Source organism: Streptomyces sp. 5-10 (assembly GCF_014712245.1).
In the GTDB taxonomy this organism is placed as follows: Bacteria; Actinomycetota; Actinomycetes; order Streptomycetales; family Streptomycetaceae; genus Streptomyces; species Streptomyces violaceusniger.
The window spans coordinates 1-41291 of the sequence record NZ_JACVYG010000076.1 but is presented as its reverse complement, the minus strand read 5'-3'; the positions used below and the strand labels follow the sequence as shown (position 1 = coordinate 41291).

The 41291-nt window shown below is 71.9% G+C and carries 33 protein-coding genes and 2 pseudogenes; 16 read left to right on the top strand and 19 right to left on the bottom strand.

Features of this window, described 5'->3' with window-relative positions:
• Nucleotides 1-2302 (bottom strand): bifunctional [glutamine synthetase] adenylyltransferase/[glutamine synthetase]-adenylyl-L-tyrosine phosphorylase (locus IEJ02_RS44105; protein ID WP_191069935.1); only part of this gene is annotated, 2302 nt, incomplete at its 3' end.
• A 163-nt stretch (nucleotides 2303-2465) separates the two neighbouring features.
• Nucleotides 2466-3827: a gamma-glutamylpolyamine synthetase GlnA2 gene (gene glnA2 / locus IEJ02_RS44100; protein ID WP_137977659.1), complete on the bottom strand. Its 1362-nt coding sequence runs from the start codon at nucleotides 3825-3827 to the stop codon at nucleotides 2466-2468.
• A 459-nt stretch (nucleotides 3828-4286) separates the two neighbouring features.
• Here glnA2 and IEJ02_RS44095 point away from each other — a divergent pair, with 459 nt between their 5' ends.
• Both IEJ02_RS44095 and IEJ02_RS44090 read left to right on the top strand, forming a co-directional pair.
• Nucleotides 4287-6080, top strand: coding sequence for a multicopper oxidase family protein (locus tag IEJ02_RS44095; protein WP_191069934.1), 1794 nt, complete (start codon nucleotides 4287-4289; stop codon nucleotides 6078-6080).
• Between the two features lie 72 nt (nucleotides 6081-6152).
• Nucleotides 6153-7907: an NAD+ synthase gene (locus tag IEJ02_RS44090; protein ID WP_191069933.1), complete on the top strand. Its 1755-nt coding sequence runs from the start codon at nucleotides 6153-6155 to the stop codon at nucleotides 7905-7907.
• Nucleotides 7908-8039: 132 nt separating this feature from the next.
• Here IEJ02_RS44090 and IEJ02_RS44085 read toward each other — a convergent pair whose 3' ends face one another.
• From IEJ02_RS44085 to IEJ02_RS44065, 5 genes are all read right to left on the bottom strand, one after another.
• Nucleotides 8040-8819, bottom strand: a complete 780-nt coding sequence (locus tag IEJ02_RS44085; RefSeq protein ID WP_191069932.1) for an alpha/beta fold hydrolase — start codon at nucleotides 8817-8819, stop codon at nucleotides 8040-8042.
• A gap of 1454 nt (nucleotides 8820-10273) precedes the next feature.
• Entirely contained in the window at nucleotides 10274-11479 is a 1206-nt protein-coding gene (locus IEJ02_RS44080) for an MFS transporter (protein ID WP_191069931.1), read from the bottom strand.
• Between the two features lie 181 nt (nucleotides 11480-11660).
• Nucleotides 11661-12686 carry an endonuclease/exonuclease/phosphatase family protein gene (locus IEJ02_RS44075; RefSeq protein WP_191069930.1) on the bottom strand — a complete coding sequence of 342 codons (1026 nt, stop codon included), beginning with the start codon at nucleotides 12684-12686 and terminating at the stop codon, nucleotides 11661-11663.
• Nucleotides 12687-12862: 176 nt separating this feature from the next.
• On the bottom strand, nucleotides 12863-13471 hold the full coding sequence (locus IEJ02_RS44070; protein WP_191069929.1) for a TetR/AcrR family transcriptional regulator: 609 nt from the start codon (nucleotides 13469-13471) through the stop codon (nucleotides 12863-12865).
• Entirely contained in the window at nucleotides 13468-15093 is a 1626-nt protein-coding gene (locus IEJ02_RS44065) for an MFS transporter (RefSeq protein WP_191069928.1), read from the bottom strand. Before IEJ02_RS44065 ends, IEJ02_RS44070 begins: the two co-directional genes overlap by 4 nt.
• A gap of 228 nt (nucleotides 15094-15321) precedes the next feature.
• Here IEJ02_RS44065 and panB point away from each other — a divergent pair, with 228 nt between their 5' ends.
• From panB to IEJ02_RS44050, 3 genes are all read left to right on the top strand, one after another.
• Nucleotides 15322-16182 (top strand): 3-methyl-2-oxobutanoate hydroxymethyltransferase, encoded by an 861-nt coding sequence (gene panB, locus IEJ02_RS44060; RefSeq protein ID WP_191069927.1) that lies wholly within the window; start codon nucleotides 15322-15324, stop codon nucleotides 16180-16182.
• Between the two features lie 345 nt (nucleotides 16183-16527).
• The gene (locus IEJ02_RS44055; protein WP_191069926.1) at nucleotides 16528-17541 is read left to right on the top strand and encodes an ATP-binding cassette domain-containing protein; all 1014 of its coding nucleotides are present in this window, start codon (nucleotides 16528-16530) and stop codon (nucleotides 17539-17541) included.
• On the top strand, nucleotides 17538-18362 hold the full coding sequence (locus IEJ02_RS44050) for an ABC transporter permease (RefSeq protein WP_275561767.1): 825 nt from the start codon (nucleotides 17538-17540) through the stop codon (nucleotides 18360-18362). Before IEJ02_RS44055 ends, IEJ02_RS44050 begins: the two co-directional genes overlap by 4 nt.
• Nucleotides 18363-18518: 156 nt before the next feature.
• Here the strand turns inward: IEJ02_RS44050 and IEJ02_RS44045 are convergent, their stop codons facing one another.
• Together IEJ02_RS44045 and IEJ02_RS44040 are read right to left on the bottom strand one after the other, a co-directional pair.
• A complete protein-coding gene (locus tag IEJ02_RS44045) occupies nucleotides 18519-21896 on the bottom strand; it encodes an ATP-binding protein (RefSeq protein ID WP_191069925.1) in 3378 nt (1125 codons plus the stop codon).
• 42 nt (nucleotides 21897-21938) lie between these two features.
• Nucleotides 21939-22493, bottom strand: coding sequence for a Uma2 family endonuclease (locus IEJ02_RS44040; RefSeq protein ID WP_191069924.1), 555 nt, complete (start codon nucleotides 22491-22493; stop codon nucleotides 21939-21941).
• 153 nt (nucleotides 22494-22646) lie between these two features.
• Between IEJ02_RS44040 and IEJ02_RS44035 the strand changes: the two genes are divergently transcribed.
• The gene (locus IEJ02_RS44035; RefSeq protein WP_137977667.1) at nucleotides 22647-23444 is read left to right on the top strand and encodes a site-2 protease family protein; all 798 of its coding nucleotides are present in this window, start codon (nucleotides 22647-22649) and stop codon (nucleotides 23442-23444) included.
• Nucleotides 23445-23655: 211 nt separating this feature from the next.
• Here IEJ02_RS44035 and IEJ02_RS44030 read toward each other — a convergent pair whose 3' ends face one another.
• From IEJ02_RS44030 to IEJ02_RS44005, 6 genes are all read right to left on the bottom strand, one after another.
• Nucleotides 23656-23847 (bottom strand): hypothetical protein, encoded by a 192-nt coding sequence (locus tag IEJ02_RS44030; RefSeq protein WP_191069923.1) that lies wholly within the window; start codon nucleotides 23845-23847, stop codon nucleotides 23656-23658.
• 141 nt (nucleotides 23848-23988) lie between these two features.
• On the bottom strand, nucleotides 23989-24726 hold the full coding sequence (gene npdG, locus IEJ02_RS44025) for an NADPH-dependent F420 reductase (protein WP_137977668.1): 738 nt from the start codon (nucleotides 24724-24726) through the stop codon (nucleotides 23989-23991).
• Between the two features lie 47 nt (nucleotides 24727-24773).
• Nucleotides 24774-25763, bottom strand: coding sequence for a carbohydrate ABC transporter permease (locus IEJ02_RS44020; protein WP_223865431.1), 990 nt, complete (start codon nucleotides 25761-25763; stop codon nucleotides 24774-24776).
• Nucleotides 25760-26692 carry a carbohydrate ABC transporter permease gene (locus IEJ02_RS44015; RefSeq protein ID WP_191069922.1) on the bottom strand — a complete coding sequence of 311 codons (933 nt, stop codon included), beginning with the start codon at nucleotides 26690-26692 and terminating at the stop codon, nucleotides 25760-25762. The genes IEJ02_RS44020 and IEJ02_RS44015 overlap by 4 nt, the downstream gene beginning before the upstream one ends.
• Before the next feature lie 5 nt (nucleotides 26693-26697).
• Nucleotides 26698-28053 (bottom strand): ABC transporter substrate-binding protein, encoded by a 1356-nt coding sequence (locus IEJ02_RS44010; RefSeq protein WP_191069921.1) that lies wholly within the window; start codon nucleotides 28051-28053, stop codon nucleotides 26698-26700.
• Nucleotides 28050-29177 (bottom strand): sialidase family protein, encoded by a 1128-nt coding sequence (locus IEJ02_RS44005; protein WP_191069920.1) that lies wholly within the window; start codon nucleotides 29175-29177, stop codon nucleotides 28050-28052. Before IEJ02_RS44005 ends, IEJ02_RS44010 begins: the two co-directional genes overlap by 4 nt.
• A 261-nt stretch (nucleotides 29178-29438) precedes the next feature.
• On the opposite strand from IEJ02_RS44005, the gene IEJ02_RS44000 reads away from it, so the two are divergent.
• Nucleotides 29439-30044 carry a hypothetical protein gene (locus IEJ02_RS44000; protein WP_191069919.1) on the top strand — a complete coding sequence of 202 codons (606 nt, stop codon included), beginning with the start codon at nucleotides 29439-29441 and terminating at the stop codon, nucleotides 30042-30044.
• A 103-nt stretch (nucleotides 30045-30147) separates the two neighbouring features.
• Nucleotides 30148-31452, top strand: coding sequence for an MFS transporter (locus IEJ02_RS43995; RefSeq protein ID WP_191069937.1), 1305 nt, complete (start codon nucleotides 30148-30150; stop codon nucleotides 31450-31452).
• 100 nt (nucleotides 31453-31552) lie between these two features.
• Here the strand turns inward: IEJ02_RS43995 and IEJ02_RS43990 are convergent, their stop codons facing one another.
• Complete coding sequence (locus tag IEJ02_RS43990; protein WP_191069918.1) at nucleotides 31553-31957, bottom strand: winged helix-turn-helix transcriptional regulator; 405 nt, start codon at nucleotides 31955-31957, stop codon at nucleotides 31553-31555.
• Between the two features lie 144 nt (nucleotides 31958-32101).
• Between IEJ02_RS43990 and IEJ02_RS43985 the strand changes: the two genes are divergently transcribed.
• Nucleotides 32102-32974, top strand: a complete 873-nt coding sequence (locus tag IEJ02_RS43985) for an SDR family oxidoreductase (RefSeq protein WP_223865430.1) — start codon at nucleotides 32102-32104, stop codon at nucleotides 32972-32974.
• Between the two features lie 28 nt (nucleotides 32975-33002).
• On the opposite strand, the pseudogene IEJ02_RS51485 reads toward IEJ02_RS43985, so the two are convergent.
• Nucleotides 33003-33080 (bottom strand): annotated as a pseudogene (locus tag IEJ02_RS51485) (transposase); the annotation flags it as partial.
• 122 nt (nucleotides 33081-33202) lie between these two features.
• On the bottom strand, nucleotides 33203-33430 hold the full coding sequence (locus tag IEJ02_RS43980) for a hypothetical protein (protein ID WP_191069917.1): 228 nt from the start codon (nucleotides 33428-33430) through the stop codon (nucleotides 33203-33205).
• Between the two features lie 73 nt (nucleotides 33431-33503).
• On the opposite strand from IEJ02_RS43980, the gene map reads away from it, so the two are divergent.
• The 6 genes and pseudogenes from map (at nucleotide 33504) to IEJ02_RS43950 (ending at nucleotide 39192) form a co-directional block, all read left to right on the top strand.
• Nucleotides 33504-34361, top strand: coding sequence for a type I methionyl aminopeptidase (gene map / locus IEJ02_RS43975; protein ID WP_137977680.1), 858 nt, complete (start codon nucleotides 33504-33506; stop codon nucleotides 34359-34361).
• 7 nt (nucleotides 34362-34368) lie between these two features.
• Nucleotides 34369-34707: pseudogene (locus tag IEJ02_RS43970) on the top strand (biliverdin-producing heme oxygenase); the annotation flags it as partial.
• Between the two features lie 203 nt (nucleotides 34708-34910).
• Nucleotides 34911-36044 (top strand): iron uptake system protein EfeO, encoded by a 1134-nt coding sequence (efeO, locus tag IEJ02_RS43965; protein WP_191069916.1) that lies wholly within the window; start codon nucleotides 34911-34913, stop codon nucleotides 36042-36044.
• An 11-nt stretch (nucleotides 36045-36055) separates the two neighbouring features.
• Nucleotides 36056-37315 (top strand): iron uptake transporter deferrochelatase/peroxidase subunit, encoded by a 1260-nt coding sequence (gene efeB / locus IEJ02_RS43960; protein ID WP_191069915.1) that lies wholly within the window; start codon nucleotides 36056-36058, stop codon nucleotides 37313-37315.
• A 43-nt stretch (nucleotides 37316-37358) separates the two neighbouring features.
• On the top strand, nucleotides 37359-38336 hold the full coding sequence (gene efeU, locus IEJ02_RS43955) for an iron uptake transporter permease EfeU (RefSeq protein ID WP_191069914.1): 978 nt from the start codon (nucleotides 37359-37361) through the stop codon (nucleotides 38334-38336).
• Entirely contained in the window at nucleotides 38269-39192 is a 924-nt protein-coding gene (locus tag IEJ02_RS43950) for an SCO2278 family lipoprotein (RefSeq protein ID WP_498067129.1), read from the top strand. Before efeU ends, IEJ02_RS43950 begins: the two co-directional genes overlap by 68 nt.
• 123 nt (nucleotides 39193-39315) lie before the next feature.
• Here IEJ02_RS43950 and IEJ02_RS43945 read toward each other — a convergent pair whose 3' ends face one another.
• On the bottom strand, nucleotides 39316-40047 hold the full coding sequence (locus IEJ02_RS43945; protein ID WP_191069912.1) for a bifunctional DNA primase/polymerase: 732 nt from the start codon (nucleotides 40045-40047) through the stop codon (nucleotides 39316-39318).
• A 169-nt stretch (nucleotides 40048-40216) separates the two neighbouring features.
• On the opposite strand from IEJ02_RS43945, the gene IEJ02_RS43940 reads away from it, so the two are divergent.
• The gene (locus tag IEJ02_RS43940; RefSeq protein WP_191069911.1) at nucleotides 40217-41125 is read left to right on the top strand and encodes a glycerophosphodiester phosphodiesterase; all 909 of its coding nucleotides are present in this window, start codon (nucleotides 40217-40219) and stop codon (nucleotides 41123-41125) included.
• Nucleotides 41126-41291: the final 166 nt, after the last annotated feature.

Genomic DNA, 41291 nt, shown 5'->3' with positions numbered 1-41291 from the left:
GGGTCGCGGCGTTCAGATCGGAGAGGGCGTCGCCGACCATGTCGATCAGCATCGCGTCGTCCACGGGCGGTTCGGCGGCGGGGGCGGCGGGCCGGGCCGGCACATGGGGTTCGGAGTCCCGCAGGGCGCTGGGGACCTCGGGCGCCTTGGCCGGTGCGGGGGCGGCCGCCCCGGTGGCCCGGCCCGGCGTCCGATCGCCCGACGGCGGCCAGCTCACGGTCGGGCGCACCTCGCCGTTGGCCAGCCGGGCGCTCTCGATGATGTCCGCGGCCGCCGTACGGAACATCTCGCGCCGCCGCACCCCGCGCGCCGCCGCGACCGCCTGCTCGGCGCCGTCGGCGCGGCCGACCGCGGCCAGCACCTCCTGCTCCAGATGGGCCCGGCCGCGCGGGCGCAGCCCCTCCGGGTCGCCGAGCAGGGCGACCGCCTCGGGGGCGCGCAGCAGCAGGTCGGGGGCGAGCCGTCCGGCGGAGAGCACCCGGGCCAGGTTCTCGGCCGCGGCGCCCTCGTCGCGCAGCAGCCGCAGGTACCAGGGCGTCTTGCCCAGCGCGTCCGAGACCTTGCGGAAGCCCAGCAGCCCGGCGTCCGGGTCGGCGGAGTCGGCGAACCAGCCCAGCAGCACGGGCAGCAGCGTCCGCTGGATCGCCGCCTTACGGGTCACGCCGGACGCCAGGGCCTCCAGGTGGCGCAGCGCACCGGCCGGGTCCGCGTACCCCAGGGCGGTGAGCCGCTGACCGGCCGCCTCGGAGCTGAGCCGGATCTCACCGGGCTGGAGCTGGGCGACGGCGTCCAGCAGCGGCCGGTAGAAGAGCTTCTCGTGCAGCCGTCGCACTTCGCGGGCGTGCCGCCGCCAGGCGGTGCCCAGCTCGGTCACCGGTTCGGTGCGGAACCCCAGCGACCGGCCGAGGCGGCGCTGGTCGGCCTCGCCCTCGGGCATCAGATGGGTGCGGCGCAGCCGGTAGAGCTGGAGGCGGTGCTCCATGGTGCGCAGGAAGCGGTACGCGGCGTCCAGCGCGGCGGCGTCGGTGCGCCCCACGTAGCCGCCGGCGGCCAGGGCGGCGAGCGCGTCCAGCGTCGTACCGCTGCGCAGCGACTCGTCGGACCGCCCGTGCACCAACTGCAGCAGCTGGACGGCGAACTCGACGTCGCGCAGGCCGCCCGGGCCCAGCTTGAGCTCGCGGTCGACCTCGGACACGGGGATGTTCTCGACCACGCGGCGGCGCATCTGCTGCACGTCCGGGATGAAGTTCTCGCGTTCGACGGCCTGCCAGACCATGGGCGCGAGCGCGTCCACGTACGCGTGGCCGAGCGCGGCGTCGCCCGCCACCGGACGGGCCTTCAGCAGCGCCTGGAACTCCCAGGTCTTGGCCCAGCGCTGGTAGTACGCCAGATGGCTGGAGAGCGTGCGCACCAGCGGGCCGTTGCGCCCCTCGGGGCGGAGGTTGGCGTCGACGGGCCAGATGGTGCCCTCGACGGTGACGTCGGAGCAGACGCGCATCAGCCGGGAGGCGAGCCGGGTGGCGGCCCGCACCGCCTCGCCTTCCTCGACGCCTTCGACGGCCTCCGCCACGAAGATCACGTCCACGTCGGAGACGTAATTGAGCTCGCGGCCGCCGCATTTGCCCATGCCGATCACGGCCAGTCGGCAGGCGGCGGCGTCCTGCGGCTGCTCCTCGGCCGCGATCTCCAGCGCGGCCCGCAGCGTGGCGGTCGCCAGGTCGGCCAGCTCGGCGGCCGTCTGGGTGATGTCGGTGGTGCCGCACACATCGCGGGCGGCGATGGCCAGCAGCGCCCGGCGGTAGGCGACGCGCAGCGCGTCGGGCCGGGGCATCCCCGCCCCGGGCGCGCCCCAGACGCCCTCGGCCAGGGCCCGCTCGAACTCGGGGGTGGCCGGGTGCAGGTCGGCCGGCTCGTAGGTCACCAGGGCGTGCCAGTCGCCCGGGTGGCGGGCGAGGTGGTCGCCCAGCGCCTCGGAGGCGCCGAGCACGCCGAGCAGCCGGTCGCGCAGCGGTTTGGCGGTGACGAGCGTGTCCAGCAGCGCCTGCCGCGAACCGGCCCGCTGCCCACCGTCCTCCTTCTCCGCCGCGGCCTCCTCGGGCAGCGCCTCGACGAGCCGGACGAGCCCGAGCAGCGCCAGGTCGGGGTCGGCGGTCGCGCCGAGCGCCTCCAGCAGCACCGGATCGCTCCGCACCGCGGCCAGCTCGGGCGCGTCCAGCAGCCGCTGCGCGGCCGAGGCGTCGGTGAAACCGTGCCGCAGCAGCCGGGTGATCGTGCTGCTCCTGCGTCCCTGCGGTACGGCCATCCCGCCGCCTCCCGTCCCTGGTCGACTCCGCGCCGCCCGACCACGCGGACCCGTGATCAAAGGCGCCGCTGACGAGCCTAAGCGACCCTGCGGGCGAAGCGGCAGGTCCGGGCGGCGACGAGCGGCGGGGCGGACACGGCCCGCGCCCGCCCGCGTCCCACGGCTACAGCACCGGGAGGTTCTTCCGGAGCTCGAACGGGGTGACCTCGGAGCGGTACTCCTCCCACTCCTGCTTCTTGTTGCGCAGGAAGAAGTCGAAGACATGCTCCCCGAGCGTCTCGGCGACCAGTTCGCTGCGCTCCATCAGGTCGATCGCCTCGCCCAGGTTCTGCGGAAGGGGCTCGATGCCGAGGGAGCGGCGTTCGGCGTCGGAGAGGGCCCAGACGTCGTCGTCGGCGCCGGCCGGGAGTTCGTAGCCGCCCTCGATGCCCTTGAGGCCGGCGGCGAGGAGCACCGCGTAGGACAGGTAGGGGTTGGCGCCGGAGTCCAGGGAGCGGACCTCGACGCGGGTGGAGCCGGTCTTGCCGGGCTTGTAGAGGGGGACGCGGACGAGGGCGGAGCGGTTGTTGTGGCCCCAGCAGATGTAGGAGGGGGCCTCGCCGCCCGCGCCGGCGGTGCGCTTGGAGCCGCCCCAGATGCGCTTGTAGGAGTTGACCCACTGGTTGGTGACGGCGGAGATCTCCCCGGCGTGGCGGAGCAGCCCCGCGATGAAGGAGCGGCCCACCTTGGAGAGCTGGAACTCGGCGCCGGACTCGTAGAAGGCGTTCCGGTCGCCCTCGAAGAGGGAGAGGTGGGTGTGCATGCCCGAGCCGGGGAACTCCGAGAACGGCTTGGGCATGAAGGTGGCCTGCACGCCCTGTTCCAGCGCGACCTGCTTCATGACCAGGCGGAAGGTCATGATGTTGTCGGCGGTGGAGAGCGCGTCGGCGTAGCGCAGGTCGATCTCCTGCTGGCCGGGGGCGCCCTCGTGGTGGGAGAACTCGACCGAGATGCCCATCGATTCGAGCATGGTGATCGCCTGGCGGCGGAAGTCCATGCCGATGTTCTGCGGGGTGTGGTCGAAGTAGCCGGAGGAGTCGGCGGGCACCGGGCGGGTGCCGTCCACCGGCTTCTGGTTGAGCAGGAAGAACTCGATCTCGGGGTGGGTGTAGAAGGTGAAGCCGAGGTCGGAGGTCTTGGCGAGGATGCGCTTGAGGACGAAGCGGGGGTCGGCGAAGGACGGTGAGCCGTCCGGCATCAGGATGTCGCAGAACATCCGCGCGGTCCCGGGGGCCTCGGCGCGCCAGGGCAGGATCTGGAACGTCCCCGGGTCCGGCTTGGCGATCATGTCGGACTCGTAGACCCGGGCGAAGCCCTCGATCGCGGAGCCGTCGAATCCGATGCCCTCGTCGAAGGCGCCCTCGAGCTCGGCCGGCGCGACGGCCACGGACTTCAGGAAGCCGAGCACATCGGTGAACCATAGCCGCACGAACCGGATGTCGCGCTCTTCGAGCGTGCGGAGCACGAACTCCTGCTGCTTATCCATGGTCCCCAATCCTTGCAGGTCAAACGGCTCTTTGCGCGGGCGCGGGGCACCTCCCGCATCCCCAGTATCACGCGGTGGCATTTCACGGAGGTTTCATCCGGTCGCTCCGGTCTCCCCTCACCACGATGGGTGCACGATGGGTGCGTCACCACGATGGGTGCATCGTACTTTCACCCGGCCGGTCCCGGACCCGACCGTTCTGCCCCCTCCGTGGCGCCTGCCGGGGCTCCATACCCCTTGGGGGTAGGCTGCCGATGAAACGATGATCAAACGGTCAGATGATGATCTGAACGGTCAGAACGGTCAGATGGAGGCGGCGATGCACCGAGGCCCCTCGCCCCTGAGCCGATCGCTGATGCGGCGCATAGAGCGGCGCGTCGGCCGCCCGCCCTCCCGGCGGGGCGGTGGACGCGCCGAACCTCACGCATCCGGCACACATCAGCATTGGGGTACCGACTCATGCACGAAAAGACTCGCCGTGCCGTGCTCGGCACGGGCATCGCCGCCGCGGGCAGCGGTCTGCTCGCCGCCTGCGGCTCCCCCGGCCCCCGCCCCCGCGCCGGAGGCCCCGACGGCACGGACGGCAACGCGATGGGCGCCCCCGCCAGGCCCGGCGCGCCCGCGGACGACACCCCGGCGCAGTACGTCTCCCCCCACGGCCCGGAGGTCGCCGCGGCCGAGCGGCGGCGGGGCCCCGGCCCGGTGCGCACCTTCCGGCTCACCGCCACCGCGACCACCCTGGACATCGGCGCCCGCAAGGTGACGTCCTGGGCGTACGAGGACCAGGTGCCGGGCCGGGAGATCCGGGTGACCGCGGGCGACACGATCGCGCTCACCCTCGCCAACAACCTGCCGCAGTCCACCACGCTGCACTGGCACGGCGTCCGGCTGCGCAACGACATGGACGGCGTCCCCGGAGTGACCCAGCGGCCGATCAAGACCGGCGCCGCCTTCGACTACCGCTTCACCGCGTTCTACCCCGGCACGTACTGGATCCATCCGCACTCGGGCGTCCAGCTGGACCGGGGGCTGTACGCACCGCTGATCGTGGAGGATCCGCACGAGCCGCTGACGTACGACAAGGAGTGGGTCGTCGTCCTGGACGACTGGCTCGACGGGGTGGGCGGCCGCACCCCGGACAAGGAGTTCGAACGGCTCAACGCGGGCAAGGGCGGCGCGGTCGGCCATGCGATGGACGACGACTCGATGGACGACGACTCGATGGACGGGGGCTCGACGGACGGCGGCTCGACGGACGGCGGCTCGACGGACGGGGGCGGCAAGCGCGGCGCCAAGGCCAAGGCCACGGCCACTACCAAGGCGACAGCGAAAGCCACGGCCAAAGCCACGGCGACAGCCAAGGCCAAGGCCACGGCCAAACGCACCGCCGCCGACGGCGCCAAGCGCGACCACGCCCGCCCCACCACCGCGCGGAAGAAGGCCGCGCCCATGGAGAGCCGGCTGCTGGGCGGCCACGCGGGCAATGTCACCTACCCCTATTACCTGGTCAACGGCCGCACCCCCGAGTCCCCGCAGGTCTTCCGCGCCAAGCGCGGCGACCGGGTCCGCATCCGCATCATCAACGCGGGCGGCGACACCGCCTTCCGCGTCGCCCTCGGCGGCCACCGGATGACCGTCACCCACACCGACGGCTACCCCGTCGTACCGGCCAAGACGGACGCGCTGCTGCTGGGCATGGGTGAGCGCTACGACGTGCTGGTCACCGTCAAGGACGGGGTCTTCCCGCTCGCCGTGATCGCCGAGGGCAAGGGGCGGTCCGCGATGGCGGTGCTGCGCACCCGTGGCAGGAACCCGGTGAAGTTCCCGCGCCCCAAGGAGCTGGACGGCGAGCTGCTCACCGCGGACCGGCTGAAGGCGGCGGAGGACGTCCGGCTGACGCCCAAGGAGCCCGACCGGATCATCCGGATGCGGCTCACCGGATCGATGCGGAAGTGGGACTGGGCGATCAACGGCCGGCCGTACGACCCCTCGCAGCGCTACCCGGTACGGGAGGGCGAGCGGGTGCGGATCTCGTTCATCAACGGCACCGACATGTGGCATCCGGTCCATCTGCACGGCCACACCTTCGCGCTGCCGGACGGCGGCCCCCGTAAGGACACCACGGTCCTGCTGCCGCACCACAAGGTGAACGTGGACCTCGACGCCGACAACCCGGGGCTGTGGATGGTCCACTGCCACAACGTCTACCACTCGGAGTCCGGGATGATGACCATCCTCGGCTACCAGAAGTGAGGCCGAGCGTGACCGGCGTGAGAAGGGAGACACCCCCGGCTATCGCGTCAGACAGACGATTACACTGGGCGCGTGCCTCAACTTCGCCTCGCTCTGAACCAGATCGACTCGACCGTCGGCGACCTCGACGGCAACACCGAATCGATACTCCACTGGACCCGGCACTCCGCCGAGCAGGGCGCCCATCTGGTGGCGTTCCCCGAGATGGCGCTGACCGGCTATCCCGTCGAGGACCTGGCGCTGCGCTCGTCCTTCGTCGAGGCGTCGCGCGCCGCGCTGCGCTCGCTCGCCGAGCGGCTGAACGCCGAGGGGCTGGGCGAGGTGCCGGTGGTCGTCGGCTACCTCGACCGCAGCGAGCGCGCCCGGCGCTACGGCCAGCCGGCCGGCTCACCGCAGAACGCGGGCGCGGTGCTGCACCGGGGCGCGGTCGTCCTGACCTTCGCCAAGCACCATCTGCCGAACTACGGCGTCTTCGACGAGTTCCGCTACTTCGTGCCCGGCGACACCCTGCCCATGGTGCGCGTCCACGGCATCGACGTGGCGCTCGCCATCTGCGAGGACCTGTGGCAGGACGGCGGCCGGGTGCCGGCCAGCTGCTCCGCGGGGGCCGGACTGCTGCTGTCGATCAACGCCTCGCCGTACGAGCGGGAGAAGGACGACACCCGGCTGGACCTGGTGCGCAAGCGGGCCCAGGAGGCGGGCTGCACCACCGCGTACCTGGCCATGATCGGCGGCCAGGACGAGCTGGTCTTCGACGGCGACTCGATCGTCGTGGACCGGGACGGCGAAGTCATCGCGCGCGCCCCGCAGTTCGCCGAGGGCTGTGTGCTGCTCGACCTCGAGCTGCCCGCCGCCGACCCGGGCTCGGTCCCCGAGGGGGTCGTGGACGACGGGCTCCGCGTCGACCACGTCACCCTCTCCGCCGACCCGCTGCCCCGCTACGAGCCGGAGCTCGCGGGCGGCGAGGCCGAGCGGCTGGGTGACGACGAGGAGATCTACACGGCGCTGGTCGTGGGGCTGCGGGCCTATGTGGCGAAGAACGGTTTCCGCAGTGTGCTGATCGGGCTCTCCGGCGGGATCGACTCCGCACTCGTCGCCGCCATCGCGTGTGACGCGGTCGGCGCGCAGAACGTGTACGGCGTCGCGATGCCCTCGCGCTACTCCTCCGAGCACTCGATCGACGACGCGGCCGAGCTGGCGCGGCGCACCGGGCTGAACTTCCGTACGGTCCCGATCGCCCCGATGTTCGACGCCTATATGGGCTCCCTGAGCCTCACCGGGCTGGCCGAGGAGAACCTGCAGTCGCGGCTGCGCGGCACGATGCTGATGGCGATCTCCAACCAGGAGGGCCACATCGTCCTCGCCCCGGGCAACAAGTCCGAGCTGGCCTGCGGCTACTCCACGCTCTACGGGGACTCGGTCGGCGCGTACGGCCCGATCAAGGACGTCTACAAGACCTCCATCTTCCGCCTGGCGAAATGGCGTAACCGTGCGGCGGAGGAGCGGGGCCAGACCCCGCCCATCCCCGAGAACTCGATCACCAAGCCGCCGAGCGCCGAGCTGCGCCCCGGCCAGGTCGACACCGACTCGCTCCCCGACTACGACATCCTCGACCGGATCCTGGAGCTGTATGTCGACCGTGACCAGGGGCGCGCGGAGATCGTGGCGGCGGGTTACGACGACACTCTGGTGACCCGGATCCTGCGGCTGGTGGACACCGCCGAGTACAAGCGCCGGCAGTACCCGCCGGGCACGAAGATCTCCGCGAAGGGTTTCGGCAAGGACCGCCGGCTGCCCATCACCAACCGCTGGCGGGAGCGGGTCTGAGGCTCTTGGGCGGCGTGACGCGCGGGCGCCGCGCTATGACTGCGCCTGGGCGTCTGACTAGGCCTGGGCGCCGTCTGACCAGCGTCTGATCTACGCCCGGGCGCCGCCTGACTACGCCGGGGCGCCGCCCGACTACACCCGGGCGTCCAGGAACGTCCTGATCAGGCCCAGCCACGCGGCGGGCGCCTCCGCGAACGGCAGATGGCCGGACGCCAGCTCGGCGAAACGCGCCCCGGGAATCCCGTCCGCCACCTGGCGGTGGTGGTACGGCGTGGCTATCGCGTCCTGCGTCGTGGAGATCACCAGGGTGGGCACCCGGATCCGGCCCAGGTCCTCGCGGACGTCGATCCGGCCGACCAGCTCGACCTGGTCGATCGCGCCGGGCGGCACGGAGGCGCGGGCGCCCTCGATCACCGTGGCGAGCTCCTCGGGCGTCATCCGGTCCAGATAGTCCGCGCCCGCGCCGATGAGCGCCGTCCAGCGGGCGGCCGCCTCCTGGCCCCCCGAACGGAGATGGCGCAGCCAGTCGTCCACCAGGAGCCGCATACGGGCGCTGGGGTGAGCGAAGGTCGCGGTCAGGACCAGCGCGGTGACCCGCTCCGGATGACGGGTGGCGGCGCGCAGGGCGACCGGGCCGCCGAGGGAGTACCCGGCGATGGCGAAGGTCTCCAGGCCCTCCTCGACGGCGGTGGCCACCAGTTGGTCGGCCAGGGTGTCGAGGTCCAGCGGGCCGCTCGCGCGCGGGGTGCGCCCGGAGCCGGGGTAGTCGGGGCCGACCACGCGGTGGCGCTCGGCGAGGCCGTCCAGGATCGGGCCGTAGTTCCCCTCGATCGAGCCGGTCCCGCCATGGGCGAGCAGCAGCCCGGGTCCGGTGCCACGGACGATGCGGGCCAGGGGTGAGGTGCTGGTCATCAGGTCTGTCCTTACGTCTGACGGCTGATGACGGGGACGCTAAAGCCTCACATAGATGTCAAAGTCAAGCCCACCGGGGCCGCGTGGGCGCCGGATCTTTCCCCTCCCCGCCCCTTCCCGAAACTGGGGCTGAAGCCCCAGACCCCGGAGGACCAGGGCCCCACCAAACCGGGGCCCCAACCCCGAAGGGCCAGGGCTCCACCCCAGCCCTCGAACCGGGGCTCCGCCCCAAACCCCGAATCAGAGCTCCGCCCTCAAGACCCCGGAGTCCAANCAACCCCGAAGGGCCAGGGCTCCACCCCAGCCCTCGAACCGGGGCTCCGCCCCAAACCCCGAATCAGAGCTCCGCCCTCAAGACCCCGGAGTCCAAGGGCGAAGCCCCTGCCACGCGGCGGAGCCGCATGCCACGAGAAGGAGCGAAGCCCCAGCACGGGGCCTGGGGTGGAACCCCGGCTCGGGGCCAGGAGCAGAGCCCCGGCATGGGGCCTGGGGCGGAACCCCGGCACGGGGCCAGGGGCGGAACCCCGGCACGGAGCCAGGAGCAGAGCCCCAGCACGGGGCCAGGAGCGGAACCCCGGCACGGAGCCAGGAGCAGAGCCCCAGCACGGGGCCAGGAGCGGAACCCCGGCACGGGGCCAGGAGCGGAACCCCGGCACGGAGCCAGGAGCAGAGCCCCAGCACGGGGCCAGGAGCGGAACCCCGGCACGGGGCCAGGGGCGGAACCCCGGCACGGAGCCAGGAGCAGAGCCCCAGCACGGGGCCAGGAGCGGAACCCCGGCACGGAGCCAGGAGCAGAGCCCCAGCACGGGGCCAGGAGCGGAACCCCGGCACGGAGCCAGGAGCAGAGCCCCAGCACGGGGCCAGGAGCGGAACCCCGGCACGGAGCCAGGAGCAGAGCCCCAGCACGGGGCCAGGAGCGGAACCCCGGCACGGAGCCAGGAGCAGAGCCCCAGCACGGGGCCAGGAGCGGAACCCCGGCACGGAGCCAGGAGCAGAGCCCCAGCACGGGGCCAGGAGCGGAACCCCGGCACGGAGCCAGGAGCAGAGCCCCAGCACGGGGCCAGGAGCGGAACCCCGGCACGGAGCCAGGAGCAGAGCCCCAGCACGGGGCCAGGAGCGGAACCCCGGCACGGGGCCAGGAGCGGAACCCCGGCACGGAGCCAGGAGCAGAGCCCCAGCACGGGGCCAGGAGCGGAACCCCGGCACGGAGCCAGGAGCAGAGCCCCAGCACGGGGCCAGGAGCGGAACCCCGGCACGGGGCCAGGAGCGGAACCCCGGCACGGAGCCAGGAGCAGAGCCCCAGCACGGGGCCAGGAGCGGAACCCCGGCACGGAGCCAGGAGCGAAGCCCCAGCTCGGGGCCTGGGGCGGAGCCCCGGATTCGGGAAGGGGCGGGGAGGGGAACAGCCCGCCGCAGGCGTCACGCCCCGCCCCGGAACCCCCGGAACGCCCAGCTCAGCCCACCTCGGACATCTGCGGCAGCGCCTCACTGCTCGCCACGACCCGCGAGCCACCCCCCGGAGCCCGATCCGTCAGCCCCGCGATCAGCGCGATCGCGAGGCCGATCACCGCGAGCACCGCGCCGACCAGCGTCGGGGAGGTCCAGCCCCAGCCCGCCGCGATGGCGACGCCGCCGAGCCACGCGCCACCGGCGTTGGCCAGGTTGAAGGCGGAGTGGTTGGAGGCGGAGGCCAGCGTCGGGGCGTGCTGGGCCTTGTTCATCACCAGCATCTGGAGCGGCGTGGTGGTCATGAAGCCGACCGCGCCCAGCACCACCACCGACAGCAGCGCCGCCCACTTCACATGCACCGTGAAGTCGAAGACCACGAGCACGGCGGCCAGCGCCGCCAGCGAGCCGTAGAGCGTCGACCGCAGCGCCCGGTCGGTCAGCGGACCGGCGACCAGGGCGCCCAGCGTCATGCCGATGCCGAACAGCGCCAGCACCAGGGTGACCGTCGACTCACCGAACCCGGTGACCTCGGTCATCATCGAGGCGAGGTAGCTGTAGACGGCGAAGACGCCGGCGAAGCCGAAGACGGCGGTGAGCAGCCCCAGCAGCACCTGGCGGTCGCGCAGCGCGCCGAGCTCCTGGCGCAGCCCGCCGTGCTGCTCGTGGGAGACCTGCGGCACGAGCCGGGCGAGCGCGGCCATGGCGACCACGCCGATCGCGGCGACGACCAGGAAGGTCGCGCGCCAGCCGAGGTTCTGGCCGAGCAGGGTGGCCACGGGGACGCCGACGATGTTGGCGATGGTCAGCCCGAGGAACATGGTGGCGACCGCGCGGGCCCGCCGGTCCTCGGTCACCAGCCGCGCGGCGACCACCGCGCCGACGCCGAAGAACGCGCCGTGGGGCAGCCCGGCGAGCACCCGGCCCGCGATCAGCAGCCCGAAGTTGGGGGCGAGGGCGGAGGCGAGGTTGCCCACCGTGAAGAGCGCCATGAGCAACACGAGCATCCGCTTGCGCGGGATACGGGAACCGAGGGCGGTCAGCAGCGGAGCGCCCACCACGACTCCGATGGCGTAGGCGGAGACGAGGTATCCGGCCGTGGGCACCGAGGTGTCCAGATCATGCGCGACATTGGGCAGCAGGCCCATCATCACGAATTCGGTAGTACCAATGCCGAAGGCGCTCACAGCAAGGGCGAGCAGGGCCAGGGGCATGAGAGACCTTTCAAACGAAGGAGAAACGTGCAGGGATGCATATGTTCTCTAGCTGAACAAAGTCTCTCACGCAGAATGTTCCCGAGGTGATCCCCAAGATGAACGGCACGTAAGATCTCGCCGGGTGACCCGTGAGCTATGTCACCCGACGACCCCGGGCGGCATGGGCCCGGTAACCGGCTCAGTAGTCGACCGACGCCGCCACCGGAAGGTGATCGCTCCCGGTCCTGGGCAACGCCCACGCCGAGACCGGATCCAGCCCCCGCACCATGATCTGGTCGATCCGCGCCATCGGGAACGAGGCGGGCCAGCTGAAGCCGAAGCCGTCGCCCGCCGCGCCCTGGGCGGACCGCATCTGCGCGGTGACGGGGGCGAGCGCGCGGTCGTTCATGGTGCCGTTCAGATCGCCGAGCAGGATCACCTTGTGCAGCGGCTCCCGGGCGATGGCCTGGCCCAGCGCCTCGGCGCTGTCGTCGCGCTGCCCGGCGGTGAAGCCCGCGTTGAACTTCACCCGCACCGAGGGCAGATGGGCCACGTAGACGCCGACCTCACCGCGCGGGGTGGCGACGGCGGTGCGCAGCGCCCGCGTCCAGCCCAGCTTGATGTCCACCGGCTTGGTGCCGGACAGCGGGTACTTGCTCCACAGCCCCACCGTGCCCTGCACGGTGTGGTAGCGGTACGTGCCCGCCAGGGCCCGCTCGTACGTCGGCACGGCCGAGCTCGTCAGCTCCTCCAGGGCCACCACATCGGCGCCCGAGGCGGCCACGTCCTTCGCGGTGCCGGTCGGATCGGCGTTCTCCGCGTTGACGTTGTGGGTGACGACGGTCAGGTCGCCGCCGCTGCCGGACTTGTCGGAGAACATCAGCCCGCCGAAGAGGTTCAGCCAGACGGCGACGGGCAGCACCAGCGCCAGCACGGCGCTCGCCGACCGCCGCACCAGGCCGAGCACCAGCAGCACCGGCAGGAGCAGGCCCAGCCACGGCAGGAAGGTCTCCAGCAGCGAGCCCAGGTTGCCCACCCGGTTGGGGACATCGGCGTGGAAGATCATGACCAGGGCGAGCAGGACCGCGATCGCCGCCAGCACCAGTCCGCGCCGCCAGATGCCCCGATCGTTCCGGAACCGGTCGAACAGGCGGCCGATCCGGGAGCCCGATTGCTGGGGCGCGTCCCCGAGCTGTCCCGTCTCCTGCGTGTACGCCTGCGTCATTCGCTGTCCCTCACTGCCTCAACTGCCGCGCCTTGGACTACGACCCTAGGTGATGACCAGGGCTTTTCCTGACGCCCCCGGTGGGGTGCTCCCCGTCCGAGGACGAGGGGACGACGGCCGCGAGTTCCACATCCCGGCCCGGGAGGGGGTGTTGTGACACAACAGGCACAAACCGCTCAGCGGCGTGGGGAGACCCCTTCGAGGACCGTGTCGACAATCCGTTCGGCCAGCCCCTCGGGCAGTTCCTTCCACTCGTGGAGCATCGCGCGGGCGAGCATCGGGCCGGTGAAGAGGTCGGCGAGCAGCTCCAGATCCACGTCGGAGCGGATCTCACCGCTCTCCCGGCCCCGCCGCAGCACGGCGCGCAGGCTCGCGCGGCGCGCCGCTATGACGTTCTCGTCGTAGGCCCGCCACAGCTCCTCGTGCGCGTGCATCTGGGTGATGACGCTGCGCAGCAGGGCGGAGTTGCGCTTGGCGAGCCCGCGCCGGCGCATGAACTCCAGGATGGTGACGAGGTCGTCGCGCACCGAGACCCCGGCCGGCTCCGGGCTGGGCTCCTCCAGGGAGCGCAGCACATCGAGCATCAGCGCGTCCTTACCGGGCCAGCGGCGGTAGACGGTGGCCTTGCCGACCCCCGCCTCGCGGGCGATCCCCTCGATCGAAAGACCGCCGACCGAGGCGCCCTCCTCCAGCAGCCGCAGCGCGGCCTCGATGATCGCGGCGTCGGTGGCGGGGCTGCGGGGGCGGCCGCGGAGCCTGGGCGCGGAGCTCTCCGGTGCGGTCATCGGTCGGCCGACGCCTCCTGTCGCGCATGCGGCCGCCCGTCGTCGGGGGCCTGGCCGGAGCCTTCCTTGCCGGGCAGGAAGGCCAGGACGACCAGCGCGCCGAGGACGGCGACGCCCGCCGAGCCGAGGGCGGTGATGTGCATGGCGTGGACGAAGGCGTCCCGCGCCGGGCCCACCAGCGCCTGGCCCCTGGGCCCCAGCTTCTCGGCGACCCCCATGGTGGCCTCGACGGACTCGCCCGCCGAGCGCTGTACGGACTCGGGCAGTCCGGGCACGGCGGCCAGGGTGTCCCGGATGCGGTCGCGGTAGGCGGTGGAGAGCACCGAGCCCAGCACCGCGACCCCGAGCGCGCCGCCGACCTGCCGGAAGGTGTTGTTGAGCGCCGAACCGGAGCCGGCCTTCTGGCGCGGCAGCGCCTGCATGATCCCGGTGGTCACCGGCGGCATGATGTGCGCCATTCCGGCGCCCTGGGCGAAGAACAGCACCTCGAGCACGACGATCGGGGTGTCCACGCCCAGCAGCAGGAACCCCGACATGGTGGCGGCCACCAGCAGCATTCCGCCGGTGCACACCGCGCGGGCGCCGAACCGCTCGACGACCAGCCGGGCGCGCGGGGCGAAGATCAGCTGCGCCACGGCCAGCGGCAGGATCAGCAGCCCGGATTCGAGGGCGCTGTAGCCGCGCACGCTCTGGGTGTAGAAGACCATGAAGAAGGTCACGCCCATGAGGGCGAAGAAGACCAGGGCGACGGCGGCGATGGCGGCGGAGAAGGCGGGGTTGCGGAAGTAGCCGACATCGATGGCCGGGTGGTCGCTGCGCTTCTCGTGCACCACGAACAGGGCCAGGACGGCGAGCCCGGCGGCGATCGAGCCCAGCACCTGGGCGTCGGTGAAGTCGGCGAGCTGGCCGCCCTTGATGATGCCGTAGACCAGCAGGACGAGCCCGACCACGGACAGCAGCACGCCCAGCGGGTCCACCCGGCCGGGCGCCGGGTCCCTGGAGTCGGGGACGAGCACCACCATCGCGATCAGTCCGACGATCACGATCGGCACATTGACGAAGAAGACCGAACCCCACCAGAAGTGCTCGAGCAGCAGTCCGCCGGTGATCGGGCCGATGGCGATGGCCAGCCCCACCGCGGCGACCCAGATGCCGATCGCCTTGGCCTGCTCCTCGCGTTCGAAGACATTGACCAGGATGGCGAGGGTCGCGGGCATCACGAAGGCGGCGCCAAGGCCCATGAGCGCCCGGAACCCGATGAGTTCACCGGGCGACCCGGAGAAGGCGGCGAGCACCGAGCCCATGCCGAACACCGTCATCCCGCCGAGCAGGACCTTCTTGCGGCCGATCCGGTCGCCGAGGATCCCCGCGGTGAACAGCAGCCCGGCGAAGACCAGCGTGTAGGAGTTGATCGCCCATTCGAGCTGGCTCTGGGTGGCGCCGAGCCCGGTGGGCTTCGGCGAGGCGATGGTCTTCATCGCCACGTTGAGTATCGAGTTGTCGAGGACGACGACCAGCACGCTGAACATCAGGACGACGAGGATCGCCCAGCGCCTGCGGTGGATCGCCTCGGGGACGCCGGACCCGGCCGGCGCGCCCTGGGTGCTGGATGGGCTTGCCATGCCGCCCAGGCTAGGCGACTTACGATACGAGACCGTCTCGTATTGGAAAATCTTTGCGAGGCCTTGGGCCGACGGGCCGTGGACGGGCGGGCCGGGGACGGGCGGGCCGGGGACGGGCGGGCCATGGACGGGCGGGCCCACTTTCGCCCCGGCGGGAGCCGTGCCAGCATGGGGTTGGTCCGGGGACGCCGTCAGGGCGCCTCGAGATGAGGAACAGGAGCCGTAGCGATGACGCACGTCAGTCCTGCGCGAAACCAGTCCGAGAAGGCGCTCTACGGGGGCACGGGCTCCCGCCGCATCACCGTCCGTGACATCGCGGCCGCCAAGGAGCGCGCCGAGAAGTGGCCGATGCTCACCGCCTACGACGCGATGACCGCCTCCGTCTTCGACCAGGCGGGCATCCCGGTGCTGCTGGTTGGCGACTCGATGGGCAACTGCCACCTGGGCTACGAGTCCACCGTGCCCGTCACCATGGACGAGATGGCGCTGCTGTCCGCCGCCGTGGTCCGCGGCACCCGGCGCGCCCTCGTCGTCGGCGACCTGCCCTTCGGCTCGTACCAGGAGGGCCCGGTCCAGGCGCTGCGCAACGCCACCCGCCTGGTCAAGGAGGCGGGCGTGGGCGCGGTGAAGCTGGAGGGCGGGGAGCGCTCCGCCCATCAGATCGAGCTGCTGGTCCAGTCCGGCATCCCGGTCATGGCACACATCGGCCTGACCCCGCAGTCCGTCAACGCCTACGGCGGCTACCCCGTCCAGGGGCGCGGCGAGGAGGCGGCCCAGCAGCTGCTGCGGGACGCCAAGGCGGTGCAGGACGCGGGCGCCTTCGCGGTCGTTCTGGAGCTGGTCCCGGCCGAGCTGGCCGCCGAGGTGACCCGGTCGCTGCAGATCGCCACCGTCGGCATCGGCGCCGGTCCGGACTGCGACGCCCAGGTGCTGGTGTGGACGGACATGGCGGGCATGACCGACGGCCGGGTGCCGCGCTTCGTCAAGAGTTACGCCCAGCTGCGCCAGGGCCTGGGCGACGCGGCGCGGGCCTTCGCGGAGGACGTCGTCGGCGGGGCCTACCCGGCCGAGGAGCACTCTTTCCACTAGGAGGTGTGCGACGGGTCCTGCCGCCTGCGGCGGGCCACGCGGCGGAGCCGCATATCGGTGCTTTCCCCTACCCGCCCCTTCCCACAACCAGGGGCTCCGCCCCTGGACCCCGGACGCCCTTCGGGCGTGTCCTCAATCGCCGGACGGGCTGACAATCAGCCCCTCCGGCGATTGAGGAGCGGGGTCTGGGGCGGAGCCCCAGTTGTGGGAAGGGGCGGGTAGGGGAAAGTCCACCGGGCCCCACGAGCCACTGCGGTACAACGACAGCCCGCCGATCTTCCCCCGTCGGCGGGCTGTCTGCCGCTTGTCGGTGGTCTGTCGGTGACGGCTGACATCGTGGGCGGCATGACGCGACGGGAACACAGGATCAGGGACGGCAACGCCGTCGAAGTTCGGGGGCTGGTCAAGCACTTCGGTGACACCAAGGCCGTCGACGGAGTGGACTTGGACGTGCCGGAGGGCACCGTCCTGGGCGTGCTGGGCCCCAATGGCGCCGGTAAGACGACACTCGTCCGGTGTCTGTCCACCCTGCTGGTGCCGGACGCCGGCACCGCGGTGGTGGCCGGGTACGACGTGGTGCGCCAGCCCCGGCAGCTGCGCCGCACCATCGGGCTGACCGGGCAGTACGCCTCGGTCGACGAGAAGCTCCCCGGCTGGGAGAACCTCTACATGATCGGGCGGCTGCTCGACCTCTCCCGCAAGGAGGCGCGGGCCCGGGCGGACGCCATGCTCGAGCGGTTCTCGCTCACCGAGGCGGGCAAGCGGCGGGTGCGCACCTACTCCGGCGGTATGCGCCGCCGGCTGGACCTGGCCGCGTCCATGATCGGCCGGCCCTCGGTGCTCTATCTGGACGAGCCGACCACCGGTCTGGACCCGCACTCCCGCAACGAGGTGTGGGACGAGGTCCGGCGGATGGTCGCCGACGGCGCCACCGTGCTGCTGACCACCCAGTACATGGAGGAGGCCGAGCAGCTCGCCGACAATCTGACGGTGATCGACCGGGGCCAGGTCATCGCCAACGGCCGGGTGCACGAGCTCAAGGCCAAGATCGGCGGCCGCACCCTGCAGATCCGCCCGTCCGACCCCGGTGAGCTGCACCGCATGGTCGGCGCCATCAGCCAGGCGGGGCTCGACGGCATCGGTGGCGCGATCGCCGACGTCGAGGAGGGCCAGGTCAATGTGCCCATCGCCAGCGATGAGCAGCTGACCGCCCTGATCGGTCTGCTCGGTGAGCGCGGCTTCGCGATCGCCGGGATCCACACCCAACTGCCCAGCCTGGACGAGGTCTTCCTGGCCATCACCGGCCGGAAGGCGTCCACACCGCAGGACGACAAGAAGCTGGAAGAGGTCGCCGCGTGAGTACGGCCACGATGACCGCGCCCGTGGGGGGAAAGAGCGACGGCCGGATCGGCCTCCGCGCCAATCTGCGCCACATCGGCGCGCTGGTGCGGCGCTACACCATGCAGATCAGGTACGAACCGTTCGCGATGTTCGACGCCCTGGCGATGCCGATCGTCTTCGCGCTGCTGTTCACCTATGTCTTCGGTGGCGCGATGACGGGCGGCAACCGCTCCGAGTACGTCAACTACTTCATTCCCGGTCTGATGGCGATGGGCGGGCTCAACATCGCGATGTCGATCGGCATCGGCGTCAATGACGACTTCAGCAAGGGCGTCATGGACCGCTTCCGCACGATGCCGATCGCCCGCTCCTCGGTGCTGATCGCCAAGCTGATCGTGGAGAGCGGCCGGATGCTGGTGTCCACCATCATCTTGCTGATCATGGGCTTCATCATGGGCTTCGAGCTCGAGACCGGGCCCCTGGAGCTGCTGGCCGCGGTGGCCCTGTCCGTGGTCTTCGGGTCCTCGCTGACCTGGATCTTCATGCTGCTGGGGATGTCGCTGAGCACCCCGCAGGCGGTCAGCGGCATGGGCTTCCTGGTGATGATGCCGCTGCAGTTCGGCTCGTCCATCTTCGCCCCGACCGCCACCATGCCGGGGTGGCTGCGGTCCTTCACCGAGTACAACCCGCTGTCCCGGCTCGCGGACGCCGCACGGGCGCTGACCAGCGGCCATGGCGCGGTGGCCGAACCGGTGATGGTGACCCTGGGCTGGGCGGTGGCCCTTACGGTGGTCATCGCACCGCTCGCGGTGCGCAGGTTCCGCAACAAGACGAGCTGAACGGTCCGCGGACCCAACCGACCGTCCGTGGAGCCGAACAACCGGCCGGGCGCGTTCTGTGGGGGGACGCGCCCGGCCGGTTGTCGTCGCCTTGTCGTCGCCGCCGGGCCCCGGACAGGCCGGGGCCCGGACGGGCCGGGCTCCGGACGGGCCCGCTCAGAGCAGCGCGGTGGCCTCCTCCAGCGTGAGCCCGGTGCCCTCGGCGTAGGCCCGCTGGTACGCGGCGTCCCCGAGCTCGGCCCGCGCCGCGGCCTCGGTCCGCTCCCGGCCCGTCCGCTCGACGGCGGACTCCCGGTGGTAGTAGGGCTTGCGCAGCGCGTCGTACGCCCCCACCAGCCGCGCCGCGGTCCCGGCCCGCTCCGCGCCGCCGAGGCCGCCCAGCGCCTCGGCCCCGGTGAGCAGCTGGGTCACCGGGATGTGCGGCGCGATGAGGTCCGTCATCCGGCCGGCGGTCTTCGCCAGCGCGCCGCGCACGCTCTCCAGGGCGTCGCCCGGCCGTCCCTCCAGCAGGTCCAGCCAGGCCAGCATCCCCTCCACCATGCCCACGAACAGCCGCAGCGACCGGGCCTCGAACTCACCGTGCAGCGTGACCAACAGGGCCCGCGCCTCGGTGAGGCGGCCGGTGGATCCGTAGCGCAGCGCCAGATGGATCCGGGCGTACGACAGCGCCTCGGCGCCCACGTGCTGCCGCTGCCCGACCACCTCGCGCAGGATCCGCTCGCCCTCGGCGGCCTCCTCCTCGTCCCCCAGCTCCACGAAGACCCCGGCCAGCCGGGAGCGGAGGAACAGCACCTGCTCATGGGCCCCGAGCTCCTGGGCGCAGCGGATCGCCGCGCGGTAGTCCTCGGCCGCGGCCGCGCCCTCGCCGCGCTGTTCCCGTGTCTCGCCGCGGCCGGCCAGCGCCTCCGCCGTGCCCCATACGTCACCGAGCCGACGGAAGATCTCCAGGGCCTCGTCGGCGTCGCGGATCGCGCCCTCGTGCTCACCGTTCCGCTCGTTGTGCACCCTGGCCCGCAGCTGGAGGTTGAACGCCAGCTCCCACTCGTAGCCCAGCTCCCGGCAGGTGCGCACCGCCTCGTCGGCCATCCCCCGCAGCAGGGCGAAGTCCCCCTTGAGGACCACCGCGAAGAACCACAGGACGCCCGGGAGACGGCAGCTCTGGGGCAGCCCCGGCCGGTAGGCGGAGACGATGCCCTCCAGCTCGCGTTCGGCGCTGGCGCCCACCATGGCCTGGAGGTCGCCCTCGATGTTGGACAGTGCGAACAGCCGCGCCCCGCGCCGGGCTTCCTCCAGCAGCTCGGGCGCCATCGGCGGCGGGGCGGCGATACAGCTGACGTACAGCGGCGGCGCGGGGGTCACGGGCGGTGCGAAGGGGCTCGGCCCGAGCTCGGCCGCGGCCGTCGCCCAGTGGTGGGCCTCGGCGCGGTGGCCGCGCAGATGCCAGAACCAGCCGAGCGAGAGCACCAGGCACAGCGCCTCCTGCTCGTCGCGGGCGGCCACGGCCCGGCGCAGCGCGGTGCGCAGGTTCTCGTGCTCGGTCTCCAGCTTCAGGAGCCAGTGGCGCTGCGCGGGGCCGCGCAGCAGCGGGTCGGCGGTACGGGCCAGCTCCCGGTAGGCGACCAGATGGCGGCGTTCGACCGCGGCCCGCTCGCCGGACTCGTCCAGCCGCTCCGCCGCGTACTCGGCGACGGTCTCCAGCAGCCGGTAGCGCATCTCCCCGTCCGTCGTCCCGTCCGTCGTCCCGTCCGTCGTCCCGGGGTCCGTCCCGGGCGCGGTGACGACAAGCGATTTATCGACAAGGGAACCGAGCAGGGCGGCCACATCTCGGGGGTCCACGGCCCCGGCGCGCTCTTCGACGTCCCCGCACACCGCCTCCGCCTCGGCCAGCCCGCAGCCGCCCGCGAAGACGGACAGCCGGGCGAGCACGGTGCGTTCGGGGGCGTCCAGCAGGCCCCAGGACCAGTCGACGACCGCGCGCAGCGTCTGCTGGCGGGGCAGCGCCGTACGGCTGCCGCTGGTCAGGAGGCGGAACCGGTCGTCCAGGCGGTCGGCGAGCTGCCGCGGGGTGAGCAGCCGCAGCCGCGCGGCGGCCAGCTCGATCGCCAGCGGCAGCCCGTCGAGGCGGCGGCAGATCTCGGCGCACGCGGCCGGGTCGTCCTCGGTACGGAAGCCGGGCCGGGCCGCCGCGCCCCGGTCCTGGAGCAGCCGCAGCGCGACGGGGTCGGGCAGCGGCTCCACGGGACGCACCAACTCGCCCGGGACGGCGAGGGGTTCGCGGCTGGTGGCCAGGATGGTGACCCCGGGGCACTGGGCGAGCAGGGACTCGGCGAGGTGGGCCGCGGCCGCCACGAGGTGTTCGCAGTTGTCGAGCACGATCAGCATCCGGCGCGGCGCGCAGTGCTCGATGAGCCGGGCGCGCGGATCGTGCAGCGTCGGGTCGGTGGCGGCGCGCAGCCCCTCGGCCGTCGTGCCGAGGATGACCGTCTCGCGCGCCCCGAGCGCGCTGAGGACCGCCTCCGGAACGGTCTCGGGGTCGTCCACGGGCGCGAGCTCGGCCAGCCACACCCCGTCCGGCCAGCCGGGCGCGACCGCCTCGGCGACCTCCTGCGACAGCCGCGTCTTCCCGGCCCCGCCGGGCCCGAGGAGGGTGATCAGCCGGTGCTCGGCCAGGTCGCCGCGCAGCGCCGCCAGATCCGTCTCGCGCCCGACGAAGCTGGTCAGCCGGGCCCGCAGATTGCCACCGCCGGTGCGGGCGGAACCGGCCGGTACGGGCTCCGGCGAACCGGTTCCCGACGGCCCGGGCGCCCCCTCACCGGTCGCCGCCAGCAGCTCGGCGTGGAGCGCCCGCAGCTCCGGCCCCGGATCGGCGCCCAGCCGCTCGGCGATCTCCGTACGGATCGCCTCGTACGCGGCCAGCGCCTCCGCCACCCGGCCCACGTCCCGCAGGGCGCGGATCCGCAGCGCGTGCAGCGGCTCGTCCAGCGGGTGGGCGTCGCAGAGCCCGGTGAGCGCGGGCAGGGCGTGGTCGGCACGGCCGAGGGCGAGGTCGGCGGCGAGCCGGGCGCGCCGCGCGCCCAGCCGTCGCGCCTCGGCGCGGGCGGCGGGCGCGGTGGCGTCCGGCAGATCGCTGAGCGCGGGCCCGCGCCACAGCGCGAGCGCGGCGTCGAGCAGATCGACGGCCTTGGCCGGATCGCCGTCGGCGAGGGCGCGGGCGCCCTCCTCCGCGAGCCGTTCGAAGCGGTGCAGATCGACGTCGTCGGGGTCGGCGCTCAGCCGGTACCCGCCCGGAACGGACTCCACGGCGTCCTTGCCGAGCGCCCGCCGCAACCGCCCGACCAGCGCCTGCAGCGCCCCGTGCTCGTCGGCGGGCGGATCGGTGTCCCAGATCTCCCCGATGAGCGCCCCGCTGGTCCGCGCCCGCCCGGGCGCCAGCGCGAGCGCCGCCAACAGCGCACGCAGCCGCGCCCCGCCGACGTCCACGGGGGTGCCGTCGTCATGGCGGGCCTGGGTGGTGCCGAGGATGCCGTAGCGCACGGGCCCATTGTTGTCGATGCCGCACGCTGCGAGGCATCGGCCTCAGGCTCGCACCACCCGCACGAACTCCGATGAGTCGAGGACCAGCGTCTGGTCGTCCACCGGGATCTCGATCTTCTCGCCGAAGGTGCCGGTCTCGGTGTGCCGGTAGCTCCCGTCCTCCGGGCGGGTCAGCAGCGTCCAGCGGCCGGTGAGCACGTTGACGACGAGGTACGCCTCGATGCCGCGCAGTGCGTAGTGGTCGGCCTTGGTGCTGTAGTCGCGCTCCTCGCTCTCCGGGGAGACGACCTCGACGACGAAGCGGAGCAGATCTTCCGGGAACTTGCTGTCGTCTGGGAGCACCTGGTCGCTCGGCACGGCAGAAACATCCGGCTCCGGGCTGTAGCCCTCCCTCGGCGGGACCACGCTGAACTCGCCGACCGCTGTCCAGCCCGGCAGGCGCTCCTCGATTTGGCTGGCGATGCGCCTCTGGGTCGTCCAGTGCGCTTGGGTAATGGGTACCAACGTCAGTCCGTTCCTGGTCAGCCGCAGCCGCATGCTTCGAGGCAGCCGAATCTGCTCGTGCAGTTCCACCGCCCGGTCCTCCATGATCGTCATGCTTCCTCCCTGGCCAGGTTGTTCTCAGACTAGCCGCTGGGTAGCCCTCCCGCGTGGCGCTGATCACATGCGTTCCCTCTCGTCCGGAACTCGCCGCACACTGATCACCGTTCTTCCGTCAGTGCCCACCTCCCCGTACGGAGACCCCACCCGATGACCACCGCAGTCAGCCGCCGTGACCGGCGCATCAGCCCCGTCTTCCTCGGCCTGTTCGCGATCATGGTCGTGTCCGCGTGGGCCGTGTGGACGGAGTACTCCGCGAGCCCCGGCTTCGCCGTGTTCCTGTTCGTGGTCTCGGGCTGGATCGTCTCCCTCTGTCTGCACGAGTACGCCCATGCGCGCACCGCGCTGCACGGCGGGGATTTGACGATCGGCGCGAAGGGCTATCTGACCCTCAACCCGCTGAAGTACACCCATGTGGCGCTGAGCATCGTGCTGCCCGTGATCTTCGTGATCATGGGCGGGATCGGGCTGCCGGGCGGGGCGGTCTTCATCGAGCGGCACCGGATCCGGGGGCGGTGGAAGCACAGCCTGATCTCGGCCGCGGGGCCGCTGACGAATGTGCTGTTCGCGGCCGCGCTGACCGCGCCGTTCTGGCTCGGCGCCACCGACCGGGTGCCGGAGCTCTTCCGCTTCGCGCTCGCCTTCCTGGCGCTGCTCCAGGTCACGGCGGCGATCCTGAACTTCCTGCCGGTGCCGGGCCTGGACGGGTACGGGGTGATCGAGCCGTGGCTGTCCTACCGCATCCGGCGCCAGGTCGAGCCGTACGCGCCGTTCGGACTGCTCGCGGTCTTCGGGATCCTGTGGATACCCGAGGTCAACCAGGCGTTCTTCGCGGCGATCGACGCGGTGATGCGGGCGCTGGGTGTATCGGAGTGGGACACCTACTGGGGACAGGAGTTCTTCCGCTTCTGGCAGGGCGAGCCCGATATCGCGGGTTTCCGCTCCTAGGGGGCGCCTGCGGCGGGCTTGTTCCCCTCCCCGCCCCTTCCCACAACTGGGGCTCCGCCCCAGACCCCGCTCCTCAAGCGCCGGAGGGGCTGATTTCAGCCCGTCCGGCGCTTGAGGACACGCCCGAAGGGCGTCCGGGCTCCTGGGGCGGAGCCCCAGGTTGTGGGAAGGGGCGGGGAGGGGAACAGCCCGCCGCAGGGGCCCCGTGGCCTCAGCCCGCCGCGCCCGTGCTGCTCTCGCGGTCGGCGCGGGCCTTGCGGAGGTAGTACCAGGCCATGTTGGACGAGATACCGGCGATCAGGATCCAGACGACGCCGAGCCAGCTCCCCCGCGCGAAGGACACGACGGCCGCGGCGATCGCGAGCACGCAGACGGCCAGGGTGCAGAGGGCGAGGCGGGGCATGGGGTCGGCTCCTGTCGGGGGGTGTGTCGCTCCCCGCCATTGTCCCCCATGCGCCCCCGGAGGAGCCGGGCGCCCCGGGTGTGGGCGGGCGCGCGGGGCCGCCCACAGACGTCCGCCCGCAGGGCCGTCCTCAGACGTCCGTCAGACGTCCGTGACGCGCAGGCCCGCGTGAGCCTTGTAGCGGCGGTTGACCGAGATCAGGTTGGCCACCAGGGACTCCACCTGGTGGGCGTTGCGCAGCCGGCCCGCGTAGACCCCGCGCATGCCCGGGATGCGGGCCGCGAGCGCCTGGACCACGTCGGTGTCGGCACGCGACTCGCCCAGGACCATCACATCGGTGTCGATCTGCTCGACCTCCGGGTCCTGGAGCAGCACGGCCGAGAGGTGGTGGAAGGCCGCGGTGACGCGGGAGTCCGGCAGCAAGGCGGCGGCCTGCTCGGCCGCGCTGCCCTCCTCGGGCCGCAGCGCGTACGCGCCCTTCTTGTCGAAGCCCAGCGGGTTGACGCAGTCGATGACCAGCTTGCCGCCGAGCTCCTCGCGCAGCCCCTCCAGCGTCTTGGCGTGGCCGTCCCACGGGACCGCGACGATGACGATGTCGCTGCGGCGCGAGCACTCGGCGTTGTCCGCGCCTTCGATGCCGAGCTCCGCGCCGCCCAGCTCCCGCGCCGCGGTCTGCGCGCGCTCGGCGGCGCGCGAGCCGATGATCACCTTCTGGCCGGCCCTGGCCAGCCGGTAGGCGAGACCGCGGCCCTGGTCGCCGGTGCCGCCGAGGACACCGACGGTCAGGCCGGACACATCGGGGAGGTCCCAGGGGTCCTTGGCGGGGGCCTTCTTCGCGGGGGCGCCGGACGCGGAGTTCGTGGCATCAGGAGTAGTCATGACAGCGATCCTGTCACGCACCGCGGTCACCTTCATGGTGACGTCTCTTACGCTTTGACACTCCCCTCCGTCAGCCCTGTGCGCCAGTACCGCTGGAGTACGCCCATCAGCACCATCAGCGGCAGGACGGACAGGAACGCCCCGCCGACCGTGTACTGGTACAGCTCCGGCTGCCGGTCCGCGTACCCCTGCCAGGCAGTCAGACCGAGCTGGATCGGATAGAGGTCGGAGTCGGAGAGCATGACCAGCGGCAGAAAGAAGTTGTTCCAGACGTGCACGAACTGGAACAGGAAGACGGTCACCAGCGCCGGGGTCATCAGCCGCAGCCCCAGCGTGGAGAAGATCCGGGCCTCCCCCGCGCCGTCGATCCGCGCCGCCTCCAGGAGGGAGTCCGGGACGGCGGCTGCCGCGTAGATCCGGCACAGATAGACCCCGAACGGGCTGACCACGCTGGGGATCAGCACGGCCCAGTAGGTGTTCGCCAGTCCGATCTGGCTGAAGAGCAGATACAGCGGGAGGGCGAGCGCCGTGCCCGGGATCAGCACTCCGGCCAGGATGACGTTGAAGATGCCCTCCCGGCCGGGGAAGCGGTACTTGGCCAGGGCGTAGCCGGCCGCGGCCGACAGCAGGGTGGCGGCGAGCGCGCCGACGCCCGCGTACATCAGGCTGTTGGCGAACCACCGGGCGTAGATGCCGTCGTCGTAGGTGAGCACCCGGTGCAGATAGTCCAGCGGGTGCGGGTCGTGGAACCAGAAGCCGAAGGTGCCGAAGAGGTCGCTGCTGGACTTGGTGGAGGAGACCACCAGCCAGTAGACGGGGGTCAGGAAGTAGATCGCGGCGACGGTGAGCAGCGAGACGGTGATGATCCGGTGCCGCAAGGGGGGTGCCAGCCCCTCCCGGCCCCTTGCCGCGCGGCGGCGGCCCGCACCGGGCCGGGCGCCGGGCGGGGCCGTATCGGCCCCGGGCGCGGCCCCGCCCCCGGGCGCGCCGGGCTCACTGGCGACCGCGCCGCCCGCCAGGTCGTTCGCTTCGCTCATCCGCTCTCGCCGTCCTTCCCCCGCTGTCCCACGAGCCTCAGGAAGCCGAAGGACAGTACGCAGGCGACGAGGGCGAGCAGCACCGCCTCGGCCGCCGCGATGTGCTGGTTGTTACTGGTGAACGCCTCGTTGTAGGCGGCCAGATTGGGGGTGTAGCCGGAGTCGATGGAGTTGCTGAGCGGTTTGAGCACCTTCGGTTCGGCGAAGAGCTGGAGGGTACCGATGAGGCTGAAGACGGTGGTGAGCACGAGCGCGGGCCGGATCAGCGGGAGCTTGATGTGCCGGGCCACCTGCCAGGCGCTGGCCCCGTCGATCCGCGCCGCCTCGTACAGCTCCCCGGGGACGGCCTTGAGCTGGGCGATCAGCACCAGCATGTTGTAGCCGGTGAACTGCCAGGTGACGATGTTGGCGATGGACCACAGGACCGCCCCGCGGCCCAGGAAGTCCACGTTCCAGCCCACCGAATGGGCCATCTCCACCAGCGGGCTGATCCCGGGGACGTAGAGGAAGCCCCACAGGATCGAGGCGATCACACCGGGCACCCCGTACGGCAGGAAGAAGGCGGTCCGGAAGAAGCCCACCCAGCGCGCGGACGCCGCGTCCAGCAGCAGCGCCAGTGCGGTGGCGAAGGCGATCATCACCGGGATCTGGACGGCGCCGAAGAGCAGCACCCGCCCGAATCCGGCCGTGAACCGGTCGTCCTCCAGGGCATGGGCGTAGTTGGACAGGCCCGCCCACACCTGCTTGGTCTCCCCGCCGAGGCCGAGCGGCCCGGTGCGCTCGACCTTCAGCAGGCTCTCGTAGAGGGCGTACGCGATCGGGGCGATGAAGCACAGCAGGAAGAGCGCGAGGAAGGGCAGCAGGAACCCGGACGCCGCCCGGGCGCTGCGTGCCTCGGTCCTGGTGAGGCGGCGGGGGGCTCCTCTCATCCGCCTCACCCGGCCTTCACCTGGAGGCCCTTTTCCTTCAGATCGGTGATCGTCTGGCTCTGCACCTTCTTCAGCACCGAGCGGAAGTCGGACCCGTTCCCGATGGCCGCCGTGAAGGCGTCGCCGAGCCGCTGGTAGAGGGTGTCCGTGGCGGGGCCCCACTTCCAGCTGGTGTCCACGCCCTTGCTCGCCGCGTCGAAGACCTTGCTGTACTCCTGGCCGCCGAAGAAGTCCTTGTGCACATCGAGCTGGGAGGTGGTGTACCCCTGCTTGGCGCCCGGGGTGCCGTAGCCGTTCTCGATCAGGAGCTTGATCGACTCGGGGTCGGTGTTGAGCCAGATCGCGAAGGCCAGGGCGTCCTTGGGGTACTTGGTCTTGGCGAAGACCGCGGTGGTGGAGCCGCCCCAGTTGGCGTAGGCGGCGTCGCCCTTCTTCCACTGCGGCATGGGCACCACGCGCCACTTCCCCGCGGTCTTGGGGGCGTTGCCGACCAGCAGGGCGTCGCCCCAGCTGGCGCCGAGCCAGGAGGCCATGTCGCCGGTCTGGACGTCCTTGTACCAGGCGTTCTGCCGGTCCGGGATGGTCTTGATGAGCTTCCGGCGGACCAGCCCGTACCAGTAGTCGGCGACCTTACGGGTGGGCTCGTCGTCGATGGAGACGGTCCAGGTGTCGCCCTCGGTGCCGAACCAGCGCGCCCCGGCCTGCCAGGCGAGCCCCGCGAAGCGGTTGCCGTTGGTGGCCGAGAAGGTCTCGATCCAGGCGCCCTTCTTACGGATCGCGGTGGCCGCCGCCTCGTACTCGTCCCAGGTGGTGGGCGGCTCTATGCCCCACTTGTCGAAGAGGTCCTGACGGATGAACAGGCCCATCGGGCCGGACGCCTGCGGTACGGCGTAGACGGCCTTGCCGAAGACCGACTGCTGCCACTGCCAGCCGATGAACTTGTCCTTGTGGTCGGCGACCCCGTACTTGGTCAGGTCCAGCAGCCCGTTGTCGATGAGGAAGCTGGGCACGACGGGGTATTCGATCTGGCCGAGGTCCGGCGGATTGCCCGCCTTGATGGCGGCGTGCATCTTGGCGTACTGGGCGCCGTCGACGGCCGAGACCTTCTCGACCTTGACCCGCACCTCGGGGTTCTTGCTGTTCCACAGGGCGACGGGCTTGTCGATGCCCGGCACCCAGGACCAGAAGGTCAGGGTGATCTTCTCGCCCTTCTTGCGGCCCTTGGGCTCATCACCCCCGTCGTCGTCCGAGCCGCAGCCCGCGAGGGCGAACCCGGCGGCCGCGGCGGCCGCGCCGCCGAGGACCGCGCGGCGCGGCGTGCCGTGCGTCCAGGTGTTCCGGTTTCGTGCGGTGTCGCTCATACCAGCTCCTCCGTCGGAATGCGCCGGAATGTGATGGTCGAGTAGGCGCTGAAGTCGCCGGTCTCGTAGAGCAGTCCGACCGTGGCGTCGTCGAGCCGGACCAGATCGGAGTAGGCGGCGGGCAGGCCGTTCACGGTGTGGCTCGGCCGCCAGGTGACGCCGCCGTCAAGGCTGGTGCGGACGGTCATCAGCGCCCGGTACGCGGGGTCGGCGGGGCCGGAGAAGAGCAGCACGTCCGGCTCGCCGAGGTGCAGCACGCTGCACTCCACGACGGGCGCGACCAGACCGGCCTGCGGCCGGAAGGGGAGGTCCAGGGTGGCGCCGCCGTCGCCGGAGTGGGCGTCGGCGCGGGTGCCGGGCGCGGTGGCGTCGGTGCGGGTGTTGAAGTAGACCCGGCCGTCGGGGAGTTGGGCGGCGGTGGTCTCGTTGACGTTGACGTAGCCGTCGGGGTTGTCGTCCACGTACCCGATCCGCCAGGTGGCGCCGTCGTCGTCGCTGAGCAGGTCGTGCCCGCCGTTGTACCGCCCCTCGGTGCCGTCGTCGCCGGGGACGGTCGGGGGCAGGGAGTGGTTGGCGGGGATGACGATCCGGCCCGCGTGGGGGCCGTACCGCAGCTGGAGGGCGTGGCCGGGGGTGGTGGCGTACCAGCGCCATTCTGGCCGCTTGGTGCTCGCGGTGATCTCCCGGGCCTCGCTCCAGGTCGCGCCGTCGTCATCGCTGTACGTCAGCCACACCCGCCGCCCGTCGGCCGCGCTCACCTCGCCGCGCCGGATCCGGTCCTCGGTGGCGGAGGCGGCGCTGCGGACGTGCACCAGCAGGACGCGGCCGTCGTTCGGGCCGCCGTCGAGGACGACGGGGGCGGGGTTGCCCGCCGTTCCGTCGCCGTTGCGGGCGACGATCTGTAAGGCGCCCCAGGTGCGTCCGCCGTCGGCCGACCGCTTGAGTACGAGGTCGATATGGCCGTCGTCGGCGGAGGAGTCCACCCGACCCTCGGCGAAGGCGAGGACGGTGCCGTCGTGGGTCAGCACGGCTGCCGGGATCCGGTAGCTCGCATAGCCCTCGGTCCCCGCCCGGAACGGAACGGACACCTCGTACGAGCGTGCCGCCCCCGTGCTGACTGTCATCAGACCTCCCGATGCCCCGTCGCAATCGAGTGCCGAGTCAGATAAATGGGACGTAGGACGTCCCTTGTGTGCGGCGACCTTAGGGTTTGCCTCACAGAGCGTCAAGAGACGGCGCATGAACAGTTGGAGACGCGGATGTGGTGCGCGTGGGCGCCGGGCGCGGGGCGGGTCGACGGCATGCCCGGCGCATATGCCCCGAACGGGTGAGCCGGGCCCGAAACGCGCCCGCCGGGGCGCGGGCCGGGGCAGGATCCGGATGCCATGGACGCCGTAAGGGTCGCGCTGCTGCGCGAAGTCCTCGCCGGAACGGAATGGCTCCAGGCCACCCGCCGCTTCGCGGGCTCGCTACGGGCCTCGGTCGGACCGCGCGCGGGCGGGCTGCTGCTGGTCGGCAGCGAGGCCTACGAACCGTGGCACCTGGCCGCGCACCTCGACGACGAGGCGGCCTGGTCCGGGCTGCCCGAGCTGTCCCCCACCCTCGTCCGCCACCGGGTGCCGGAGGGCGGCGCCGTCCCCGCGCACCTGGCGGTCGGGCTCGGGCGGCTGGAGCGGGCGGGCCGCGGGGAGACGCTGCTGGTGGTCGCGCCGGACGACCCCGGGGCCGGGCTGCTGGAGCGGGTGAACGACGCCCGCCGGGGCGGGGCCACCGTGCTCGCCCTCGACGGCGGCGACGCCGAGCTGCACGCCCTGGCCCATGACGCGCTGTCCGCCCCCGCGGGCGGCGAACTCGACCTCGACACCCTCCAGCACCTGGTCAGCGCGGCCGCCGGCGAGAACAGCCTGCCGCGCCCGGGCCGTCGCCGCTTCCAGGACCGGCTGGCCCGGCTGGCGGAGCACTTGGCGGCGCCGCCACCGGCGCATTGGTGAGGGCGGCGTACGGACTGCGGCCCACGGACTGGTGACCGCGCCCACGGGCCGTAATTCGGTTGCCCGGCACGGCGGCCCGGCCGGACGATGTCACCTCGTGACCCTGACCGACCAGGACGAGCCCCCGGCGCCCCGCGCACCGCGGCGGGCTCGCGCGCTGCTGCCCGATCTCGCCCCGTGGCGCTCCTCCCGCGACTTCCGGCTGCTGTGGACCGCGGGGCTGGTGACCGCCTTCGGCAGCTTCCTGACGATGGTGGCGCTGCCGCTGCAGATCAAGGAGTTGACGGGCTCCGCCGCCGCGGTGGGCGCGATCGGGGCGGTCGAGCTGGTGCCGCTGATCGTCTGCGGGCTGTACGGCGGCGCGCTGGCCGACGCCGTCGACCGGCGGCGGCTGATCCTGCTCACCGAGGCCGGGCTCGGGCTGCTCTCCGCGCTGCTGCTGGTCAACAGCCTGCTGCCGGACCCCATGCTGTGGCCGCTGTATGTGGTGGCCGCGCTGACCAGTGCGCTGACCGGGCTCCAGCGCCCCGCCATCGACGCGGTGGTCGCCCGGATCGTCCCGCACGGCCAGCTGACCGCGGCCGCCGCGCTCAACTCGCTGCGCTGGCAGCTGTCCGCGATCGCGGGGCCCTCGCTCGCCGGGGTCGTCGTGGCGTACGCCGGGCTGCCGCTCGCCTACGGCCTCGATCTGCTGACCTTCGCCGCCTCCGGGCTGCTGGCCCTCCGGCTGACCTCCGCGCCGCCCGCGCACGACGCCGAACCGCCGTCGCTGCGCGCGATTGGCGAGGGCGCGCGCTACGCCTGGCGGCGCAAGGAGCTCCTGGGCACCTACGCCGTGGACATGGCCGCCATGTTCTTCGCCTTCCCGAACGCGATCTTCCCCTTCCTCGCCGACGATCTGGACGCGCCCTGGGCGCTGGGCCTGATGTACGCGGCGGGTTCGATCGGCTCGGTGGTGGTCAGCGCGACCAGCGGCTGGACGTCCCGGGTGCACCGCCACGGCCGGATGGTGGTCGCGGGCGCGGCCGTCTGGGGCCTGGCCATGGCGGCGGCCGGGTGGCTGTCCAACGTCTGGCTGGTGCTGCTGTGCCTGGCCGTGGCGGGCGGCGGGGACATGGTCAGCGGGCTGTTCCGATCCACGCTGTGGAACCAGACGATCCCGGAGAAGCTGCGCGGCCGACTGGCCGGTATCGAGCTGCTCTCCTACGCCACCGGCCCCCAGCTGGGCCAGGTCCGGGCCGGTTCCATGGCGGGCTGGGTGGGCGTACGGGCCTCGGTCTGGTCCGGCGGGCTGGCGTGTGTGGCCTCGGTCGGCCTACTGGCCCTGGCGCTGCCCCGCCTGATGGCCTACGACGCCCGGACGGACGAACACGCGCAAGCCGCCAGAGCGGCCGCGCCCAGCTACTGAGGTGGAACTCGTGATGTCGCCGGGTTGCTCAGGTGAGTCTGATGGTCGGGGCGGTCTCGGTGAGGCAGCAGTCCATGACCAGACCGCCGGCCGCCGCCGATTACCGGGTGCGCTCAGTGCGGTCGTCGTACTCTTCGCGGGCGGTGATGACTTCTTCGATGTGCAGCACGGACCACTCGGTGAGCGCCTTCAGCGGTTCCCGCAGCGTCTGGCCGAGCGCGGTCAGCTCATACTCCACGTGCGGCGGCACCTCTGGGTAGACGGTCCGGCTGACCAGCCCGTCGCGTTCGAGGGTGCGCAGCGTCTGGGTGAGCATCTTCTCGCTCACACCCGCCAGCGCCTGCCGGAGCTGGCCGAACCGGGAGGTCCCGTTCCGGCCGAGTTCGCCCAGCACCAGGACCGCCCACTTGCTGCCGATCTGGTCGAGCAGGTCCCGCGACGGGCAGCCGCGCTCGTACGGATCGAATGACGGTATGGGCCCGGTCACGTTCTCGGCAGCAGCCACAGGGCTCACCTCAATGCTATCGGTCGGGTAAGTACCGTACCAACGAGTGGCTACTCCCCAAGAGAGAGTGTCCAGGTCATTCTTGTGTCCATCCCGCCGCGGACAAACCGCGGCAGGCGTGCGAGGCACGCGCGGAAGGAAGGAATGACCATCATGTCGATCGTCGTCACCGGAGCCACCGGTCAGCTGGGCAGGCTCACCGTCGAGGCACTGCTGCGGCGCGGGATCCCGGCCGCGGACATCATCGCGACCGGCCGGGACATCGCCAGGATCAAGGACCTGGCCGACCGAGGCATCACGGTACGCCGCGCCGACTTCGCGGACACCGACGGCCTGACCAAGGCATTCGCGGGGGCGGACAGGCTGCTGCTGATCTCGGCCTCGGTCCCCGTGGGCGAGCGGGTCGCCAACCACCGCCGCGTGATCGACGCCGCGGCGTCCGCAGGCGTGTCGCTCGTGGCGTACACGAGCACGACGCACGCGGACACGGCCACCACCGTCCTCGGTGCCACGCACGGCGAGACCGAGAAGTATCTGCGGGACCGCGGAATCCCCAGCGTGATGCTGCGCAACAGCTGGTACCTGGAGAACTACACCATCCAACTGCCGCAGATCCTGCAGAACGGCGCCGTCGTCGGCGCCGCGGGCGAGGGGCGGATCAGCGCAGCGTCCCGCGCCGACTACGCCGAGGCCGCAGCGACCGTCCTCACCACCGAAGGCCACACCGGCGCCGTGTACGAGCTCGGCGGCGACGAATCCTTCACCCTGACTGAGCTCGCCGCCGCGATCTCCGCTGCGGCCCGACAGCAGGTTACCTACGCTGACCTCCCGGTGGCCGACTTCGCCCAGGCACTGGCCGCCGCGGGCCTACCCGCCGAGCTGGCGCAAGTCCTCGCTGACGCTGACCGCGGCATGAACCGCGGCGAGATGTACACCGACTCCGGCGACTTGCGCCGCCTGATCGGCCGCCCGGCCGTGACCCTGGCCGAGGCCCTCGCGGCCGCCCTGCATCACTGAGGTTGAACCCGTGATGTGGCCGGGTTGCTCAGGTGGGTCTGATCGTCAGGCCGCTCTCGGCGAGGCAGCCGTCCATGAGTTCGCTGCGGTACTGGATGTGCCGTAGAGCCGGCGCCGGCTACGGGTGCACCATGCCCCCCGTACGGTGACGCGGTACGAGCCCCGTCCCGAGGCTCCCAGGGCCCGACCGCGAGGGTACGCGGCGGAGGAACGGCACGCCGCCGGAAGCTAGGCGTCGCCGCCTCGGGGCTCGTCGTCGCGCCAGCGCGGGTCGTTCCGCCATTCCTCATTGCGCTCGCGCGCCGTCTCCATCGCGCGGGCGGCCTCCGCCGGGGAGGCGTACGGGCCGAGGCGGTCGGCGGCGCGGCATTCCGGGCCCTCCTCGACCTTCTGGTGCCTGATGCAGTAGTACCACTCGCCGGGCTTGCCGGCGGTCCCTCTCCTGAACAGCGCCATCCCGGCCCCGACCTTCCCGCTCGTACTCCCTTGCGGCCATGCTGCCCCATGCGCCGCCGATACACTCGCTGATATGTCTGGCCAGTCGCTTCTAGTCCCGGGGAAGCTCTCCCCCACCCGCACCGTCCCCGCCTCGATCCCGCGTCCGGAGTACGTCGGGAAGGAGGGCCCCGCTCGTTACGACGGGCCCGAGGTCCAGGACGCCGAGACGATCGAGCGCATGCGGATCGCCGGGCGGATCGCCGCGCGGGCGATGGAGGAGGCCGCCAAGCTGATCGCCCCGGGGGTCACCACGGACGAGCTGGACCGGGTGGCCCACGAGTACATGTGCGACCACGGCGCGTACCCCTCGACGCTGGGCTACCGCGGGTTCCCCAAGTCCCTGTGCAGCTCGGTCAACGAGGTCATCTGCCACGGCATCCCCGACACCACCGTCCTGAGGGACGGCGACATCGTGAACCTCGACGTCACCGCCTACATCGGCGGGGTACACGGGGACAACAACGCCACCTACCTGTGCGGCGAGGTGGACGAGGAGTCGCGGCTGCTCGTCGAGCGCACCCGGGAGTCCCTCAACCGCGCGATCAAGGCCGTCAAGCCGGGCCGCCGGATCAACATCATCGGCCGGGTCATCGAGTCGTACGCCAAGCGGTTCGGCTACGGCGTGGTCCGCGACTTCACCGGCCACGGGATCAACACCTCGTTCCACTCCGGCCTGATCGTGCCGCACTACGACAGCCCGCACCACACCACCGAGATCAAGCCGGGGATGACGTTCACCATCGAGCCGATGCTGACGCTCGGCACCCATGAGTACGACATGTGGGAGGACGGCTGGACCGTGGTCACCAAGGACCGCAAGCGGACGGCGCAGTTCGAGCACACGCTGGTGGTGACCGAGACCGGGGCGGACATCCTCACCCTGCCGTAGCGGCCGGGGCATCCTGCCTACCGCCCGCTACTCCGAGCAGCTGTGGTTCGTCTACCGCGCCCTGGAATCCCCGGCCGACGCGCTCGCGGCGGACCCCGTGGCGGGTCCGTTCCTCCGGCCGGAGCTGGCCCGCCTGGCCGAGCTGGAGCGCGATCTGGCCCACCTCGGCGGCCCGGACTGGCGCGGTGACCTCACCGCGCTGCCCGCCACGGAGGCGTACGCGGCGCGGGTCGCGGAGTGCGCCCGCGACTGGCCGGCGGGCCATGTCGCCCACCACTACACCCGCTACATGGGCGATCTGTCCGGCGGCCAGATCGTCCGGGACACGGCGGAGAAGACCTGGGGCTGCCCATAAGAGGCGTGCGTCACTCTTCCCGGAATGCGAACCGCATCAAATCAGCCAACTTGGCCAAACCTTTGCCACCCCTAGAGCACTCCTTGACCTTACACAGGATCCACACAGGCAAGGCTCAGTTAAGTTAGGCCAGCCTTATCCGACCGCCGTACGTCCGTCCTGTCCTGCCTGCCCTGATTCCGTCTGGAGCCCGAATGCGAGCCGCTCGCACCTCCGTTGTCGCCGCGATATCGGCGCTGACGACGATCACCGCCGTCGCCGGATGCGCCCAGAAGTCCGACGCCAAGGACTCGGACGCCATCCAGGTCACCGCCTCCGACAGCGCGTGCGAGGTCTCCAAGACCTCCTTCCCCGCCGGGCATGTGAAGCTCGCGGTGGAGAACAAGGGCTCCAAGGTCACCGAGGTCTATGTCTACGCCCCGGGCGACCGGATCGTCACCGAGCGGGAGAACATCGGCCCCGGCACCCGCGCATCGATCAACGCCGAGGTCAAGGCCGGTTCGTACGAGATCGCCTGCAAGCCCGGGATGAAGGGCCACGGCATCCGCCAGAAGGTGTCCGCCACCGGCAAGGGCAAGCCGGCCAAGCGCGATCCGCGGCTGGACAAGGCGGTGGCCGCGTACCGGACGTACGCCCAGAAGCAGGCCGATGACACGCTGCCCGCCGCCCAGAAGTTCGCCGACGCGATTCTGAAGGACGACCTCGAGGGCGCCAAGAAGCTCTACGCGCCCTCGCGCATCGGCTGGGAGCGCACCGAGCCGGTCGCCGAGTCCTTCGGCGATATCGACCCCAAGGTGGACGTGCGCGAGGACGGCCTGGAGAAGGGCCAGAAGTGGACCGGCTGGCACCGGCTGGAGAAGTCGCTGTGGCAGGCCAAGAAGATCACCGCGGCCGACCATGACCTCGCCGACCAGCTCATCAAGGACCTGAAGGACTGGCAGAAGCGCGTCGGCACCGCCGACATCACCCCCACCGGCATGGCCAACGGCGCCAAGGAGCTGCTGGACGAGGTGCAGACCGGCAAGGTCACCGGTGAGGAGGAGCGCTACAGCCACACCGACCTGGTGGACTTCAAGGCCAACGTCGAGGGCGCCGAGACCTCGTACAAGCTGCTCAAGCCGGTGGCGGCCGGACACGAACCGGAGCTGGCCAAGGAGCTCGACAAGCAGTTCGCGGCCGTCGCGAAGCTCCTGGACCAGTACCGCGAGGGCGATGGCTTCGTGTCGTACGACACCGTCTCGGAGTCCCAGCGCAAGAAGCTGTCCGACGCGGTCAACGCGCTGGCCGAACCGCTGTCCCGGCTCGCCGCCGCCGTCGTCACCAAGTGAGGGGGCCGGGCATGACCGACGAGGCCAACACGGCTCCCTCGCGCCGGGCGCTGATCGGCTGGGGCGGCGCCGGGCTCGCGCTCGGCGCCGCGGCCGCCGGGGGCGCGGCGGCCGCGCTGAGCGGCGGCGCGGACGACACCCGGACGGTGGCCGACAGCGGCGGCGCGGTGCCCTTCTACGGCGCGCACCAGGCGGGGATCGCCACCGCGGTCCAGGACCGGCTGCACTTCGCGGCGTTCGACGTCACCACCGACGACCGCGCCGAGCTGATCGCGCTGCTGAAGGAGTGGACGAAGGCGGCGGCCCGGATGACCCAGGGCCACGCGGTCGGCGGCGGCGCGGTGAGCGATCTGGCGGAGGCCCCGCCGGACGACACCGGCGAGGCGCTGGGCCTCAAGGCGTCCCGGCTCACCCTCACCATCGGCTTCGGGCCCACCCTCTTCCGGGACAAGAAGGGCAAGGACCGCTTCGGCATCGCCGACCGCCGCCCCGAGGCGCTGATCGACCTGCCCGCCTTCCCCGGCGACAACCTCGACCCGGCGCGCAGCGACGGCGATCTGTGTGTGCAGGCGTGCGCGGACGACCCGCAGGTGGCCGTGCACGCCATCCGCAACCTGGCCCGGATCGGCATGGGCAAGGTGGCCATCCGCTGGTCGCAGCTGGGCTTCGGCAAGACGTCCTCGACCACGCCGGACGCCCAGACCCCGCGCAACATGATGGGCTTCAAGGACGGCACCCGGAACATCGCGGGCACCGACACCGCCGCCCTGGACAAGCATGTGTGGGTGAGCGAGAAGGCGGGCCCGGCGTGGCTGGCCGGCGGCTCGTACCTGGTGGCGCGGCGCATCCGGATGCACATCGAGACCTGGGACCGGACCTCGCTGAAGGAGCAGGAGGACGTCTTCGGCCGGGACAAGGGCGAGGGCGCGCCGCAGGGAAAGCAGCGGGAGCACGACGAGCCGAACCTGAAGGCGATGCTGCCCACCGCGCACGTCCGGCTCGCGCATCCGGACTCCAACGGCGGGGCCCGGATCCTGCGCCGCGGCTACTCCTTCACCGATGGCACGGACGGTCTGGGGCGGCTGGACGCGGGGCTGTTCTTCCTCGCCTACCAGCACGACGTACGGGACGGGTTCGTGCCCGTACAGCGGCGGCTGGCGCGGACCGACGCGCTCAACGAGTACATCCAGCACGTGGGTTCGGCGCTCTTCGCGATCCCGCCGGGCGTCCGGGACGCGGACGACTGGTGGGGCAGGGCGCTGTTCTCGTGACGGACTCCCGCGGAAACCCTCGACGACAAGGAAGGCGAACCTCGTGTTCGGCAATTACCTGATCGGTCTGCGCGAAGGGCTCGAAGCCAGCCTGGTGGTCTGCATCCTGGTCGCCTATCTGGTCAAGACCGGGCGCCGGGAAGCACTGCGCCCGGTGTGGCTCGGGATCGCCGTCGCGGTGATCTTGAGCATGTCCTTCGGCGCGGCGCTGGAGTTCGGCTCGCAGGAGCTGACCTTCGAGGCGCAGGAGGCGCTGGGCGGCTCGCTGTCGATCCTGTCGGTGGGCCTGGTGACCTGGATGGTGTTCTGGATGCGCCGCACCGCCCGCCATTTGAAGTCCGAGCTGCACAGCAAGCTGGACGCGGCGCTCGCGATGGGCACCGGGGCGCTGGTGGCCACGGCCTTCCTCGCGGTCGGCCGGGAGGGCCTGGAGACCGCGCTGTTCGTGTGGACGGCGGTCCGGGCGAGCAACGACGGTACGGCGGACCCGCTGATCGGCGTGGTCCTGGGCCTGGTCACCGCGGTGGTGCTGGGCTGGCTGTTCTACCGGGGCGCGCTGCGGATCAACCTGGCGAAGTTCTTCACCTGGACCGGTGCGATGCTGGTCGTGGTGGCGGCGGGGGTGCTCGCGTACGGCTTCCACGACCTCCAGGAGGCCGACTGGCTGCCCGGGCTGCACTCGCTGGCCTTCGACATCAGCTCCACCATCGCGCCGGACTCCTGGTACGGCACGGTGCTCAAGGGTGTCTTCAACTTCCAGCCGGACCCGACCTGGCTCCAGGTGTGGATGTGGGCGCTCTACCTGGTCCCCACGCTCGCGCTGTTCCTCCGTCCCGGTAGGGTGTCGCCGTCCACAGCAGCCCCCACGAATCGGGAGCCGGAGCCCCATGACACGCAGGTCACCCCGTCGACAGCCGGCAGTTACGACCGCAGCGGTGGTACTGACGCTGGGGATGACGCTCACGGGGTGCATGACGGTGCACGGCGAGCGGGAAAACATTCCGTCGGTGGACAGGGCTGAGGCGCCGGGGGCGCTCAAGCGGTTCACCGACACGTACAACAAGGCGTACCGGGAGCTGGATCCGGCGCTGGCGAGCCAGGTGGAGACGGGCCCGCTGGAGGCCATCACCACGGCCGACCTCAAGGCCCAGCACGCGAGCTCGCCCGACGGCAACCCCAAGTACCCGTCGCTGGAGCTGTCCGACGTCACCTACCACATCCCCAAGCAGGTGGGCTGGCCGAAGTTCTTCGTCGCGGACACCGACAGCAACCGCGACGACAACCGCTGGCTGTTCGTCTTCACCCGCGGCGGTGCCGATGAGCCGTGGAAGGCCGCGTATCTGTCGATCCTCAGCCAGGACGAGGTGCCGGACTTCGCGGCCGACAAGGACGGCTGGGCCAAGCCGGTCCGGGCTTCGGGTCCGGCCCCGAAGCTGGCCACCCGGCCGGACAAGCTGAGCGCGGAGTACACCGACTACCTGATGACGGGCAAGGGCTCGGTCTTCGCCGATGGGCAGTCCACGTCGGGGCTGCGGGACACCCGGAAGAAGTACCTGCGCACGCCGAAGTTCTGGACCGAGTACATCGACAGCCCGGCGCAGGACGCGCGGAACGCCCCGGTGGGGCTGCGCACCTCGGACGGCGGGGCGATCGTGTTCTTCACCTCGCACCACCGGCAGAAGCAGACCATGGCGAAGGGGTTCCGGCCCAACCCGGATCCGCAGATCAAGGCGCTGATGACGGGGGAGGCGAAGAAGGCGGTGACGCTGACGAGGATCGCGGAGTCGGCGGTACGAGTTCCCGCGAAGGACGCGGCGGACCCGAAGGTGGTCTTCCTCAACCGCCTGGAGGGTGTGACGGCGGCGAAGGGCGAATAAGCACCGGGCCCGTGGGGTTTCGTTGTCGGGTGCGGGCCGGTGGGTGGGGTGTGCCCACCCGTTCCGCCAGGGGGCACCTCCCAGCGGTAGCTGGGGGAGGAACGATTGCCCACACCTAGGTCTCTATCGCCCCATGGGCCAGGCGGCCGTCTCCCGATCCTCGCCCGCGAAGCGGGCACACGCGTCCGTAAGTGCCTCAAGCAGCGTCAAGGGATCCGGCAGCGGCCGCTCCGGCCCGAGCACCCACCCCACATGCCCGTCCCCGGGCAACCTCGCGGGCGGCACCAGCACATAGCTCCCCCGGCAGTGCCACCGCAGCCCCGGATGCTCATCCATCGTCTCCGGATGGCAGTCCAGCTCACACGGCCACCACTCGTCCTCGTCGTCGGGCGTGCCCCGCGTGGCCGTGAAGAACAGCATCCGGCCCTGCTGGAGATCGCCACTGCTCGTGGCCACGGGCCCGACCTCGACCTCGGCCGCCCCCAGCCGCTCCAGGGCCAGCCGCCCCGCGTCCGCGGGCACGTCGAGCACATCGTGGACGATGCCGGTGGCGGTGATGAAGTTGGCCTGCGGATCGGCGCGCAGCCACTGCGCGACCTTGTCCGGATCGGTCGTCGCCTGGGTCTGCCAGGCGAACGAGACGGGGTGGCGGGCCGGGGTGGGACAGCCGATGCGGTCACAGGAGCAGCCGTAGCCGGAGGGGTGCGCGGCCGGCGCGAGCGGGAATCCCGCCGCCGCGGCGGCCATGAGCAGGTCCTCGCGGACGCTCCCGGCGCCCGCTCCCGTGCCCTGGTCGCCGCCCGCTCCGCTCCTCGGCCGACGCAGCCACTGGGAGAACCTGCCCTTGCGTTCCATCTACCGCCTCGCTTCACCGCCGATACCGGCGGTACCGCCGGTACCCGATCAATGCTGCCACCATCCTGCTCCGGACGTGGCCGGTGTCCGCATCCGGGGTGGGTGAGGGCACCCCGACCGGGTGTCGATATCAGGGCATAGGGTGCGTATCACCCCTAGCGTTCCGTTTATGATCAGCAGGCATTTTCTGACCGCCGTCGCGGTGCTCGGCCTCTCCATACCGGCGGCCGTCGCGGCCCACCCCACCGCTCGCCCGTCCGTACGACGCCTCATTCCTCCGGCCGCCGAACCGGCGCGCCTCGGCCTCCGGCCCGCGCTCACGACGCCGTCGTCCCGGAAGCCCGCCGTCGTCTACACCGCGCACCGCGGCGGCGCCCTGGAAGTGCCCGAGAACAGCATGTCCGGGCTGGCCACCGCCTTCAGCCGGCATGACGTCCAGGTCCTGGACTTCGACAGCCGCATGCTCGGGGACGGCACGCTCGTGGTGATCCACGACGCGACGCTGGACCGCACCACCGACCGGACCGGGCCCGTGCGGGCCCTCACCGCCGCCCAGTGGCGGGACGTCCGGCTGCGCCCCGACCCCTCCCTGCGCGGCACCTGGCGGCCCGAGCGGCCGCCGACCGTCGCCGAGGTGCTGGACCGGTTCGGTGGCCGGATCACCTTGATGGTGGAGGCCAAGGACCCGGAGAGCCTGCCGCGGCTGGCGAGGATGATCCGCGACCGGGGGCTGGTCCACTCCGTCTACGTCAACAGCAACCGCCCCGAGGTGGCCCGCGAGGCCCACCGCAAGGGGCTGCTGACCCAGCTGTGGCGGTCCGCCCGGCAAATGCGCACCGACACCCCGCGCGACTGGCGGGGGGTCGTCGATCTGCTGGACGTGGACTACCGGGCGCGCGACAAGGACGTACGGCGGGCCGTCGGGTCCGGGATACCGCGGGTGTGGGCGCACACCGTGGACACCCCGGCGCAGCGGGACCGGATGCTGCGGCTGGGCTGCGACGGCATCATCACGGACGCGCCGGGGCTGCTGGTCTCCACGCCCGTACGAACGCCGCGGGCGCTCGACGGGGGATGAGCGGCAGCGGGCGGTGGGCGTCGGCCACGCCCAGGCCGCCGCCGACGCCGCCCGAACCGACCAGCGGCCCCGGGCCGTGCGACGAGACCGCCCCGCGCGCCGCCGCCCTCGAGGGCAGCGGGCCCCCGCGAGGCGCCCCGGCCCAGACGGCGGCCCCGGCCCAGAC

Bases quoted from the DNA above. Each gene is read 5' to 3' on its own strand.
- npdG (WP_137977668.1), bottom strand. From the start codon at position 24,726: ATGACTACTCCTGATGCCACGAACTCCGCGTCCGGCGCCCCCGCGAAG.
- IEJ02_RS44055 (WP_191069926.1), top strand. From the start codon at position 16,528: ATGACGCGACGGGAACACAGGATCAGGGACGGCAACGCCGTCGAAGTT.
- glnA2 (WP_137977659.1), bottom strand. From the start codon at position 3,827: ATGGATAAGCAGCAGGAGTTCGTGCTCCGCACGCTCGAAGAGCGCGAC.
- IEJ02_RS44065 (WP_191069928.1), bottom strand. From the start codon at position 15,093: ATGGCAAGCCCATCCAGCACCCAGGGCGCGCCGGCCGGGTCCGGCGTC.
- IEJ02_RS44075 (WP_191069930.1), bottom strand. From the start codon at position 12,686: ATGACGCAGGCGTACACGCAGGAGACGGGACAGCTCGGGGACGCGCCC.
- IEJ02_RS44005 (WP_191069920.1), bottom strand. From the start codon at position 29,177: ATGACAGTCAGCACGGGGGCGGCACGCTCGTACGAGGTGTCCGTTCCG.
- IEJ02_RS43985 (WP_223865430.1), top strand. From the start codon at position 32,102: ATGACCATCATGTCGATCGTCGTCACCGGAGCCACCGGTCAGCTGGGC.
- IEJ02_RS44095 (WP_191069934.1), top strand. From the start codon at position 4,287: ATGCACGAAAAGACTCGCCGTGCCGTGCTCGGCACGGGCATCGCCGCC.
- IEJ02_RS44080 (WP_191069931.1), bottom strand. From the start codon at position 11,479: ATGCCCCTGGCCCTGCTCGCCCTTGCTGTGAGCGCCTTCGGCATTGGT.
- IEJ02_RS44010 (WP_191069921.1), bottom strand. From the start codon at position 28,053: ATGAGCGACACCGCACGAAACCGGAACACCTGGACGCACGGCACGCCG.
- IEJ02_RS43940 (WP_191069911.1), top strand. From the start codon at position 40,217: ATGATCAGCAGGCATTTTCTGACCGCCGTCGCGGTGCTCGGCCTCTCC.
- IEJ02_RS44030 (WP_191069923.1), bottom strand. From the start codon at position 23,847: ATGCCCCGCCTCGCCCTCTGCACCCTGGCCGTCTGCGTGCTCGCGATC.
- IEJ02_RS44000 (WP_191069919.1), top strand. From the start codon at position 29,439: ATGGACGCCGTAAGGGTCGCGCTGCTGCGCGAAGTCCTCGCCGGAACG.
- map (WP_137977680.1), top strand. From the start codon at position 33,504: ATGTCTGGCCAGTCGCTTCTAGTCCCGGGGAAGCTCTCCCCCACCCGC.
- IEJ02_RS43980 (WP_191069917.1), bottom strand. From the start codon at position 33,430: ATGGCGCTGTTCAGGAGAGGGACCGCCGGCAAGCCCGGCGAGTGGTAC.
- IEJ02_RS44070 (WP_191069929.1), bottom strand. From the start codon at position 13,471: ATGACCGCACCGGAGAGCTCCGCGCCCAGGCTCCGCGGCCGCCCCCGC.
- efeO (WP_191069916.1), top strand. From the start codon at position 34,911: ATGCGAGCCGCTCGCACCTCCGTTGTCGCCGCGATATCGGCGCTGACG.
- panB (WP_191069927.1), top strand. From the start codon at position 15,322: ATGACGCACGTCAGTCCTGCGCGAAACCAGTCCGAGAAGGCGCTCTAC.
- IEJ02_RS44085 (WP_191069932.1), bottom strand. From the start codon at position 8,819: ATGACCAGCACCTCACCCCTGGCCCGCATCGTCCGTGGCACCGGACCC.
- IEJ02_RS44015 (WP_191069922.1), bottom strand. From the start codon at position 26,692: ATGAGAGGAGCCCCCCGCCGCCTCACCAGGACCGAGGCACGCAGCGCC.
- IEJ02_RS43950 (WP_498067129.1), top strand. From the start codon at position 38,269: ATGACGCTCACGGGGTGCATGACGGTGCACGGCGAGCGGGAAAACATT.
- IEJ02_RS44040 (WP_191069924.1), bottom strand. From the start codon at position 22,493: ATGACGATCATGGAGGACCGGGCGGTGGAACTGCACGAGCAGATTCGG.
- IEJ02_RS44020 (WP_223865431.1), bottom strand. From the start codon at position 25,763: ATGAGCGAAGCGAACGACCTGGCGGGCGGCGCGGTCGCCAGTGAGCCC.
- IEJ02_RS43945 (WP_191069912.1), bottom strand. From the start codon at position 40,047: ATGGAACGCAAGGGCAGGTTCTCCCAGTGGCTGCGTCGGCCGAGGAGC.
- efeB (WP_191069915.1), top strand. From the start codon at position 36,056: ATGACCGACGAGGCCAACACGGCTCCCTCGCGCCGGGCGCTGATCGGC.
- IEJ02_RS44035 (WP_137977667.1), top strand. From the start codon at position 22,647: ATGACCACCGCAGTCAGCCGCCGTGACCGGCGCATCAGCCCCGTCTTC.